Source organism: Caballeronia sp. GAWG1-5s-s (assembly GCF_023631445.1).
GTDB lineage: Bacteria > Pseudomonadota > Gammaproteobacteria > Burkholderiales > Burkholderiaceae > Caballeronia.
On the sequence record NZ_JALQDC010000023.1, the window covers coordinates 108,507 to 165,507 of the forward strand.

Here is a 57,001-nt window from a genome sequence, read left to right on the forward strand (position 1 = left end):
ATAACATCGACGCGATCGTCGACGGCGCCGCCGTCGAGCCGGAGCGCCTCGGGAGAACCCGTATTTTGGCGGCATTGTGACGCGAGGCATCCGCGCGTATAGTCTCTCGCAACCGCGCGAAGTTTCTGATCAGAAACACGTCGGCGCACCGTTCAACGCAGCAGCACGAGAGGATTCCACCGTGGACGCTCAATCGATTCTTTCCGACCTCGGCATTGCAGGGCTCGTCGAGGACGGCGATCTCGCCGTCACGTCGCCGATCACGGGGCAGGTCATCGGGCGCGTGAAGCGCCACACCGCCGCCCAGGTCGACGCCACGCTCGCTCAGGCGCGCACCGCGTTCGCCCACTGGCGCAACGTGCCCGCGCCGCGGCGCGGTGAACTCGTGCGGCTGCTCGGCAATCGCCTGCGCGAGAAGAAGACCGCGCTCGGGCGGCTCGTCTCGCTGGAAGCAGGCAAGATCCTGCAAGAAGGACTCGGCGAAGTGCAGGAGATGATCGACATCTGCGACTTCGCCGTCGGTCTGTCGCGGCAGCTTTACGGCCTGACGATCGCATCGGAAAGACCGGGGCATCGCATGGCGGAGACGTGGCATCCGTTCGGCGTGTGCACCATCATTTCCGCGTTCAATTTTCCGGTCGCGGTCTGGTCGTGGAACGCGGCGCTCGCGCTCGTCTGCGGCAATGCCGTCGTCTGGAAGCCGTCGGAGAAAACGCCGCTGACCGCGCTCGCCGTGGATCGCATCTTTCGCGAAGCGCTCGACGAGTTCGGCAGCGCGCCGCCGGGACTCGCAGCAGTCGTGATCGGCGACCGTGACATCGGCACGCAGCTCGTCGCGGACAAGCGCTCGGATATCGTCAGCGCGACGGGCAGCACGGAGATGGGCCGCGCGGTGGGCGTCGAGGTCGCGCGCCGCTTCGGCCGCTCGATTCTCGAACTCGGCGGCAATAACGCGGGCATCGTCTCGCAGACGGCCAACCGCGATCTGGCGCTGCGCGGCATCCTCTTCTCGGCGGTCGGCACGGCGGGCCAGCGGTGCACGTCGCTGCGGCGTCTCTTCGTCCACGACAGCATTTACGATGAAACCGTCGCGCGTCTCAAAGACCTGTACGCGAAAGTGCCCATCGGCAATCCGTTGAACGACGGCGTGTTGATGGGGCCGCTCATCGACGTGCAGTCGTTCGCGCGCATGCAGGACGCGCTGGAACAGGCGAAGGGCGAGGGCGGCAAGGTCTTCGGCGGCGAGCGCGTGACGGTCGAAGGCTGCGAGAACGGCTACTACGTGCGCCCCGCGCTCGTCGAGATGCCCGCGCAAACAGAAGTTGTCCTAAAGGAAACGTTCGCGCCGATTCTCTATGTGATGCGCTACCGCGATTTCGACGAAGCCATCGCGCTGAACAACGCGGCCGTGCACGGCTTGTCGTCGTGCGCGTTCACCACGGACCTGCGCGAAGCCGAGCGATTCCTGTCCGCGTCGGGCAGCGACTGCGGCATCGCGAACGTGAACATCGGGCCGAGCGGCGCGGAAATCGGCGGTGCGTTCGGCGGCGAGAAGGAAACGGGCGGCGGACGCGAATCGGGCTCGGACGCGTGGAAGGCCTACATGCGCCGCGCGACCAACACGATCAACTATTCGTCCGAATTGCCGCTCGCGCAGGGCATCGACTTCAATCTCGGCTGAAGCGTTCAACGCAAACGACTGCGACGGGGGCGGCGTGGCTCAACAGATAGTGATCGTCGGTGGCGGCGTGATCGGGAGTTCGGTCGCGTATTTCTTGCGGGCATGGGACCCGGGCGTGCAGGTCACGGTGATCGAACGCGATCCGACCTACGCGCGCTCGTCCTCTGCGTTGTCGGCGGCATCGATCCGCCAGCAGTTCTCGACGCCGCTTTCCGTGCGCATGTCGCTGTTCGGCATCGAGTTCCTGCGCGACATCGGCGAGCGGCTCGAAGTGAACGGCGAGCGGCCGTCCATCGACTTGCACGAAGGCGGTTATCTCTTTCTCGCGACGCCGCGCGGCGAAGACACGTTGCGCGAAAATCACGCGATGCAACGCGCGCTCGGCGCCGACATCACGCTGCTCGATCCCGCCGCGTTGCGGGCGCGCTTTCCGTGGCTCAATACGGACGACTTGGCGGCGGGCGCATTCGGCGAGCGTGGCGAGGGCTGGTTCGATGGCTACGGCCTCGTGCAGGCGTTGCGACGCAAGGCCCAGTCGTTGGGCGCCCGTTACGTGACGGCGGACGTGACCGGCATCGAACGTGAAGGGCGGCGCGCGACGCGCGTGCGCGCATCGAACGGCGAAGCGTATTCATGCGATATGGTCGTGAATGCGGCCGGCGCGTGGTCGCGTGCCATTGCGGCGATGCTCGGCATCGACCTTCCGGTACACGCGCGGCGGCGCAGCATCTTCAATGTGTCGTCGCCGGCGAAGCTCGACGCCTGTCCGCTTCTGATCGACCCGACCGGCGTCTATTTCCGTCCGGAAGGCCGCACGTACATCTGCGGGACGTCGCCATCGGCGGATAACGACCCCGACGACCTTCCGCTCGACGAAGTGGACCACGCCCTTTTCGACGACGTGATCTGGCCGACGCTTGCGCATCGCGTGCCGCAGTTCGAGGCGTTGCGGGTCGAGCGCTGCTGGTCCGGCTATTACGAATACAACGTGCTGGATCAGAACGCGATAATCGGCTTTCATCCGGCCATCGACAATTGCATCTTTGCAAGCGGCTTTAGCGGACACGGCCTGCAGCACGGCCCGGCAACCGGTCGCGGCGTCAGCGAACTAATCCTGAATGGCCGCTATACGACACTCGATCTAGCGCCGCTCGGTTGGGCGCGTGTCATGGAAGGCCGGCCGATCGTGGAGAAAAACGTCGTTTAGGGAATGCTGTTTTGTACGTCGCGAATACGCTTTAAGCCGACGCTCTTTAAATGATCGACACCGTCTTTCCTCGCGTCTATCGATGAAATCCACTAGGGCCAGTTGGCCCGAGGAAGCGCATGCTGAATATGTCTCGATTATTCGAGTGTAAACAGGAGGCAAAAGATGGATGCTCGATCCAATACGCAACACGCGCATTTTGCAGAATGGATGGACGATCAGCAGGCGCCGGGCGACTCGACTGCAACGGCTTGCCACCGCTCCAGCCAGGTGTGCGCCGAACCGGAATATGTTGCCGACGTATGCGGCCGTTTCGCGGGCGAAAAAACAGAAGAGGAACAAAAGTCCTGCGTGGTTCGCGGATATAACTAAGCGTTTTGCACTGCGATTCGTTGCGCGGCAATTCGGCATTCGAGAATGGGCGCGCAGCGAATATCGATAGCTAAAGGCAATTCGCGCCGGACGGCGGATTTGCGTATCGTAAAAGGCGCGCAGTCGTCGCGGTCGGTTCGCCACATTCCATCGTTAGAAGATATTGCGCCGACGCAAGAAGAAAACAGTGCGTCGCTCGAATCCGTTTTCTTTCTGAACGCCTACGCTGGCGCATGTGGAACTGTCCGCATGAAACGCCTGACCGCGCCTTTGCGCGTCTGCTACGCGTATCGACTGGAGCGCCGTATGATGCACGTCGATGAACACGCGGCAGTCGAGCCACGATTGCCGCCTTCCCTGTCCACTGTTTCGTTGGAAATCGACGACCGTGCGCATCGCATCGACTCGCCTGTGCGCGGACGCTCGTTCATCGACGCGCGCAACGACGCGGACCGCCTGCGCCGGGCACTCGCGGCCTCGACGTGCGTGATGGTCGCGTGGTCGCTCTTCGAAGTGCCGTGGGAAATCGACGCCGACAGCCGCGGTCAACAGATCGCCGCCGTGCTGACGGCCAAGGCGCTCCTGATGCTGATCGCGGGGCTTGCGCTGCGCGGGCGGCGCTTCGCGCGCTATCTGCTGTTGTTCGTGTGCGTCACGAGCGTGCTCGCCATCGCGCCCGAACTGCCCGGCGAGTTCGGGCATGCGCCGTGGCTAGCCATTCTCTCGACCGTCGAATGCCTGACGAAGCTCGCCACGCTGACGCTCATCGCGCTTCACCTCAAACCTCGTCTGCGCTGAACCTGCGTCGTCCTTGCCGGGGCCGGCGCGCGCAGGCGCGGCCCTGCGATGGCACAATCCTCCCAAGCTCAAAAGTCGACGCGACGAAGAAGCACTGACGCAGGGAGGCGCACAGTTGGCGAATCTGGATCTCGACAATCCTTTCCTCGAAGCACTCGGCGCGACACTGACCGCGTGGCGCGACGGCTACGCGGAATTCACGATGCCGATACATGCAGGCCATCTCAACCGCCAGCGCATCTTGCAGGGCGGCGCAATTGCCACGCTGCTGGATGCCGCCTGCGGCTACACCGGTCTCTTCACGACGGCATCCGCGCCCATTCACGGCTTCACGCTCTCGCTCACGGTGAATTACCTCGATCGCGGCATCGGCGATAAGGTCGTGGCCAAAGGCTTTCTCGAGCGCAAGGGACGCTCCGTCTACTTTGCGCGCGGCGAGGCGTGGGTGGACGATCGCGTGATGATCGCGAGCGCGCAGGGAACCTTCAAGTACGCGCGCTGAACGGTCATGGCGCTCAAGAACCTGCTGCGGCGTCTCGACCTCACGACACTTCAACTCTTCGTCGCGGTTTTCGAGGAAGGCACGCTCACCCGTGCGGCGGATCGCGAGGCCATCGCAGTGTCGGCGGCCAGCAAGCGGCTGCTGGAACTGGAGCAGGCCGTCGGCGCCGCGCTCTTCGAACGCAAGGCGCGCGGCATGGCGCTGACGCCCGCCGGCGAGACGCTGCTGCATCACGCCCGCCGCGTGCTGCGCGATGTCGAGAACATCGGCATCGAACTGGCCGAGCATGCGAGCGGCGTGCGCGGCTACGTGCGCATGATGGCGAACCTCTCGGCCATCGTGGAGTTCTTGCCGGAAGACTTGCGCGCGATCTCCGCCGCGCACGGACAGATCAAGATCGATCTCGAAGAACGGCCGAGCGGCGGCATTGTGGATGGCGTGCTGGACAGCCTCGTGGATCTCGGCATCTGTTCGGGCGATGCGGATACGCGCGGCCTCGAAAGCACGCATTATCGACATGACCGGCTGATTATCGTCACGCCCGGCGATCATCCGCTCGCCACGCGCGAATGCGTGTCCTTCGCCGATACGCTCGACTTCGATCACATCGGCCTGCATTCGGCCAGTTCCATCAACGCGCGCACGCACCTCGCCGCGCGGCAGGCGGGCAAGCCGCTGCGGCTGCGCATTCACGTGCCGGGCTTCGATGCCGTGTGCCGCATGGTGCAGGCCGGCATGGGCGTCGGCGTGTTGCCGCTCGCAGTGTTCGAGGCGATGGGGCGGCAACTTGGACTCGCGGCCGTTCCGCTGGACGAAGCGTGGGCCGCGCGCAGTCTCATCATCGTCGTGCGGGATGCGACGGCGCTCTCGCCGGTAAGCCGGCTGCTATACGACCATCTTCGTTCGATAGAAGCCGCGCAGCGCTGAGCGCCGAGCGTTCGCATTTGGCGAACGGTGCTTGCCGAAATGCGGTTGGACGCGGTGCGTGCGCCGCCCATAAGCTTGTCTTCAACGATACATTCACGGAGACAAGCAACATGAGCGGACCGCTTACGGGCATTCGCGTGATCGAGATCGGCACGCTGATTGCCGCACCGTTTGCCGCGCGCATGCTGGCCGAGTTCGGCGCGGAAGTCATCAAAATCGAGGCGCCCAATGGCGGCGATCCGCTTCGCAAATGGCGAAAACTTCACGAGGGCACGTCGCTCTGGTGGTATCTCCAGTCGCGCAACAAGAAGTCCGTTTGCGTGAATCTCAAGTCGCCCGACGGGGCGGACGTCATCAAGCGTCTGGCCGCCGATGCGGACATCGTCATCGAAAACATGCGGCCGGGCGCGCTCGAAAAACTCGGGCTCGGCTGGGACGCTTTGCATGCAATAAACCCGAAACTCACGATGGTTCGCATCTCTGGCTATGGACAGAACGGTCCATACCGCGATCGTCCGGGCTTCGGCGCGATCGGCGAGGCAATGGGTGGCATTCGGTATACAACCGGCGACGCGGACGGCACGCCGTCGCGCGTCGGCATCAGTCTGGGCGATTCGCTCGCGTCGCTTCATGGCGTGATCGGCGCGTTGATGTCGCTGCTGCGCGTGAAGACGGGGCAGGGCGACGGGCAGGTCGTCGATGTATCGCTCGTCGAAAGCGTGTTCAACCTGATGGAAAGCCTGGTTCCCGAATACGACTTGCTCGGACACGTGCGCGAGCGAAGCGGCGGTGCGCTGCCGGGCATCGCGCCGTCGAACACGTACCGCACGGAAGACGGCGGCTTCGTGGTGATCGCGGGCAACAGCGATCCCATCTACAAGCGCCTGATGAAGGTCATCGGCCGCCCCGATCTCGCCGACGATCCCGCGCTCGCTCATAACGATGGCCGCGTGCGCCAGAGCGCGATGCTCGATGAGGCGATCGGCGCGTGGACACAGCATCACGCGATGAACGACGTGCTGGCCGCGCTCGAAGACGCGGATGTGCCGTCGGGCCGCATCTATTCGGTCGCGGACATCATCGGCGACGCGCATTATCAGGCGCGCGACATGCTGTTGCAGGCGAGCTTGCCGGGCGGCGTATCGGTGAAGATGCCGGGCATCGTGCCGAAGCTCTCCGACTCGCCAGGCGAAGTGCGTTGGCAGGGCCCGGCTCTCGGCGAGCACACGCAAAGCGTGCTCGCTTCTCTCGGCTTCGACGAAAGCGACGTGCAACGGCTGCGCGCGGAAGGAGCCGTCCAATGACGCGCAATTACAGCGAACAGTTGATCGTGCAGGAAGTCGCGCCGCGCGACGGCTTGCAAATCGAGGCGAAATGGGTCGAGACCGCAGACAAGATCGCGCTGATCGACGGGCTCTCGGCGTGCGGCTTCGCGCGCATCGAGGCGGGCTCGTTCGTCTCGCCCAAGGCGATTCCCGCACTGCGCGATGGCGATGCGGTCTTCCACGGCATTCGACGCGCGCCGGGCGTGGTGTACGTCGCGCTGGTGCCGAACGTGAAGGGCGCGCAGCGCGCGGTCGCGGCAGGAGCCGATGAACTGAACCTCGTGATGTCGGCAAGCCAGACGCACAATCGCGCGAACATGCGCATGAGTTGCGAAGCATCGCTCGATGCCTTCGCGGAGATAGTTCGGACAACGAATATAAGTCTGAATGGCACGGTGGCCACGGCGTTCGGCTGTCCTTTCGAAGGCAACATCGATGAAGACCGCGTCGTGTCCATTGTCCGCAGCTATCGCGAGATGGGCATCGAAGGAATCACGCTGGCGGATACGACGGGGATGGCGAATCCTCGTCAGGTCGAGCGCGTCGTATCACGCGTGCTCGAACTTGCTCCGGCTGCCGCGTTGACGCTGCACTTCCATAACACGCGCGGTATGGGACTCGCCAACGTGCTGGCCGCATACGACGCAGGCGCGCGACGCTTCGATGCCGCGTTAGGCGGGCTGGGCGGTTGCCCGTTCGCCCCCGGTGCGTCCGGCAACATCTGCACCGAAGACCTCGTGAACATGTGCGACGAGATCGGCATTCCGACGGGCATCGAACTGGAGAGACTGATCGCGCTGTCCCGCACGCTGCCTGCGCTCGTCGGCCATGAGGTGCCGGGGCAAGTGGCGAAGGCCGGGCGCAATAGCGACCTGCATCCCGTGCCCGATTGATTACCCCATCATAGCGAGCCATTTGAGCAGCCTGTCCGATAACAATTCCGATCACGGACGGACAAACAAGGAGACATTCATGAGCGACCTAAGCGTATCCGCGGCGGACAAGCCGCAGGCACTGCAGAATACGAGCGACATCGTTCGCAAAGTGGCATGGCGGCTCATGCCGCTCATCATGCTGTGTTATCTGTTCGCGTTCTTCGACCGTATCAACATCAGCTTCGCGAAGTTTCAGTTGCAAAGCACGCTCGGCTTTTCCGACACCGCCTACGGTCTCGGCGCAAGCCTCTTTGTGATCGGTTACGTCCTATTCGAGGTGCCTAGCAATTTGCTGCTGTACAAGGTCGGGGCGAGGCGCTGGATCGCGCGCATCATGATTTCGTGGGGAATCGCGACCGCGCTCATGGTCTTCGTGCAGACCGAATGGCAGTTCTATGCGCTGCGCTTCGTCATCGGCGCAATGGAAGCCGGCTTCGCGCCCGGCGTGCTGTACCTGACCTTGTGGTTTCCGGCGAGCTATCGCGGGCGTATCACGTCCTTGCTGTTTCTCGCATCGGCGTTCTCAGGGCTCGTCGGCGCACCGTTGTCGGGCCTCGTGCTCGGGCATATGAACGGCGTGCTCGGCATCGCGGGATGGCATTGGCTCTTCCTGCTCGGCGGCTTGCCTTGCGTGCTGCTGGGCGTGCTCGTACTCAAGGTGCTGAAGGACCGCATCGACGATGCCGCGTGGCTCACCAGCGCGGAGAAGAGCACGCTCAAGAGCCAGATCGCGACGCAAAGTCAGGCGACGACGACGGGTCATTCGCTCTTCGGTGCGATCCGTACACCCGGCTTTCTGATGCTCGGCCTCATCTACTTTTTGATCCAGATCGCGTCATACGGCCTCAACTTCTGGGCGCCGCATCTGATCCGCGCGGCGGGTACGCATAATCCGACGATCATCGGCTTGTTGACGGCGGTTCCGTATATTTGCGGAGCGGTGTGCATGGTCGTCGTGGGGCGCATGTCCGACACATCCGGCGAACGCCGCAAGTTCGTCTGCGCGCTGCTCTTGATGGCGGCGGCGGGTTTCTTCGCGGCAGGCGCATTCGACAAGCAGACGACGTTCTTGATCGTCGCGCTCGGCGTGATGGGCGCGGGCGTCATCGCTTCGATTCCCGCATTTTGGGCATTGCCGCCGAAGCTGCTGACGGGCGCTGGCGCGGCGGGCGGCATCGCGCTCATCAACACGCTCGGGCAGCTGGGCGGAATCGTGAGCCCGGTGATGGTCGGCCGTATTCGGGATGTCACCGGCAGCACGACGCCCGCGCTGTATGCAATCGGCGCGATGAGCGTCGTCTGTGCGCTGTTGTTGCTGTTCGGCTTGCCGGAGGCGTTGCGGCAGCGAGACCATGCTGCAAGTGCGCGTTAAGGCTTAAGCGGTACGCGAGCGCCCGGCAAGCATGACTGCTGCCGGGCGTTTTGCATCCTGCATGCTGCATGCAAGATGCATAGTACAGCATGCGATCAGCACAGAGTCAGCCGGCAAGCAAGCGCCGGCAATGACGCGCGATCTGCGTTTGCTCATCGGTAGGCACGACGCGATGCGGCGCATTCAGGAACGCCAGTCCTTCCAGTATCTGCGCGCGAATCGCCTCGCTGTGCTCGCCAATGCCGCCGCTGAACACGATCAGGTCCAGCCCGCCGAGCACGGCCGCATACGCGCCGATGGTCTTTCGGATGGCGTCACAGAACACGTCGATCGCGAGCGTCGCGTCTGCATCGCCCTGATCGCGGCGGGCGAGGAGGGTCTGCATGTCGTCGTCGGAATTCGACAGCGCCTTGAGGCCGCTCGAACGATTGACGAGCGCTTCCAGCGCGTCGGCGTCGAGCGATTCGTTGCGCAGCAGATGAATCATCACGCCCGGGTCGAGATCGCCGCTTCGCGTCGCCATCGGGATGCCGCCTGTCGGCGTCATGCCCATCGACGTATCGACGGAACGGCCGTCTTTCAGCGCGCAGAGACTCGCGCCGGACCCGAGATGAGCGATCACGACGCGCGAGGGCACCGCGTCGCCCAGCGTGCTCACGATGTACTCATAGGACAGCCCGTGAAATCCATAACGCACGACGCCGCGTTCCGCATAGTCCCGCGGTAACGCAAAGCGCGTCGCGCGTTCCGGCATCGTGCGATGGAACACGGTATCGAAGCATGCAAAATGCGGCATGCCAGAGAAGATGCGTTGCGCTTCGTCGATCAATGCGAGCGACTGCGGCAGATGCAGCGGCGCGAATGCAACCGCTTCGCTGAGGCGCTTCTTCACCTCCGGCGTCAGTTCGCAATGCGCGCGCACACGCGGGCCGCCGTGCACGACGCGATGCCCCACCGCCGCAAGCGGCTCGTGCAAGTGTTCGCGAAGGGCATCGGCGACGCGCTGCAATGCGTCGTGCTGCGACTCCATCAGGTGATCCTGCGAGATATCGATGTTGCCATCCGCCGAGCGCATGGAAAGCGACCCATTCTCGCGCCCGATGCCTTTCGCGCTGCCCGTGAGCCATGCCTGCTCGTCGTTACCGCGTGGCACGAACACGCCGAACTTCAGCGACGACGAGCCGCTATTCAACACCACGATCCCTTGTGTCATCGCATCAACCCTTCCACGTCCATTCGCGGATCTCGTCCCGATCGATGCCTTCCTCATGCGCATAGCGAATGCTCTCGATGATCTGATTCTTGAGCATTTCCTTCGTATGCGCCGCCGTGCTAGAAAGCCCCGGCACGCGGTCGATCACATCGATAGCGAGGCTGTAGCGATCGACACCGTTGATGATGGCGAGTTCGAACGGCGTATTGATGTTGCCACGTTCGCGGTACCCGTGCACGTGCATGTTGTCGTGATTCGTGCGGTTGTACGTGAGCTTGTGCACGAGCGACGCATACGAATGGAAGTTGAAGATCACGGGCTTGTCGCGCGTGAAAAGCGAATCGAAATCGCGATTGGACAAGCCGTGCGGATGATCGGTGTCGGGCATGAGCCGGAACAGATCCACCACATTGACGAAGCGGATCTTCAGGTCAGGGCATTGCGTCTTGAGAATCTCGACGGCGGCGAGGGCTTCCATGGTCGCGATATCGCCTGCCGATGCAATGACCACATCCGGCTCGTGGTTCTGATCGGTCGATGCCCAGTCCCATATGCCGATGCCTTTCGCGCAATGCACCATCGCGTCCTGCATGTTCAGGTACTGCAAGTGCGGCTGCTTGTCCGCGACGATCACGTTCACATAGTCGTGCGAGCGCAGGCAATGATCCGCCACGCTCAAGAGGCAGTTCGCATCCGGCGGCAGATAGATACGCACGACCTCCGGGCTCTTGTTGGTGACGACGTCGAGAAAGCCCGGATCTTGATGCGTGAAGCCGTTATGGTCCTGACGCCAGACAAGCGACGTGATGAGCAGATTGATGGACGGCACAGGCGCGCGCCACGAGAGCTCGTTCTTCGCTTTCTCCAGCCATTTCGCGTGCTGATTGAACATCGAATCGATGACATGCACGAACGCTTCGTACGTTGCGAAGAGGCCGTGACGGCCCGTCAATACGTAGCCTTCGAACCAGCCTTCGAGCGTGTGCTCGGAAAGCATCTCCATCACGCGGCCATCTGTTGCGAGCGCGCTGCCGTCGGCGTCTTCGGGCTTGATTTGCGCGAGCCAGCGTTTGCCGGATGCTTCATACACGCCGTCGAGCTTGTTGCTTGCCGTTTCATCCGGGCCGAAGAGACGGAAGCTGTGCATGTTGCGACGGATCACATCGCGCAGAAAGGTTGCGAGGACCATCGTCGGCGAATGATAGACGCTTGCCGCGCTTTCGACTTCGAAGGCGTAATCGCGGATATCCGGCATATCGAGCGCTTGCCGCAGCAAGCCGCCGTTTGCGTGCGGATTTGCGCTGATACGCCGGCCGCCCATCGGCGCGAGTTCACGCAGGCTTTCGACAAGGCGTCCGTCTTCATCAAAGAGTTCTTCCGGCTTGTAGCTTCGCATCCAGTCTTCGAGCACAGCAAGACTCTTGTAGTTCGTCGCCGGATCGAGCACGGGCACCTGATGCGAACGCCAGAAGCCTTCGACCTTGTGACCATTCACTTCCTTCGGACCTGTCCAGCCTTTCGGCGAGCGCAGCACGATCATCGGCCAGCGGGGACGCGTCACATCGGCAGGATTTTCGCGGGCGCGCTGCTGTATCGCACGAATGTCGTCGATGCAGCGTTCCAGCGTCGCGGCCATCAACTGATGCATTGTCTCGGGTTCATCGCCTTCGACGAAATACGGCGCATAGCCATAGCCCTTGAACAATGCTTCGAGTTCGTCGTGCGGAATACGAGCGAGGATGGTCGGATTGGCGATTTTGTACCCATTCAGATGGAGAATCGGCAACACTGCACCGTCGGTCGCGGGATTGAGAAACTTGTTCGAATGCCAAGAGGTCGCGAGCGGACCGGTTTCCGCTTCGCCATCGCCCACCATCGTCGCAACGATCAAGTCGGGATTGTCGAAGGCCGCGCCGAAAGAATGCGACAGGCTGTAGCCGAGTTCGCCGCCTTCGTGAATGGAACCCGGCGTTTCCGGCGTGCAATGCGAGCCGATGCCGCCCGGCGACGAGAACGCGCGAAAGAGCCGCAACATGCCGCGCTCGTCAGGGCTTCGGTCCGGATAGATCTCCGAGTAATGTCCTTCGAGATACGAGTTCGCGAGCGTCGCGGGCGCGCCGTGGCCGGGTCCGGAGACGAACATGACGTTGAGATCGTCGCGCTTGATGAGGCGGTTCAGATGCACCCACACGAACGATTGGCCAGGGTCGGAGCCCCAGTGGCCGAGCAGACGTCGCTTGATGTGTTCGGGCTTGAGCGGCTCGCGCAGCAACGGATTGGCGCGCAGGTAGATCATGCCGACGGAGAGGTAATTGCAGGCGCGCCAATAGGCGTCGATATTACGCAGCACGTCGGGAGCGAGAGGGGTGTGCGTCGCGGTCTTGCCTTGGACGTCGTCGTTCAATTGCTTCTCCTTGCGGTGAAAGTTCGGGTCGAGCGTCGGCTTGCGGCTTGATGCGAGTGATTCGGCTAGGTCGGAGTCCTGTTAGGGAACGCAGTGAATTTCAGGGGCGTATCGAGCGCGCGCCCCTGAGAAGCGAAAAGAATGTGGAAGCGTCGCGCAACATCATACTTGTGTTCTCGCGACGAAGTTTTGACAGAACCGCAGCCGCGGCTCATTACATGGCGGACTGCGCGAGATCGTAATCCATCAGCAAGGCTTTGTTGTCTTCCCACATGCCGATGTAATGCACCATGAAGCTGTCGGGACGCCGGTAGATCCATGGCGTGTTCCACGAGATGAACGACGCGATGCGAGTCGCGTCGAAGTCCGCATGTCGTTCGTATTCGCGAATGAAGAAGTACTGATCGCCCTTATTCGCATAGACACTCGATTTGTCGTCGAGTTGCGAGCACTCGTGCAGAATGTGATGGAACGCGTCGTAGTTGGCTTGCGTGCGACGAAAGCCCATGATGCCCGAGTTGAACGTCCAGGTGCCGACGTCGCGGGCGAATAGCGCGTCCTGTCCCTGCATGATGGATTCGAGTGTGCGATTCATGTCGTTGAACAGCACGTCGGCATCGACCCAGAAGACCCATTCGTGATGCGGCAGATATTCGCGCAAGAGAGCGGGCTTGAGCCAGTTGCCCGCTGTCTTGCCGTCGTTCAGATGCGCCGGAATCTCGCGGTGAACATACAGCGTATAGCCATGACGCGCGCAATAGCGCCTGAAATTAGCCTCTGCCATGCGCCCGTAGCGAGCAACATTCGGCGTATAAAGCGTGACCACGGCAATCGACTGGCCGGGCTGATAAACGCTCTGTGCGCACGTTCCATCCGTTTCTCCGCCCAGGAAGGACAGGAACGACAGGCCCCGCGCCATGCATGCATTGATATGCGCGAACAGCGCCGTGCGAAACCGCCGATGCTGCGGCTCTTCGCGGATGCATAGCGAGAAAGCGGGCCAAGTGGTCCACACGCTTTGAAGCGACGCCGCAGCGGGCAAGGTCACATGAACTCGGCCGATCATGCTCCGGCCGTGCACTGACTCGAAAGCTTGCAGCAGCATGCCTTCTTCCGCGGGAAGTTCGACGCTGAACCGGCAGTGGGTCACGAGCTTATAGAGCTTGCGGCGAACGTCTTCGGTATTGCGCCATATCTGAATATCCGTCTGCGGATGCGTCGAGTCCTCGCAGGTGAGAAGCCAGTCGCGGCCTTCGAGCAACTCGGCCAACGGCAGCGCGCCGATGATCGCGGCGTTCTGCGTCAACAGCATGATGATGGCGCCGGGTTCCGCTTGGTTCAGCCATTGCAGCAGCGTTTCGTACTTGAACATCCAGAGCACGTGCGCGCTGCTGCCGGACAGTTCCGACATGTCCATCTCGACGTGGCGGTAACCGTGGGTGCGAGCATACCGGCGATGATTGGCGAGCGCGCCGGGCGCGTGGTCGGAAAGCAGGCTGATGACAATCATGAATGCAATATGCAAAAGAAGGAGAAGCGGCGGCAGGCGAGCCGGGACGGCCGTAGGATGGTCGCAATCAACGCCCGGTCGCATGGGATCTGTCCGAAAACGGCATGCAGAATGCAAAACGCGGTTTCGCAACCACCCCTAGAATGTCTCGATGACCGCCGACTCTACATCGCCCGACGACGCCCTCGCGGGCTTTCATCCCGCTGTCGTCAACTGGTTCCGCGCGCACTTCGCAGCGCCGACCGCCGCGCAGGCGCGCGCGTGGCCGCTCATTCATGCCCGCCGCTCCACGCTCGTCGCGGCGCCCACCGGTTCGGGGAAGACGCTCACCGCCTTCCTCGCCGCGCTCGATGAGCTCGTGCGCGACGGCATCGCGGGCGGCGGCGTCTTGCCCGACGAGACGCGCGTCGTCTATGTCTCGCCGCTCAAGGCTCTGTCGAAGGACATCCGCGTGAATCTCGAAGAGCCGCTTGCCGGCATTGCCCGCGAGTTGCAGGAGATGGGCGCGGCCGCGCCGGAGATCCGCGCCGCCGTGCGCACCGGCGACACCACCCAGCAGGAGCGCAACGCGGTGAAGAAGCGCCCGCCGCATATCCTCGTCACGACGCCGGAATCGCTCTACGTGCTGCTTTCGTCCGACTCCGGCCGCGGCATGTTATCGACCACGCGCACCGTGATTGTCGACGAAATACACGCCGTGGCGGGCGGCAAGCGCGGATCGCATCTGAGCCTGAGCCTGGAGCGGCTCGACGCGCTGTGCGAGGAGCGCGGCGCGGCGGCGCCCGTTCGCGTCGGACTCTCGGCGACCCAGAAGCCCATCGAGCTCGTCGCGAAGTTTCTCGCGGGGGAAGGCCGTTTATGCGACATCGTCGACGTGGGGCACGCGCGCGCACGCGATCTCGCGCTCGAACTGCCGCCGATGCCGCTCGAAGCGATCATGTCCAACGACATGTGGGAGCGCGTCTACGACCGGCTCGCGGAGTTGTCCGCGCAGCATCGCACGACGCTCGTCTTCGTGAATACGCGGCGCATGGCCGAGCGCGCGGCGCGGCATCTGACGGACCGGCTCGGCAAGGAGGCCGTCGCTGCGCATCACGGCAGCCTTGCGCGGGAGCATCGGCTCGACGCGGAACAGCGTCTGAAGCGCGGTGAATTGCGCGTGCTGATCGCCACCGCTTCGCTGGAACTGGGCATCGATATCGGCGATGTGGATCTTGTATGCCAAATCGGTTCGCCCGGCTCCATCGGCGCATTTCTGCAGCGCGTCGGGCGCTCGGGGCACCATGTCGGCGGCGTGCCGAAAGGACGGCTTTTTCCGACTTCGCGCGATGACCTCATCGAATGCGCCGCGCTCGTCGACTGCGTGCGGCGCGGCGAGCTCGACGCCCTCACGGTTCTGCGCGCGCCGCTAGACGTCCTCGCGCAGCAGATCACCGCCGAGGTCGCGTGCCGCGAGTGGGGCGAGGATGCGCTCTTCAATCGTATCCGCCGCGCGTATCCGTACGCGACGCTGGACCGCTCGCGCTACGACGCCGTGCTGCGCACGCTGGCCGAAGGCTACACGGGGCGCCAAGGCGTGCGCGCCGCTTACGTGCACCGCGATGCGGTCAGCCGCACGCTGCGCGCGCGGCGCGGCGGCAAGCTCACCGCCGTGACGTCGGGCGGGGCGATTCCCGATAACGCGGATTTCGCCGTGTTGCTCGAGCCGCAAGGCTTGCAGGTCGGCACGGTCAACGAGGACTTCGCCGTCGAGAGCCTTGCGGGCGACATCTTCCAGCTCGGCAATACGTCGTACCGCATCTTGCGCGTCGAAGGCGGGCGCGTGCGCGTCGAGAACGCGAACGGCCAGCCGCCGAACATTCCGTTCTGGCTCGGTGAAGCGCCGGGCCGCAGCGATGAGCTTTCGTTCGCGATCTCGCGATTGCGCGCGGACGTCGATGCGCGCCTCGCATCGAGCGAGAACGCGCGCGGGGTCTCTTGCACGCAGGATGCAGCATGCAAGATGCAAGATGCCGAGACGCGCGTCGATACCGCGGTCCGCTGGCTTGCCGACGAAACGGGCATCGGCACGGAAGCGGCTCGGCAAATCGTCGAGTATCTGGCCCGCTCGCGCGCGGCGCTTTCCGTTCTGCCGACGCAGGACACGCTCGTCATGGAGCGGTTCTTCGACGAATCCGGTGGCACGCAACTCGTCATTCACGCGCCGTTCGGCAGCCGCGTGAATCGCGCGTGGGGACTCGCCCTGCGCAAGCGGTTTTGCCGCACGTTCAACTTCGAGCTTCAGGCGGCGGCGACCGAGGACGCGATCGTGCTGTCGCTGACCGGCAGCCATAGCTTCATGCTCGATGACGTGTGGCGCTATCTGAAATCGGCCACCGCGGAGCACGTGCTGATTCAGGCGCTGCTCGACGCGCCGCTTTTCGGCGTGCGCTGGCGGTGGAACGCGACCAACGCGCTCGCGCTGCCGCGTTACGCGGGCGGGCGCAAGGTCGCGCCGCAATTGCAGCGGATGAGAAGCGAGGACCTGCTCGCGGCCGTGTTTCCGGATCAGGTCGCGTGCGCGGAAAACGTCGTCGGCGAGCGCGACGTGCCGGCGCATCCGCTCGTCCAGCAGACCATCGACGATTGTATGCACGATGCAATGGACAGCGACGCGTGGCTCGCGCTCTTGCGGCGCATCGAGGCGGGCGACGTGCGGCTCGTCACGCGCGACTTGCCTGCGCCATCGCCGCTCGCCGCCGAGATCCTGTCGGCGCGGCCGTATGCCTTCCTCGACGACGCCCCGCTCGAAGAACGCCGCACGCAGGCCGTGCTCGCGCGTCGCTGGACCGATCCGCACTCGACGGACGATCTCGGCGCGCTCGACGCCGACGCCATCGCCAGCGTGCGGGCAGAAGCGTGGCCCACCGTGACGAGCGCCGACGAAATGCACGAGGCGCTGACGAGTCTCGCCGGGGTGACGGACGCCGAAGCCGCCGCGAGCGACGGCTGGCCTGCATGGCTCGACGCGCTGGCCCGCGCCGGACGCGCGACGCGCCTGCAGATTGCCGAGCACGACGGCTTGTGGACGCCCGTCGAGCGCCTGTCGCTGCTGCGCGCCGTCTACGAACGCGCGCCGATGCACCCGCGCCTCACGCCGCCCCCCGGCTTCGACGCGGCCTGGAACGCCGACGACGCGCTCGTGGAGATCGTGCGCGCGCGGCTGTCGGGCTGCGGCCCGCTGACCTTGGCGGAGATCGCGCGGCCGCTGGCGCTGCCGGCGTCGTCCGTCGCGGTCGCGTTGACGCGCCTCGAATCGGAAGGCTATGTGATGCGCGGCCATTTCATGCCGAATGCATCGGGCACATCCGGCGTCGATGAACAATGGTGCGAGCGCCATCTGCTCGCGCGCATTCATCGCTATACGGTGCGGCGGCTGCGTCGCGAGATCGAGCCGGTCGAGCGGCAGGACTTCATGCGCTTCCTGTTCGAGTGGCAGCGCGTCGCGCCCGATGCGCGTGGCGAGGGTCGCGACGCGCTGCTAGCCGTCCTCCAACAGCTCGAAGGCTTCGAGGCGCCTGCCGTCGCGTGGGAGGACGAGATTCTGCCCGCGCGCATCGCGGATTATTCCGGCATCTGGCTCGACGAAATCTGCCGCGCCGGGAAGATCACGTGGTCGCGTCCGGCGGGACGCATGCGCGCGGCGGGCGGTCCCGTGCGCGGCACGCCGATCGTGCTGCTGCCGCGACGCGCGCTCGCGGCGTGGAATGCGCTGATGCGCCCGGACGAAGCGCCCGCGCTGTCGTCGCGTGCCGAGCGAGTCTTCGATGCTCTGTCGGCGCACGGCGCGATGTTCTTCGACGAACTGCTCGCAGACACGCGCATGCTGCGCACCGAACTGGAGGACGCGCTCGGCGAACTCGTCGCGCTCGGTCTCGTAAACGCCGACAGCTTCGCGGGCCTGCGCGCGCTGCTCACGCCCGCCGCCAAGCGCAACGCGATATCGCGGCGCACGCGCAGGCCGGGCGGCGGGCTTTTCATCGGCGGAATGGACGATGCAGGCCGCTGGGCGCTGCTGCGTCGCGCAAGCCCCGATCATGACGGCGGCGATGCGGAGCACGTCGCGCTGGCGCTGCTTCGGCGCTACGGCGTCGTGTTCTGGCGGCTGCTCGAACGCGAGGCGCAATGGCTGCCGCCGTGGCGCGAGCTGCTGCGCGTCTATCACCGGCTGGAAGCGCGCGGCGAGATACGCGGCGGGCGTTTCGTGGCGGGACTCGCGGGCGAGCAGTTCGCGCTGCGCGAGGCCGTGCCGCTTTTGCGCGAGATGCGCAGGCGGCCGAAGGAGGGCGCGTTGGTCGCGTTGAGCGCGGTGGATCCGCTGAACCTCGCCGGAACGCTGCTTCCGGGCGACAAAGTGCCGGCGCTGGCGGGCAACCGCGTGCTCTATCTGGATGGTGTGCCGGTCGGCGCGGTGATCGCGGGCAAGACGCATGTTTTCGGCGACGCCGACGCGTCAATGCGCGAGCGCGTGCGTCTTGCCCTCGTCAAACGAAGCGCGCGGTCGTTGAGCACATCCTCCGCGCGTCAGATGGCGGTTCCAGACTGATCGCTCTGAATCATTTCGATACGAGCTTGTGAACGAACGGCCCCGGCTGCTGCACGGGCACGTCTTTCACCGGCACGCCGGGGTAATCGACCACGCGCTGCGGGTTTGCATGCAGAATGCGAAACGACGAACGCATGCGCTCGCGCGAGCCACCCGCGATGCTGGCCATCGCTTGCCGGTCCAGCTCGACGCTGTCGGCGAGGTCCCTGATCTTGATGACAGCCATGACTGCTTCTCCTTGATGAGTGCCGCGTCCCATTGAGTATAGAAAGCAACCGGGCGCGTGGTTGCGTCTAACAAAAGCCAACGGGCGACGAAAGGCCGAAGCCTTTCGCCGCCGACGCTCTTGGGGGCGCTTGTCATTAGCGATGCATCTGGCGCATCAAAACACTGCGGCCTTCAGATTCGCAAACTGCTTCGGATCCACGTTGATGGACGGCGCGCCGAAGTTCGCGCCGATTACGCCGACGTCATTGAGCGTGTTGACGTTCACGTTCTGCAACTGCGAGATTTTCTGCAGAATGCCGACGTTCACGTTGACGTTCGCATACGGACCGTAGGCTTGCCCGCCCGAAACGGCGGACATCGCGCGGCAGTCCAGCTCCTTGCTGTGGGACAAGTCCCTTACGACGATGGACGACATGATGGTGCTCCTCGCGAAGAGATTCGTAGGTCAGGCGCGAAGCAGGCCCAGACCGCCGCCGATGTTGATGGTGCTCGAGTTGCTCGCGGTCTGGACCGGCTTGACCTTGGCATCGATGTCGCTTGCGAACGCGACGTTCACGCCGTTCTGGCTCGACGTGTTCTGCTCTTGCTGCACCATTTGCTGCGTGTTGAACGAGAGCGACGTCTTCGAGAAGTCGAAGCTCGGCACGAAGTAGCCCATGCCGCCTCGCACGGCGGACATCGCGCGGCGATCGAGTTGTTCGGCGATAGGCAGGTCTTTGATGGTCAGCGTCTTCATAGCGGTTCTCCTTGGGTGCGCATGGCGCGTTCGCTTGCGGATTCGAGCAACATGTCTGCTCGGGCCAGTTAAATGCATAGGGTGTGCCAAGCGCCGTGTGTCGCGGCAGGAAACGCTGAAAGTGCCTTGTTTCATGGGCTTTTGCGAGAATCGCGCATCGACGAGCCGGGCATGAGAGGAAGAAGCGAAAGCTCGTCAATGCCGCGCCGAACCCAACATCCGAACCAATTGTGTCGGTCTGCGAAAGACATGTGCGCGATGCCGCGCATCGGATAAAACGCCATTTGCTTAAGCCGGATACGAAGGCTAGTATCGAACGATCCACCGGCGTTTGTTACGACAAGTGCATGGCCGGCCGACCACGTTCATCCGGAGCCGCAACGCGTCGCACAGATGACTAGCTTTCAAGAATCGCTTCGCGCATACCGGGGCGAAGGCGGGTCGCGCGACGCGTTCTTTGCGGGGGTCGACGGCGCACTGGCCGCCGAGCGCAGCCCGCCCGCGCGGCTCATGCAGATCCTCGACGAAGCCCACGCGGCCAATCCGCTGCCGCCGGATATCTATGCCGCCATCCGCCGCCGCATCGAGCACACGGCACGCACGCGCTTCGAAGGCGAACCCGGCACCGCGTTCGAGCCGGGCCATGACGAAACGCGCATGCGCGCGCCGCCGGACTTTCCGCCTCCGTTGCCGCCGCGCGTGACCAACGCGCCGGGCGCGGGCAGCGACCCGAGCGGCGCGACATCGGGCCAGGCGACGCAAGTGCTCGCGGACACGGAACAGGTGAAGGGCGTCGGGGACACGCTCAATAATCGCTTCGTGTTGGAAGAGTGTCTCGGCATAGGCGGGATGGGCACCGTCTATAAGGCGCTCGATTTGCGCAAGCTGGAGGCGTCGGACAGGCGGCCGTATGTCGCCATCAAGGTGCTGAATCTGCAGTTTCGCGGCAACCCGAAGTCGCTGATCGCGCTGCAACGCGAAGCACGCAAGGCGCAGCAGCTCGCGCACCGCAATATCGTCACGGTCTACGACTTTGACCGCGATAACGCCATTGTCTATCTGACGATGGAGTATCTGTCCGGCCAGCCGCTGTCCAGGATGCTTCGGACGCCGAACTATAAAGGCATGGCGTTCGCGCAGGTGTTTCCGCTCTTCAAGGGCATGGCGACCGCGCTCGCCTATGCGCACGAACGCGGCTTCGTGCATTGCGATTTCAAGCCCGCGAACGTGTTCGTGACCGATGCGTCGGAAGTGAAGGTCATCGACTTCGGCATCGCTCGGGCGATTCAGCGCCCGGAAGAGGAAAGCGAGGCCACCGTGTTCGATCCCGGCAGCCTCGGCGCGCTGACGCCCGCGTACGCGAGCCCGGAGATGCTCGAACATCGCGAGCCGGACCCGCGCGACGATATCTACGCGCTCGCCTGCATCACCTATGAGCTATTGACCGGCAAGCATCCGTTCGACCGCGTTCCGGCGACGCAGGCCAAGAGCGCGGGCATGAAGCCGCAGCGTCCCGAGCAGCTCGGCAACAAGCAATGGAAGGCGCTCAAGGCGGCGCTCGCGTTCGAGCGCGAAGCGCGCACGCCGACTGTCGCGCAGTTTCTCGATGAAATCAGCGAGGAGCCGCCGGCCGCGTCGCGATCACCGAAAGCGAAGCCCGCGCGCTTGCCGAGAGCCGTGATCGGCGCGGTCACGCTCGCGCTGATCGGAGGAGCAGCGTATTACGTCGTCGCGCACAAGAAGGGCGGGAATGCGCCGCCTGCCGTCGCGCTCGCTCCGCCGACACCTATGCCGACGCCCGAGAAGCCCGCGATCACGCCCGCTATCCCCGCCGCCACGACGCCGACGCTCACGATGGCCGCCGTCACGCCGGTCCTTGCGAGCGTGCCGTGCTCGGCGCTCGTTGCGTCGGTTCACGACCAGACCGTGGACGTGCAAGGGTTCGTGTCGGAGCAATACGGCCTGACGCAGTTGAAGGGCGCGCTCGGGCGCGTGCCGGGCGTCAGGACGACGAACTTCGGCGTGCAGCCGGTCGCCGACGACAAGTGCGATCTGCTCAAGGTCCTCGGCCCGTACTGGACGACCAACCGGCAATCGGGCCGGCCCGCGTCCGTGCATACGCGATCCAACCAGACGCGGCTGACCGAAGGCGATCCGCTGATCGTCGAGTTGATGACTCCCGGCTTCGATTCGTACGTGAATGTCGATTACTTCATGCTCGACGGCAGCGTCGTGCATCTGCTGCCGAACGCGCATGCTCGCGACAATCAGGCGCCGCCGGGCTATACCGCGACGCTGGGCAGCATGGGCGACTGGGTGGTCGGCAAGCCCTTCGGCGCCGAGATGATCGTGCTCACGGTCGCGCCCGCGCCGCTCTTCGACGCCCCGCGCCCCGACAGCGAGGCGAAGCCCGAGTATCTGCGCGCGGTCGACAAGCGGCTCGCCGCGCTCGCGGCCCGTTACGGTCGCGAACGCGTGGCCGTCGATATCGTTCAGATCACGACGCAGCCGAAGAAGTGAGCGTCAGCTTTGCGGCTTCTCGACCGCGGCCTTCAGTTCCTGCAACGCTTCCTCCATGCGCTTGCTCACGAGCGCATAGGCTTCGGCCTGCGTCTGCTGCGTGGTGCGCGCGATGTCCTGCATGTCGGCGAGCGCGTTGTGCAGCGCGCGCTCCACGACCTCGTTCGCGTTGAACGGCGGCTTGCCCGACGACGACGCGATCTGCTTCGCGATGGACTCGAGATCGCCCAGCGTGCGGCGCAGGATTTCGAGCTGCTTGTCGCGCAACGCTTCGATGCCGCCGAACGCGACGCGATTGGTCGCCGCGAGCGCCTCGACGTCCTTGCGCCGCGATTCCATGATGGCGGTGACGTCGAACCCTGGTAGCTGATACTGCTGGAACATGGCGGCAAACTGGCTGAACGGATCGCTGAATTTTGATTGATTCATCTTGCCTCCCAGGTTCATTCGGACAAGCGCGGGCGCGATTCGATGACCGTCGCCTTCACGCGGCAGTGCGCCGTTTACCGCCGTTTTTAATACGAGCGGCCGGCTCCTGATACTACCAATATATGTGTCCGAAATGGGGCAAGGGAAAACACCAGATCGCGCAACGGACGACTTGATTCAGGTCAAATGCGGCTCGCTGCAAACGACCATCATAAGAATGAAGAAGCCGCACGAGGCGGCGTGGAGAAAGCGATGGTCAAAGCCGAAGCGCGCATCGTCGCGGCGGCGATCGCGGTTTTCGTGGCGCTCGCGGGCATCATGGTCGCGTTGCACGGCCTTGTCTTCGACAGGCAGGCCGCGCTCGATTACGGCGCGCTCGCGGTTCTGATCGGCGTCACGTCATTCGCGGTCCTCTTGATGCCGATGCCCGAAGACCACGCCTGACGCTTCCGCCGGACAACGCGTGCGCCGCGTCAGAAATATTCGTCGCCCGCAAATACGCTGTGCTCGGCCTTGATCTGCGCGCGGTCGACGCACTGCACATGCCAGCGGCCGACGCGTGGGTTCGACGCGCCCTCCGCATACCACAGCACGCGCCCAGCGACGCCTTCGGGCGGGCCGCCGGGCGCTTCCACATCCAGCTCTTCCAGCTTGCAAACGGGCTGCTGCTCATGCGGATGACAGATCAGCGTGCCGTCCGCCGCGGAACCGAGCCCGCCCCAGTCCGGCACATCTACCGACTGATGGCCTTCGCGGGACCAGCGGCGAGTTTCCTTGTCGAGCCACAGGATGGCATAGGCGGCGGGTGGCGCGCCCTCGAAACCATCGAGCTTGACGGTAATACGCATGACATCCTCCATGAAACGAGTTTCGACGGGGCGGACGCTGACTGCGTTAGCGGCGTGTTGTGGGTTGCGTCGCTGGAGCTTCGAATCGGGTTCGACTATGCGCGAGACATTGGGTTCACGAGCGATGAAAAGCAAGTCCGGTGCCGATGTCGTGAAATTCTCGCGCGCGTGCTTCAAGCATAGTCCCAGCCGTTGACGCTTTGACGACAACCGTCATCATCGCGTGGATATGGCTTGGCAGATGAGCGCCAGACGAGTGCGCCGTGCACCACCGCGTCCGGTTTGCGCCCGGGATCGGGCCTTCGCGAAAGATAGACGGCATAACGAACGATCGTCAGACGTGCGCGAGCCGCGCCCGGTCGACAATATGCAAACGCCGCCCGGTGAGTTCGATGGCGTGCTCGCGTTGCAGCTTCGACAACGCGCGGCTCACCGTTTCCAGTTCCAGTCCGAGGTGGCTCGCGATATCGGCGCGTGTCATGGGCAACAGCATGTCGGCGCAATCGTCCGGGGCGAGCCGTGACGACAAATCGAGCAGGAATGCGCCGACGCGTTCGCGCGCCGGCAGCGTGCCGAGCATCACCGCGAGCCGTGCCGCGCGCACGATTTCCACGCTCATGATGGCGAGCAGCGCGTGCTGCATCCGCGCATATTCGCGGCACAGCGGTTCGAGAATGCCGACTGGCATGATGCGCACGACGCTGTCTTCCAGCGCGACGGCATCGCTCTGATGACAGCCGGTGCAGATGCCATCGAGCCCCAGCGTTTCGTCCGCCAAATGGAAAGCGGTGACCTGCGTGCGCGGGGCGGTGTCGTCGGCGGCGGGGAGATAGACGGCGACGCTCTTGAAGCTGCCGGACTGCACCGTATAAAGGCTCCGAAGCGGCTCGGCGGCGCAGTAGAGCGCATCGCCACGAACGACGGAGCGAGTCGGAAACGCGATGCCGTCGGTGTCCGCGAAGTGCACGTGCAGGGCGGCGGGCCGACGCGCGTCGTCGGAATCGTTGGCGCTGACCATGCCCGTTCTCCTGCAAGTTCCACGCATCCAGTATGGTCTACGCCACGCGTAACGGAAATGCATCAATTGGCAACGGCATTCGCCAGCGGCAAGACGATCCGCGCCTGTGCGCCGCCGCCTTCGCGTGGACGCAGTTCTAGCGTGCCGCCGTGCAGCCGCGCGATGCGCTCCACGATGGCGAGCCCGAGGCCCGTGCCCTTCGGCTGGCCTTCGCCGCCGCGCTTGAAAGGCTGCTTGAGCGACTCGGCATCCTGCGTGCCGAGTCCCTTGCCGCGATCTTCCACGACGATGCAGACACTGCGCGTCTTTTCGTCCATCCACGTGCGCACGCCGAGCCCGACGACGCCATACAGCACCGCGTTTTGCATCAGATTCATCAGCATGCGCATCATGCCGATGGGACGGAACGCGAACGGCGGTATGTCCCCGAGCGACAGCGCGAACTCGTGGCCGAGGCCCGCGAAATCCGCGGCGAGATTCGCGACCAGCGCATTGATGTCGCCGACCACGGGCGATTCTTTCGCGCCGCTGCCCGCGTAGTCCATGAACTGCTGGAGGATGGTGTCGATCTGGTCGAGATAGCTTTCCGCCGATGCCGCGAACGATGCGTCCACCGACGGCACCGAGGACATCGCCATGGCGAGGCGCAGCTTGGTCATCGGCGTGCGGATGTCGTGCGAGATGCCGGCGAGCATCAGCGCGCGCGCGGCTTCGGCTTCCGCGAGGGCCGCTGTCATGCGATTGAACGCGGCGCTCACTTGCGCGATCTCGGTCGGGCCGTCGGTCGGCAACACGCCCGGCTCGCCGCCTGCGGACAAGCGCCGCGCGGCATCGGCGAGATCGGCAAGCGGGCGGTTCAGGTGGCGTTGGATCGCGTACGCCGTCGCGATGGCGAGCGCGCCGAGCCCGAGCGACAGCAACAGCGTCGTGGTCAGCCCGTCGTCATGCGCGGCTTCCGGCACGGGAAGCGCGATCCAGCGCGGCTCGCCTGCGAGATGCACGCGAATCCACAAGCGCTGCTGCGCATCGGCGGATGTCCCGGCGCTTTGCCAGCGCACCGGCATGTCGGCGGGCAAATGACGACGCAGGCTTGCGACGAACGTATCGCGCTGATACGTCCGATAAAAGCGCAGCCACGAGCGGGGCGGCTCCGCGTTCGCGCTCGAAGGCAGATCCGCGCGGGCGTCGAGACGTGCCGTGCCGGCCGGCATGTCGCGCAGCACCGTATCGAGCGTCTCGATGTAACTGGCGAATGTCGCGGCGGCCCGCTCGATGCGCGGCGTCTGGATGAAGTGCAGGAGCACGGCGAGTGCGCACACCTGACTCACCGCGACGAGCGCGACGAGCAGAAGCACGTTGCGCGCGAAAAGCGAGCGCGGCGCGAGGCTCACGGCTCGATATCCGCGAGCAGCATGTAGCCTACGCCCCACACGGTCTTGATGAAGCGCGGCTTGGCGGGGTCGTTTTCGATCAGTTGACGCAGGCGCAGCACCTGCACGTCGATGCTGCGGTCGAGCGCGTCGTGTTCGCGGCCGCGCGTTCGGGCGATAAGATTATCGCGGCTCACCGCGCGATTCGGCGACGATCCGAGCGCGTTGAGCAACTGCATCTGCGCCGAGTGCATCTCGAACGGCTCTCCGCCGCGAAACAGGCGTTGCTTGCCGAGATCCAGCCGGAAGTCGCCGAAGCGAATGACTTGCGTGGTCAGCGTCGGATCGCCTGCTGCGATTTTCTGCCGGCGCAGCAGCGCGCGCACGCGGGCGACGAGTTCTTGCGGCAGGAACGGCTTGGCCAGATAGTCGTCCGCGCCGGTTTCGAGCCCGACCACTTTGTCGACCGGATCGCCCTTTGCGGTGAGCATGAGGATGGGCAGCGTATGGCCTTCGGCGCGCAAGCGGCGGCACACGGAGAGGCCGTCTTCCGGTTCCATCATCCAGTCGAGCACGAGCAGGTCGTACGGTTCGCGCTGGAGATAACGGTCGAGGCGCTTGCCGTTTTCCACGACGCGCACCTCGAACCCTTGCGACGTGAGAAACCGCTGAAGCATGTTGCGCAGTTCGGCTTCGTCATCGAGCACGATGATCTTCGGCGCGGTTTCCATGAGATGGCCCCGGTCAGCGTTGCGCGGCGTGCTCGCGCATGAAGGCTTCGATCTGCGGCAGCGTCACATAGCCGTTCTTCTGCGTGTCGATCTCATCGAAATGCTTCGCGACCATCGGCATGCCGGTAGAGGCCTGATCGCGCGTGAGCTTGCCGTCGTGCGTGACGTTCGCTTGCGCGAAGCGCGTCTGCAGTATCTGCATGCCGCGTTCGACGCGCGGCGAGACGCCCATCGGCTGCGTCGCGGTCTGCGCGAACGCGGGAGCGGAAAGAAGGGCGAGGCATGTGGCCAATGAGGCAATTGAAGCGGCAATCTTCTGCACGACGTTCTCCTTGTCGAGATGCAAAGCGAAGTAATCGGTGACAGAGATTTTTATTGAGGCGCGCATCGAAGGCAATGGCAGCGGCGCTACGAATCATGTCGAGATATTTCGTGCTCCGCAGTCATGCGCCGCGCCGATAGGGCGACATGCGGCGACACAAGTTGCCGCTAACGCTTTCGTTTCTCCTTTGGCTATCGTTGCTCGGGTCGCGTCTTCAGCGATTCAAACCATCGATTCGAACCCTCGATACGAAAGGACATCACGATGAACATCCGTCTGCTCAGTCTTTCCGCTGCCGCCGCTTTCACGTTGACCTGCACGCAGAGCGCGTCGGCGGGAACGGCCGTTCAGGTCTCCTACGTCGCGCGGGCCGTGGTCTATGCGCCGCCGCCGCGTCCGGTCTACTACTACGCGCCGCCCGCCCCGCCTTACTACTATGTGCCCGCACGCACGGTCGTCGCCGTGCCCGTCGCGCCGCCGGTCGCGGTGATCGCGCCGCCTCCGCCGCCGAAACCGCCGGTCGTGGTCGTGAGCGCGCCGGTGCGCGTGTACGCGCCGCCCGTGCGCGTCTTGTATGCGCAGCCGATCGTGGCCGCGCCGATGGTCGTCGTGCGTTGACCGCGATGCACTGAGCATAGTGCATTTCGCCCGCGCCATGCGAACGCGCGGACGCGGGACCGATGCTTGCGCTCAAGCCTGCGATGACGCATCCACGGCTTCTATACTGAATGGACCACGTCGGCGCATGATGTTCGTCGCGTGGCAATCGTCAGAAGGAGGGCCGAGCCATGTTGTTCATCGTCAGTTGGACCGCGCTGCCCGAAGTCCGCGAGCGGGCAGCGGAGCGGTTTCTTCAGAACGCCGGCGTGCCGCCGGACGGCGTCCGATTGCTCGGGCGCTGGCACGGCATCGGGTCGATACGCGGCTTCGGCGTGGCAGAGAGCGACGATATAGAACCGGTCGCGCGATGGGCGTACGAATGGTCCGATCTGTTCACGCTCGACATCATGCCCGCGCTGACGGACGAACAGCTCGGCAAGCTGCTCGCCGATGCGGCCGGGCGGCGCTAGACGTTTTCGCGGCGAAATCGGGGATACCCCGGACAGGAGACAAGCGTGACGCAAGCCACTACCAACGAACCGTGCATCATTTCCGTCGCCATTACGGGGTCGGTGCCGCGCAAGAAAGACAACCCGGCGGTCCCCATCACGATTGCCGAGCAGATAGAAAGCACCCACGAGGCGTACGAAGCCGGCGCGACGCTCGTGCACCTGCATGTGCGCGACGAAGAAGAACGGTCGAGTTCGGACCGGCATCGCTTCGAAGAACTACAGGACGGCATCCGCAAGCATTGCCCGGACATCATCATTCAGTTCTCGACGGGCGGGCGCGGACGATCGTTCGAGCAGCGCGGCGCGATGCTGGACCTGAAGCCGGACATGGCGTCGCTCGCCACGGGTTCGGTTAACTTTCCGACGATCGTGTACGAGAATCCGCCCGACTTCGTGCGCTCGCTCGCGCAACTCATGCTCGATCACAACGTGAAGCCTGAGATCGAGGTCTTCGATCTGGCGATGCTGTACAGCACGGTCGATCTGGTGAATCAAGGCTTGCTCAAGAGGCCGGTCCACGTCCAGTTCGTGCTCGGCGTGAAGAACGCGTTGCCGGCGCGGCGAGAGATTCTCGAATTCGAAGTCGAGCAATTGAAGAAGCATTTGCCCGACGCAACGTGGGTCGCCGCGGGCATCGGGCGGCATCAGCTCGAAGTGAATCACTGGACGTTGCAGATGGGCGGCCACTGCCGTACTGGTCTCGAAGACAACGTCCGCTGGGACAAAGACACGCTCGCGAAGAGCAACGCGCAACTGGTGAGCCGCGTGGCGTCGTTGTGCGCCGAGTATGGGCGTCCGGTGGCGAGCGCGAAGGAGGCGCGCCGGCTGCTTTCGCTCTAACGGTTCGCGCTGAGACGGCTTGCAGATAAGGGCGGGCACCCGCGAGTATTGGGTGCCCACCGGCTTAACGGCAACGACGCAGCAGCCAATTGCCGGAAAATCTGCCTTACAATCGTCGTCTACCCTGACAAGCCTGTCCAGCGTGAACATGAACGAGCGTAAGTCGCCCGGCTTGGCCGACCGCATCTACAGCGACATTCTCAACAGCATCATCGAAGGCGAGTTCAAGGAAGGCGACCGGCTCATGACCGAGCACGCGCTCGCGGACCGCTTCGCGACTTCGCGGCCGACCGTGCGCGAAGCGCTGGCACGTCTGCGCGCGGACGGCATCATCGTGACGCGGCGCGGCTCGGGCACGACCGTCGGCCGCCGTCCCGATCCGGACGTGCGGCGCTTCGCCCCGCTCGAAACGCTCTCCGACATCCGCCGCTGCTACGAATTCCGCATCGTCACGGAGGCGGGCGCGGCGGAACTCGCGGCGCAAAAGGCCGATGACGACGATCTTAACGCCATCGAGCAAGCGTGGAATCAACTCGAACGCGTGGTGGAAGCGCAGCAGGGCATCGGCGCGAGCGATGACTTCGCGTTCCATCTCGCGGTGGCCCGCGCATCGAAGAACCAGTTCTTCATCAGCGCGATGTCGTTCATCGAAGAGCAGGTGGTCTTCAGCATGAATCTCTCGCGCAATCTGTCGCTTGTGAAGACGCTCGAACGGCAGCGGCTCGTGCAGCGAGAACACCGCGATATCCTCGAAGCCATTCGCGCGCGCGACTCCGTTCGCGCCGGTCAGGCGATGAAGTCCCATCTTACGGGCGCGCTGGAGCGGATGTTCGGCAACTAGATGTCATACGACTCTCGTCGGCGCATCCGGGGAAACGCTGATTAACGCCGCTTGGTCCGCGAAGTTGTTTGACAACTTCATGCCGCCTTGCTAGCTTCCACGCACGGTCAGCCCATGCCAAGCGAGGCGTCATTCATGAAAGTCGAACCGATCACCGTCAGTGAGTTCTCTCAGAGCGTCATGGCCGTGCCGCCCCTTGCGCGGCGGGCCGACTATTCGCTCGACGAGACGCAGAACCGCGCCCTGGTGGCGCATATCGAAGCCGGCGGCGTGCGCACATTGCTGTATGGCGGCAACGCCAACCTCTATCACGTCGCAGTGAGCGAATATCGTGAGCTTCTCGACATGCTCGCGCAAATCGCCGGGCCGCAAACGCGCGTGATCCCAGCGATAGGCCCCGACTACGGCAAGATGCTCGATCAGGCGCGCATTCTGGCGCAGACCGACTACCGCACCGCGATGGTCCTGCCGCTCGCGGGTTTCACGACGCCGCAGGGCGTCGCGACCGGCCTCAGGCGGCTGACGGATATCGCCGGCATGCCGTTCACGCTCTACATCAAAAGCGAGGACTACATCGATGTCGATACCCTCGCCGCGCTCGTCGCCGACGGCACGCTGCTCGCCGTTAAATATGCGATCGTGCGTGCCGACCCGTCCGACGATCCGTTCCTGCGGCGGCTTCTCGACAGCGTGCCGGCGTCGCAAGTGATATCCGGCATGGGCGAGCGGCCCGCGCTGGTCCACACGCGCGATTTCGGCCTCGCCGCCTGGACGACCGGCTCGGGTTGCATCGCTCCGCACGCCGTGATGGCGCTGCTGCGGGCCGCAAAGTCCGGAGAGGCGGACGAAGCGCAGCGTCTCTACGACCGCTTTCTTCCGCTCGAAACACTGCGGGACGACATCTCGCTGATTCGCGTGCTGCACGACGCGGTCACGCTTTCGGGCATCGCGGACATGGGTCCGATCCTGCCGCTCCTTTCCGGAACGCCTGATCATGCGTTGCCCGCCGTCGAGCGCGAAGCGCGGGCTCTGCTGGCATTCGACCGCACGCTCGCAGGAAACGCCGGGTAAAAGAAGTAAAACAAGCGAGGTAACGGCGCGCTCCGGGTATATCCCGACAGCCGGGCGCAACGCCGCGCCACCACGCGTGAGACTGCCTTTCTACGCTGCAAGGAAACAGGGAAAGCCGCCGCCGATTTGCTTGACATACGATGATTCGGTTGGCTATTTTGCTGCTTCGTGAGCTAATAACGACGCGAGGGCGCCGACCGACAGACCAAGAGACAGCGCACCGAGCACGATCAGAACGAAGCACGAACAGGCCGGCGATCGAATTCATCGACAGAATCGACAAGCGACCGGACCTCGTCCCAATAGCGGTTGCGAGAGAAGTGAGGAGACAACATGGCTTTCAAGGCAGGACTGTCAGTGAAACTGGCGGCGCTGTGCGTCGCCGTGAGCGCGGCGTTCGCGACGAGCGCGGCGCAGGCGGCGGACCCGGTGGCGATCAACATCGTGGACGTCGCGGGCAACCTTCAACTGACGCAGAAGGGCTTCGAAGCGTTCAAGGCGAAGTACCCGGATCTCGTGTCCAGCATCACCTTCACCAACGCGCCCGCGCCGCAACTGCCGGGCAAGATTAAGGCGATGCAGGCGGCAGGCCGCTCGGACATCGACCTCGTCGTGACCGGCACCGATGCGCTCGCCGCCGGCATCCAGCAGGGCCTGTGGGAAAAGCTGCTGCCCGAGCACGCCGCCGTGTTCCCCGGCGTGCTGGACAAGTACGCGCCCGGTCCGCGCAAGATGCAGGACATCGCGCAAGGCTACGGTCTCGAAGTGACCTACATGCCCGCCGGCCCGCTGCTCGAATACAACCCGGCCAAGGTCAGCGATCCGCCGAAGACGCCGGATCAGTTGCTCGCGTGGTGCAAGGCGCATCCGAACAAGTTGATCTACGCGCGTCCGGCCAACTCCGGTCCGGGGCGCACGTTCCTGATGGGCCTGCCGTACGTGCTCGGCGACAAGAATCCGATGGACCCGGTCAACGGCTGGGACAAGACCTGGGCGTTCCTCAAGCAGCTGAACGACTGCATTCCTTACTACCCGGGCGGCACGTCCGCCGTGATGAAGGAACTGGGCGAAGGCACGCGTGACATGACTGTGACCGTGACCGGATGGGACATCAATCCGCGCGCACTCGGTATCGTGCCGGCCGAATTCAAGGTGCAGGCGTTCGACAACATGACGTGGGTGAACGACGCTCACTACATGGTCATTCCGAAGGGCGTGCCGAAAGAAAAGCTCGACGTGCTCTACAAGCTGATGAACTTCATGCTGGAACCGGCGCAACAGGCGTTGACTTACGACGACGGCTATTTCTATCCCGGCCCGGCAGTCAAGGACGTGCCGCTTTCCGCCGCGCCGGCGAAAAGCCAGGAAGTGATTCAGAAGTTCGGCCGCCCCGAGTACGCGAAGCTGCTGGCTGACCGGCCGCATGTCGTGCCGCTGAATGCGCAGGCGATGGTCGCCGCGTTCCAGAAGTGGGACCGCGAAATCGGCGCGCAGAAGACGAAGTAAGCACATCGCACTCGCAGGGCTTTGGGCGGCGGCGCTCCTTCGGGGGCGTCGCCGCTCGCGCAACGGGAAATCGCCATGAAGCACACTTTTGAGCAGTTGCGCCTCGACTCGGTCTCGCGCAGCTTCACCAACGCGCAGGGACATCAGCTCGCCGCGCTGAAAGGACTCGATCTCAACATCCAGCGCGGCGAGTTCATCGCGCTGCTCGGACCGTCGGGCTGCGGCAAGTCGACCGCGCTGAACTGCATCGCCGGATTGCAGCCGCTGACGGGCGGCGGCATCTGGCTCGACGACAAGCGTATCGACGTCCTGCCGCCCGAGAAGCGCGGCTTCGGCATGGTCTTTCAGAACTACGCGCTCTTTCCGCACATGTCGGTGCTCGATAACGTCGGCTTCGGACTGAAGATGCGCGGCGTGTCGAAAGCGGAAGCGGTCAAGCGCGCGAAAGCGGCGCTGCAACTCGTGCAGTTGACCGGCCACGACGCCAAGCTCCCCGGCCAGCTTTCGGGCGGCCAGCAACAGCGCGTGGCGATTGCGCGCGCGATCGTCATCGAGCCGCCGCTCGTGTTGATGGACGAGCCGCTCTCGAATCTCGACACGAAGCTGCGCATCGAAATGCGCGCCGAAATCCGCCGCATTCACGGCAAGCTGGAGCGCGCGACCATCTACGTGACGCACGATCAGGACGAAGCGCTTTCGATGGCGGATCGCATCGTCGTGATGAAGGAGGGCGTCGTGCAGCAAGTCGCGCCGCCGAAAGAAGTCTATTCGCGGCCGAAGAACCTGCATGTCGCGCGTTTCATGGGCTTTCGCAATGTCGCGCCGTTCACGCTCGAAGGCACGCAGGGCGACACGGTCGCCGTGAACGCGAACGGCGTGCGCCTGTTCGGTACGCCGATGGAAGGCTTCGACAGCAAGAACGTGAGCGTCGCGCTGCGTCCGGAAGACATGGAACGCGCCGCGCCCGGCGACCAGAACGCGTTCGATGCGCACGTCGAGACCGTCGAATACGGCGGCCGCGATTCGCTCATCCGCGTGAATACGGCGTTCGGCAAGCTGTGGGCGCGCATCGCGGGCGAATGCGCGGAAGGCGAGCGCATCGTGCTGCGCGTGTCGCCCGCGAAGGCGCTCGTGTACGGAGAAGAAAAATGATCGCGCTTCCCGCGCAGCGCGATCCGAAGGGCTGGCTCGTCGCGCCGGCGCTCGTCTTCATCATCGCGCTGTTCATCTATCCGTTCGCGTACGGGCTCATGCTGTCGTTCAATCCGATGAACGGCGGCGGCGCCTGGGCGAACTATGTGTCGTTCTTCACCGATACGTCGATGTGGCCGACGATCATCGTCACGCTGAAGCTCGCCGTGCCCGCGACGATCATCAACGTCGGCATCTCGGTGCCGGTCGCGTTCGCGTTGCGGCGCTCGTCGCCGTATCAGAAGTTCGTGACCACGCTGCTCGTCATTCCGGTGACGCTCGGCACCGTGCTGATCGCCGACGGCATGCTCACGTACTTCAGCCCGAACGGCTGGTTCCCGCAGGCGGTTCAGGCGCTTCATCTCTATGGCGACGAAGTGCGGCTCACGCATAACTACTGGGGCGTGCTGATCTCGCTGATCGTGTCGGGCTTTCCGTTCGCATTCCTGTTGACGCTTTCGTACGTGACGGGCATCGATCCGACGCTTGCGCGCGCCGCCGCGACGCTCGGCGCGAGTCCGTGGCAGCAGTTCCGCCAGATTTATCTGCCGCTGTTGCTGCCCGGTCTCACGATGACCGCGTGTCTTTCGTTCGTGCAGGCGTTCTCGGTGTTTCCGTCGGCGGTGCTGCTCGGCGCGCCTGCGGGCCCGACGCGCGTGATCTCGATTGCCGCATCCGAGGCTGCGTTCGAAAGCTACGACTATTCGCTCGCATCGACGATTGCGATCGTGATGGGCTTCGTGCAATTGCTGGTCGTGGGCGGCATGCTCGGCGCGCGCCGCTTCTTCTACACCGGCCCGGTGACCGGAGGGAAGGGATAATGGCAACCGACAACCGCGCGGCGCCCGCCTGGCAGGCCCCCGCGCCGACTCAACGCTCCAGCAAGAACATGAAACAGCAAGCGAGCCTGCGCGACCGTGTGTGGAAGGCGTTCGTCTGGGTCACGATGGGCTTCTTCCTGCTGAACGTGCTGCTTCTGATCGCGACGGTCGCGGTGAACTCCGTCGCGACGCGCTGGTTCGGCACGCTGCTGCCGCAGGGCTTCACGCTGCACTGGTACGCGCAGGCGTGGAGCGACTTCCAGTTGTCGAGCGTGCTGCTCGTGACGCTCGAAGTAGTGGGCACGGTGGTGCTGCTGTCCATCGTGCTCGGCGTGCCCGCGGCGTATGCGCTCGCGCGCGTGCAGTTTCCCGGCAAGCGCTTCGCGATGCTCGTGTTCCTGCTGCCGCTGATGGTCCCGCCCGTGACCTACGGCATCCCGATGGCGACGGTCATGTACAAGTTCCATCTCGCGGGCACGCTGACCGGCGTGATTCTCGCGAATCTGGTGCCTGCGCTGCCGTTCGTGATTCTGGTGATGACGCCGTTCATCGAGCAGATCGATCCGAATCTGGAATCCGCCGCGCGCATTTTCGGCGCGAACACCGTGCGCTATTTCCGCTACGTGCTGTTGCCGCTGCTCGTGCCGGGCATGCTCGCGGCGGGGCTGCTGGTGCTGGTGCGGACCATCGGCATGTTCGAGCTGACGTTCTTCACCGCCGGGCCGACGACCCAGACGCTCGTCGTCGCGCTTTACTACGCGGTGTTTTCGACGGGCGTGCGCGCGCCGCAATCCATCGACGCGATGGCGATGATCTACATGGCCATCACGCTGGTCTGGGTGTTGATCGCGCTGCAATTCGTGAGTCCGACGCAACTGGTTTCGCGCGTGAAGGAACAACGGCAGTGACGTCTTCCAAGCCGATGCCGATGCGTCCGGTCGTCGAGTTGCTCGCCGAGCCGCGGCTTCGCGTAGCGAACGGCGCGCATGTGATCGAGGTGGCGCCGGCCGCTGGCGGGCGCATCACGCGCTTCACGACGCACGACGAAACCGGCGCGCATGACTGGCTCGTGCCGATCACCGCGTCGAGCTGGCCGTGCGACGCGTGGCCGAAGGGCGGCAGCTATCCGCTCGTGCCGTTCTCGAACCGCGTGCGCGATGCGCAATTTCCCGCGCCCGGCGGCGAGCGCGTGACGCTTGCGACGTTCCCCGGCATGGCGCACGCGCTGCATGGCTTCGGCCAGTACGCAGCATGGCGCGTCGAACGTCACGATGCCGATTTCATCGAACTGCGTTATGCGCATCGCGAGGGCGAGCACGGCTGGCCGTGGGCGTTCGACGCGATCCAGACGATTCAAGCGGCCGCCGACGGCGCACATTTGTCGATGCGCGTCGTCAACCGCTCGGCGCGTCCGATGCCGGCGGGCTTCGGTTTTCATCCGTATTTCGCGGCGCTCGAAGCCGAACTCGATGCCGCGACGCTCTGGCGTCACGAAGCCGAGATCGCGGTGGGACCATCGGACGAGCATCCGCTGCGCCGTCATGTGAAAGAGTCGGGCGGCTATACGCGGTATGTGAGCGGCTGGGACGGCCGCGCGACGCTTTTCTATGCCGATGGCCGCGCGCTCGCGCTCGAAGCGGACGGCGCGCTGGGACATGCGGTCGTGCATTGCCCGGCAGGCGGCGGGTATCTGTGCGTGGAGCCGGTCTCGCATGTGAGCGACGGCTTCAATCTCGACGCGCACGGTATCGGCGGAACGGGCGTCGTCGTCATTGCGGCGGGAAGCGAAGTGTCCGCGTCGCTCGCCATGAGACCGGGGCGCTGAACCGGCCCGCCGCTCACCGCGCGAGCGGCGCGGTAAAGAACGCATCGACCAGATCGACGATGCGCCAGGTCGAGCACGGACGCCTGCAATGCGCGTCGAAACCCGCGTCCTTCAGCTTCTGCACCGGATCGGCAGGCCACACGTTGCTCATCGCGACGAGCAAGCGCCCCGTCACGTCGGCGTCCATGCGCAGCGTGCGAATGAAGACATAGCCGGGATCGCTGTCCAGAGCCGTATCGAGCACGAGCGCCTGCGGCTGCCAGCTATGCAGCAGCGCGCGCACCGACGCCAGATCCTGCGCGTGGATGACCTGCAAGCCTTTGAGCCGAAGCTGCACCGCGAGCGAATCCGCGATGGACTTGTCCTTGTGCGCAATCAGCACGCGCCGCGCGGAGTCGCCCGGGCGCGCGCGCTTGATGCGCCAGAGCGCGAACTCGCTTTCGTTGTCGGATGAGCGGGGTGGCATCGCGTTCTCCTCTTCGTGACGGATGCGTCGAGTGTCGGCCGGCGGCGCGCCGCCCGACACCCGGCGGCGGCGGGGAACGGCGAAGATTCTGGGAGACTGCCGAACGTATCCCTTCGAATGGAGGGGTTCGATCGATGACGGGCGCGCGTAATATCGGAAGCGTTCTCGGGGACTCGCAATGGAAAACGGCTATTTCAAAACAGTATTGCTGGTAGAGGACGAAGGGCTCACGCGCAGCGCGATGAAGACGCTGATCCTCGCGAACGAGCCCTTGCTCGAGATCGACGAAGCCGATGGATTCGAGCAGGCGAAAGCGAAGCTCTCGGCGAATTCGTACGATCTCATGTTTCTCGACTATCACTTGCGCGGCCAGGCCACCGGCATGGACCTGCTCAACTGGATACGCGAGGAGGAGCGCGAGGTTCAGACCATCATGCTGTCCGCTCAGGACGACCGCGATACCGTGCTGGAGTGCATCCGAAACGGCGCGTGCGGTTTCATCTCGAAGGGCAGCGAGCAGGGCGCGAGCGTGTTTCGCGAAGCCCTGAAGACCATTCTTAACGGGCGCGTCTATCTGCCGAACACGGTGCTCGGCAAGGGCGGCCACAGCCCGAAGCCCGTCTCGACGCACGCGGGCGTCACCATCGAATCGCTCGATCTTCCGCCGCGCCTGACCGAAACGCTGCGCTATCTGCTGCAAGGGCTGTCGAACAAGGCGATCGCGCGCAAGATGAACATCAGCGAGAACACGGCCAAGGAATATTCGAGCGACCTGCTCGCGCGCTTTCATGTCACGCGGCGAACCTTCCTGATCGTCGAAATGGCGCGGCGCGGCATCGAAATGCCGATGGGCAACACGTCGTCGGCGTCTTGAGCCGTTCTTCGCGGCACGGCGGCGTCGCGCGCGCACCGCGTCCCCTTTTCTCAAAACTCCGAGGATTCGCACCGGAATGGTAAGGTAGACCCCGGTTTATTTTGAGATGGGAAACGCGCAGGTGAAGAGCAGGTCGATGACTTACGGAACGAAAGGCGTCAGCGCGGCATTCGCGCTGGCAACGGCGGTCGCGCTCGCTGCATGCGCGCCGCTGCCCGATCAGCAGAAGAGCGCCGACGCGGCCGCGGCTGCCTCGGCGGCGCAAGCCGCGCAGGCAGCCTCGGCAGCCGCAGCGGCGAAGGCCGCCGCGCAGCCTTCGGGGCCGACGGAACAGCGCATCGTGGTCGGCGGGGCGAACGGGTATCGCGTGACCGTCAAGACGACGCCGCCCGCGCAGGTTTGCGACAACGCCGCCTTCGCGGACGGCGTGCGCTACGGCTATGCGCTGACATGGAACAGGCTCGTCGGCGAGGCCGTGCGTGAGAACGGCGGCAAGGCGCTCAAAACCAAGCTCGGCAAGTTCGACCCGTCCGCGATCCACTCGCAAGACGATCAGTACAAGATCCAGTGGGACGGCAAGCAGCGCACCAACGCGTGCGCGTCCGACGGCTATCTGATCGGGCGGATCGTCGGCACGCACCTCGCCGGCGTCGACATGCGCAACGGCAAGCCGTCGTAAGTACGCGGCGCGCTTCAGTCGCAGGCGTGCGCCGCCGTGACATAGCGGCTGCCCGCCGCGCTGTCGCCGTAGATCGTGTAGCCGGTGCCGTACGCCGCCGGCTGCGCGACCACCAAAATGGCCGATGAGCCGCCCTGTCCCGGAACCGAGACCGCCAGCGAATCGGGGCCGAGGCCATATTCCCGCACGCGCGGCGCGATGGGCGTCCACCGCGCCTTGACGCACTTCGTGAAATCCAACGTCGCGAGCGTCGACGCGCCCGAGCCGATCGGCACGGTTTTCAGCAGCGCGTCGTCGGTGCTGACGCAGCCGTTGAGCGCCAGCGCGAAACAGACTGCCAACGTGCTTGTGACACTTTTTCTCATATTTCCGATGCCTTTGGTGGTGTTATCCGCTTAGTCTTCTCGCCGATGATGCGCGGCGCGCTCGTATTGAAGCAGCCTTCGCTCCCGACGCTTTCCCGAATATCGGTCAAGTTGGGTCAACCGTAGCCGTTATACAGGCGTTTCTTACGCGGAAACCGTTTTGTATGGCGAGCCGCAGGCGAATACCGACGCGGCGCGCCCACTGTGCATCATGCGCCGCCCCCGATAACAACGATTTGCGCCGCAGCCGGCAGTGTCATCGCCGGATCGCGGCGCGAGCAAGTCCAGAAAACGCATGTCTCGCAGAAAGTCGTTCACCTCGCTTCGCGCCAGTCGCACGTTCGGACGCTCTTGCTTCGCGCGTCTCGATCTCCAACGGTTCGCCGCGCCCGCGCTCACGGTTCTCGTGTGCGCGCTGCTCCTCGTCGTGTTCCAGCATCTGTCGCATACGGTCGATTACAAGTCGGTCGTGCGCTCGCTGCGGCTGCTCTCGCTGCAAGCGTGGGGCGCGGCGCTGTTCGCCACCGCGCTGAGCTTCGCCGCGCTCGTCGGCCGCGATGCCGTCGGCTTGCGGCACATCGGCGTCGCGGTGCCGCGTTCGCTGCTGTGGGTCGGCGCGACGGTCGGCTCGGCGCTCGGCAACGTCACGGGCTTCGGCGCGCTGACGGGCGGTGCGGTGCGCTGCCGCGTCTATGGCGCGGCGGAAGTGACGCCCGCGCAGGTCGGCCGGCTGTCGATCTTCACGGGCGTGACGCTCGCGCTTTCGCTCGCGTTCATGGCGGCGCTCGGCATGCTGTGCTCGGCGGGCACGGTGGCGAGCATGCTGCATCTTTCGCCCGCGATACTGCGCGTGCTCGGCGCGGCGCTGCTCGCGGTGTTCGTCGCGATGCTCGTCTTCTGCGGACGCGAGCAGCGCACGCTGCGTTCCCGCTGGACGTGGCTCGCGTTCACGGTGCCGACGCGCCGCGACTTCATCGCGCAGACGGCGCTCGCCGTCGTCGACGTGCTCGGCGCGGGACTCGCGCTCTGGGCGATGCTGCCGGGCGCGCACGTCGGCTTCGGCGAGTTCATGACGGTGTTCTCGACGGCGATGCTGCTCGGGATGATCGGCCATACGCCGGGCGGCGTCGGCGTGTTCGAAGCGGCGATGGTGTTCGCGCTCGGCCGCAACGTCGCGACGCCGGACGTGCTCGCCGCGCTCCTCGCTTATCGCGCGATTTATTTCGGTCTGCCGCTGATTCTCTCGGCCGCCGTGATGGCCGCGTTCGAAGGCCGCGCGCTGAAAGGCCGCTTCGCGTTTCTGCACCCGCGCCGCGTGTCGTCGCTCGCGCCGTTGTTCCTCGCGATCGTCGCGTTCGCGGCCGGGTCGATGCTCGTCATCTCCGGCGCGACGCCCGCGTTCAAGATGCGCATCGCGCTCTTGCAGACCGTCATTCCGCTGTGGGTGCTGGAAAGCTCGCAACTGCTCGGCAGCGTGATGGGCGTCATGCTGCTTTTCGTCGCGCGCGGGCTCATGCGCCGGCTCGACGCCGCGTGGTGGGTCGCGCTGATTCTCGCGGTCGCGAACTTCGCGCTGTCGCTCGCGAAGGGGCTCGCATTCATCGAAGCGGGCGTTCTCGCGTTTCTCATCGCGCTGCTCGTCTTGACGCGCGAGCGCTTCAACCGCCGGGCGTCGCTGTTCGCCGAGCGGTTCACGGCGACGTGGCTCGTTTCCGTCGGCATGGTGATGGCGGTCGCGGTATGGATCATGTTCTTCGCCTTCCGCGACGTGCCGTACAACACGGACCTGTGGTGGCAATTCGCGTTCGACGAGCGCGCGCCGCGTGCGCTGCGCGCGACGCTCGCAGCAGGCGTGTTCGCGTGCGCGTTCGCCGTCTGGCAATTGCTGCGTCCGGCGGCGGGCCGCTTCGAGATGCCCGCGCCGCAGGACCTCGCCGATGCCGCGCGCATCTTCCGCGCGCAGGAGCGCAGCGACGCCGGCCTCGCGATGATGGGCGACAAGAGCTTTCTGTTCTCCGAGTCGCGCGAGGCGTTTCTCATGTACGCGAAGCACGGCCGCACGTGGGCCGCGCTGCACGATCCGGTCGGCCCGCGCAGCGAGTGGGCGGGGCTGATCCGCCGTTTCGTGGAACTCGCGCATTCGCACAACGGCCGCGCCGCGTTCTATCAGGTGCGCGCCGACGCGCTGCCGCTGTATCTCGACGCCGGTCTCACGCTGATGAAGCTCGGCGAGGAAGCGCACGTCGCGCTGTCCGAGTTCGACCTGAAGGGCTCGCACCGCGCGCATCTGCGCTATGCGCTAAAGCGCGGCGAACGCGACGGGTTCGATACGGAACTGATCGGCCCGGACCGCATCGCGGAAAGCATGCCGATGCTGCGCGAGATTTCCGACGACTGGCTCGACAGCCGCTCGGCGCGTGAGAAAAGCTTCTCGGTGGCGGCGTTCAACGAAGAATATCTCGCCGCGCAGTCGGTGCTGCTCGTGCGTCAGCAGGGCGTGCCGGTGGCGTTCGTCACGTTCATGACGACGGACCTCAACACCGAAGCGACGGTCGGCGTGATGCGTCACGTGGCGGAAGCCTCGTCGTATGCGATGGAGTACCTCTTCACCAAGCTCGCGCTGCATCTGAAAGAGGCGGGGTTCAAATCGCTGTCGCTCGGCATCGCGCCGTTGTCCGGCATGGAGCCGACGCCGCTCGCGTCGCACTGGCATCGGCTGGCGGGGCTCGTATGGCGCTTCGGCGGACGCTTCTACAACTTCCGCGGCCTGCGCGGATTCAAGAGCAAGTTCCAGCCGCACTGGGAGCCGCGTTATCTCGCGGCGTCCGGTTCGGTCAGCGTGTTTCTCACTTTGGCGGACCTCTCGTTGCTGGCGGGAGGCTGGCGTTCATGAACAAGTTTGGCAAGAAACTGGCGGCGCTCGCGGCGGCCGCCGTCTGCGGCGTCTCCCTGATCGGCGCGGCGCACGCGAACACCGTTTCGGGCGGCCGCTACGGGCAGGTCACGGTGACGAAACCGGCTGGCGCGATGACGGGCTTCGTCGTCCTGTTGTCGGAGGAGAGCGGCTGGAGCGAGTCGGACCAGCAAGCCGCCGATGCGCTCGCGGCCAAGGGCGCGATGGTCGTCGGCGTCGACACGCCGCGCTACGCCGCGCGCCTTGCGGCCGAGAAGAAGGAGACGTGCCACAACCTCGTCGGCGATGCCGAGAACATGAGCCACCAGCTCGAACGCACGGTAGAGACGAGCCGCTATTTCTCGCCGATCTTCGCCGGCGCGGGCCAGGGCGCGACCGTCGCGGAACACGCGCTCGGCCAGGCGCCGGACAACACGGTGGCGGGCGCGGTGTCGCTCGCGCCGGAGGCCACGCTCGACGCGCGCTTCAAGCCGTGTCCGCCTGACCCGACCATCATCCACATGAAGGGCTTGCCGGGCTTCATGGAACGCGCCGCGTGGCAGCCCGGACGCAACAAGGCCGAGACGCTCGTGGCGATGACCGCGCCGCACCTGATCAAACCCGAGGCGCCTGCTGCGAACGACGTGTCCGATCTGCCGCTCATCGAACTTCGCGCGTCGCAGCCGACTGACTTGCTCGCGATCGTCATTTCGGGCGACGGCGGCTGGCGCGACCTCGACAAGACGATGGCGCTCGCCCTTCAGCGCGACGGCGTGTCGGTGATCGGCATCGATTCGCTGCGTTATTTCTGGAGCGAGAAGTCGCCGCAGCGCACGGCAGCGGATATCGCCCGCGTGGTGCGCACCTACAGCGCGCGCTGGCATACGAGCCACGTGGCGCTCGTCGGCTACTCGTTCGGCGCGGACGTGATGCCGTTCGCGTACAACCGTCTGCCCGACGACGTGCGGCGCCAGGTCTCGTATATCTCGCTGATGGGCTTCGCGCCCGAGGCCGATTTCCAGATTCGCGTGACCGGCTGGCTCGGCATGAAGGCAAGCGACAAGGCGCTCAAGGTGAAGCCGGAGCTCGCGCAACTGCCGCCCGCGATGGTCCAGTGCATCTACGGCGAAAAAGAAGACGATACGCTGTGTCCGGCGCTGACGAAGACGGGCATCGACGTGGTGAAGCTGCCGGGCGATCATCACTTCGGCGGCGACTACGACGCGCTCGCGCGCCGCATTCTGGCCGGCTGGCGCAAGCAGATCGCTGCGAAGCAAGCGGCGTGAAATTGGCGCAACGACGGCCGGTTCGATTGAGCCGGCCGTTTCGCTGATTGGTCAACTCGACGACTGCGCAGCGTCTTTTGCTTCAGCGTGTGCGTCCGTATCGGGCGCGGTCGACGCGTGTTCCTCTCTGCGTCGACTTCACTTCAGCGGCCCCAAATAATCCCGCTTGCCGATGGGCGCGCCAAGGTGGCGCAAGATGTCGTGAGTCGTCGCGACGTGAAAATAGAAGTTCGGCAATCCGAAGCCGAACAGATAATCGACGCCCGAAAACGACGGCGAAAAGTCCGGAAACTTGAGCGTGACGGTGCGCGTCTCGCTACCTTCCATCGTCGCTTCCTGGATGCTCTTCAAGTAAGCGATCGTCTTCGCGATGCGTTCCTGCAATGCCGCGAAGCTGTCCTCGTTGTCCTCGAACTTCGGCGCATCGACGCCCGAAAGACGCTGCGCCGAGAGCTTCGCGGTGTCGCTCGCGCGCTGGATCTGCGCGGCGAGCGGCAGCATGTCGGGCGCGAGCCGCGCGGCGATGACATCGGCGTGGGCGAGGCCTTTTTCGTCGGCGAAAGCGGCACCTTTCTCCAATAGCGACGAGCAGACTTCCAGCCCGCGGATAAACACCGGAATCGACGCGCGATACATCGAGAGGGACATGGTCTTGCGCTCCTTGACGTGATGCGGACCGTTGCGGCCCGGGTAGTGATGGGCGACAAGCATAGCGCCCGGCGCGGCGCTGCGCACGAACCGCCGGCTACGGCCGCGCGTGCCGCGCCTCCCACTCGCGCAATTGCGCCTGATAGCGTTCGAGCGCCTCCTGATAGATGTCGAACACGCAAGGATTGCAGCCACTCTGGCAGCAATCGCCCGGTGCGGGGCGCTCGGGCGGCGTGGGGCGCGGGTCGTCTGAGGGAGCGTTGGGATCGTGATTGCGCATTGAGCTTGGATTTCGGTTCATCGGACGCGACTGGCGGCTGCGTTCGCAGGCCGCCACGTTTTGGCGGGCCGACAGTTGAGCTTGAGCCGCCGGTTCATCCGACGCAAGCGCAAGCCGTGCGTGCGCAGACACGTCCGACTGAGCGGCTCCCAACGGCAAACTCAACGGCTAACTTTTGGCGGGTTCATCATTCGCTCAATGCGATACTGCCGCGAACGTCGCGAACGCAGTTGCGGCATTCGACCCACTCGACTGGACCGAAGGACTCCCTCGATGAACCAGACCATCAGGCTCGCGATCTTCGGCGCGCTATTGAGCGCGGTGCTCGCCGGCTGCGCGTCGTCGCACGACGCGTCCGACCGGGCGGGCGCCGCGCCGGGCAAGGAGACGCCATACAGCGCCGAAATCCGCCGCACGCAGTCCGGCATTGCGCACGTCCGCGCCGCCGACTGGGGCAGCCTCGGTTTCGGCTACGGCTATGCGCAGGCGCAAGACACGCTCTGCACGCTCGCCGATGGCTTCGTGACCTATCGCGGCGAGCGGTCCGCGTACTTCGGCGCGGACGCCCGCCTGCCGAGCGGATCGACGTTCGGCCAGCCGCGCAATCTGGACGCCGATTTCTTCTTCCGCTTAGTCGACGATCAGGCCGCCGTCGACCGTTATCGCGCCGCGCAGCCGCCCGAGTTGCGCAATCTCGTCGATGGCTTCGCATCCGGCTACAACCATTATCTGGCCGATCTGAAAGCCGGCCAGTTTCCCGGCGCGCACGCCGCTTGCCGCAGCCAGCCGTGGGTCGAGGACATCGAGCCGGACGACATCTACCGCCGCGTGATCGCGGCGAATCTGGCGGGCGGATCGGCGCGTTTCGTGCAGGCCATCGCGGCTGCGCACCCGCCGAAGCCGGGCGCGCAGCCGCCGGCCGCGTCGCTGGACATGAGAGAGCGGCGCGACGCCGTCGGCGACATGCCCGGCCTCGGCAGCAACGCGCTGGCGTTCGGCGCGCCGATCACGCGGGAGAAGCGCAGCATCCTGTTCGGCAATCCGCACTGGTCCTGGCAAGGCCCGGACCGCTTCTATCAGGCGCAACTGACCATTCCCGGCCGCCTGAACGTGGCGGGCGTGTCGTTTCTCGGCATGCCGCTCGTCGTGCTCGGCTTCAACGAAAACATCGCGTGGACGCATACCGTTTCGACGGGCCGCCGCTTCGGCCTCTTCGAAATGACGCTCGATCCCGCCGACCCGACGCATTATCTCTTCGACGGCGCGAGCCAGCCGATGACGCCCGTGCCGCTCACCGTGCGCGTGCGCCGCGCGGACGGCTCGCTCGAATCGGTGTCGCGCACGCTGTATCGCACGCGCTTCGGTCCGGTCGTCGATCTGTCGGCCATGAACGCCGGCCTCGGCTGGAACGCGCAGCGCGCCTACGCATTCGCTGACGTCAACGCGGACAACGTGCGCAGCTTCGAGAACTTCTTCGCATGGGACCAGGCTCGCTCGCTCGACGATTTCATCGCGATACAAAAGCGGTACAAGGCGATTCCGTGGGCCAACACGTTCGCCATCGGCCGGGGCGACCCGCGCGCGTGGTTCGCGGATATCGGCCCGATTCCCGGCGTGCCCGATGCGCTCGCCGACGCCTGCACGACGCCGACCGGCCGCGCGCTGGCGAGCCGGATGCCCGGCGTGCCTGTCCTCGACGGCTCCAGAACTGCGTGCACATGGCGCAGCGATCCGGCGAGCGCGCAGCCGGGCACATTGCCGGTTACTCAATTACCCAGCATGCTTCGCGGCGATTACGTCGGCAATTTCAACGACAGTTACTGGCTCACGAACGCGAACGTCCCGCTCACCGGCTACGCGCGCGTGCTCGGCGCGACGCGCTACGAGCAGTCCATGCGCACGCGCTACGGGCATCTGCTCGCGGCGCGCCTGCAGCGCGAGCCCGGCGGCGTGACGCGGGGCGCGGTCGAGCAGGCCGTGCTGGAGACGCACTCGTTGTCCGAGCAGTTGTACCGTCAGCCGGTGCTCGATGCCGTCTGCACGCCGGGCGACGCGATGAGTTCACTCAACGACGCCTGCGACGTGCTGCGCAACTGGAACGGCACGGCCGATATCGACGCCCGCGGCGCGAATCTATGGGACGAGTTCTGGCGGCGCGTCACGAAGCTCGCGCCCGAGACGCTGGCCGCGACGCGCTTCGATCCGGCGCGCCCGCTGGCGACGCCGAGCGGCCTGAAAACGGACAGCCCGGAGGTCGTGCAGGAGTTGCGGCAGGCGCTCGGCGGCGCGGCGCTCTCGCTGCGGCTCAACGGTTTCGCGCTGGATTCGCGGCGTGGCGACCTGCTCTACACGACGCGCAATGGCGCGAACGTGCCGCTCTACGGCGGCTGCGACGACGCCGGCTACTTCACGGTAGTCTGCGCGGGGCGTCCGCTCGATCCGAAAGGGTATTCGATGGACGCGAACGGTCACGGCGACAGCTACATGCAGGTCGTCACGTTCACGGCCGACGGCGCGGCGGGCGTCGAGGCGGACACCATGCTCGCGCCGTCGGAATCGGACGATCCCGCTTCGCCTCGCTCGGGCGACGCCACGCGTCTGTTCGCGGCGAAGCACTGGCAGCGGTTCCCGTTCACCGACGAGGCCATCGAAGCCGATCCGGCGCTGACGCGCATCGTCGTCAACGGCGCGCGCTGAGATCGCGAGACGCTTCGCGAGCCGGAAGTTTCCCGTCTATGATGGAGGTTTGCCCGCATGGAATCTCTGTCATGACTACTGGCGACAGCACACCGCAAGAAGAAGCAGTCCGGCTCGACGCGTCCGCCCTGCAGGCGTTCGTCGACCGCAAATGGAACGACGAGATCGTTCCGGCGCTCACCGATTACATCGCCGTTCCCGCCAAAAGCCCGATGTTCGACGTCGACTGGGCCCGCCACGGCTTCATCGAGCGCGTGGTCACGGACGCCGTCGACTGGGTGAAGGCGCAGCCGGTCAAAGGCTTAAAAGTCGAGATCGTGCGGCTGACCGGGCGCACGCCGGTGATTTTCTTCGAAGCCCCGGCCACGCGCTCGGGCAGCACCGAAACGGTCGTGCTGTACGGCCATCTGGACAAGCAGCCGGAGTTCGAAGGCTGGCGCAGCGATCTGGGTCCGTGGACCCCGAAGCTGGAGGACGGCAAGCTCTACGGGCGCGGCGGCGCGGACGACGGCTACGCGACCTACGCCAGCATCACCGCGCTGGCGGCGCTGGACGCGCAGGGCGTCGAGCGGCCGCGCTGCGTCGGCATCATCGAGACGTGCGAGGAGTCGGGCAGCTACGACTTGCTGCCGTACATCGACGCGCTGCGCGACCGGCTCGGCGACGTCGGACTCGTGATCTGTCTCGATTCGGGCGCGGGCAACTACGATCAGCTCTGGCTGACCACGTCGCTGCGCGGGCTCGTCGCGGGCGACCTCGAAGTGCAGGTGCTCGAAGAAGGCTTGCATTCGGGCGGCTACGGCGGCATCGCGCCGTCGACGTTCCGCATCATGCGGCAACTGTTCGAGCGCTTAGAGGACGCCGCCACCGGCAATCTGCTGCCGAAAGACTTCCACTGCGCGATTCCGGCGCAACGGCTGCGCGAAGCGGAAGCCACAGCGCAGATTCTTGGCGACGATGTCTGGAAGAAGCTGCCGTGGAGCTGCGGTCAGGATGGAGGCAGTGTGCTTCCGACCACCACCGATCCGAAGGAAGCGCTGCTGAACTCGACGTGGCGGCCGTCGCTGACCGTGACGGGCGCAGCCGGCCTGCCGCCGCTCGCGGACGCCGGCAACGTGCTCGCGCCGCGCACCGCATTCAAGCTGTCGCTGCGCCTGCCGCCGCTCGTCGAGGCGACGGAGGCGGTCGCGCAGTTGAAGTCCTTGCTCGAATTCGATCCGCCGTACAACGCGAAGGTCACGTTCAAGCCGGAGGCGGGCGCGGCCACGGGCTGGAGCGCGCCGGAACTCGCTCCATGGCTCGCGTCGTCGCTCAACGACGCGTCCCGCCGGCATTTCGGCGCCGATGTCGCGTACATCGGTCAGGGCGGCACCATTCCGCTGATGAATACGCTGAAGGAAGGCTTCCCGCGCTCGCAGTTCATGGTGTGCGGCGTGCTCGGCCCGAAATCGAACGCGCACGGACCCAACGAATTCCTGCACGTGCCGTATGCCCGCAAGCTGACGGCGGCCGTGGCGGAAGTGATCGCGGCTGCGCCCTGAGCTTTCTTTGTACGGTTGTAGGACTGACGCCCGCGCTTGCGGGCGTTTTCTTTGGTTTGGCTGAAAATGAAACTGGTCAGGCCAGTTGATCGTCTGTAAAGTAGAAGGCCCCGCGTCGCACGTAGAGACGACGCGTCAGCAATCGACTTTGGAGACGAGAGTCGCAATGAACGAAACGAGCCAAACCGCAGTAAAAGAACAGCGCATCGCCGCCGACACCTTGCATGCCTACGTCCGCGCCATCTGGGAGCACGCCGGCAGCGCGGCGCGCGAGGCGGAACTTGTAGCCGATCACCTCGTGATGGCCAATCTGTCGGGCCACGATTCGCACGGCGTCGGCATGATTCCGCGCTACACGTCGTCGCTCGCCGACGGCCAATTGCAGCTGAACACGCACGCGGAGATCGTCCGCGACGCCGGCGCCGTACTGACTATCGATGGCCGCAAGGGTTTCGGGCAGGTCGTCGCGTACGAGGCGATGGAACACGGCATCGAGCGCGCGAAGAAGTTCGGCGTGTGCGCGGTGGGGCTGCGCAACGCGCACCACATCGGGCGCATCGGCCACTGGGCGGAGCAATGCGCGAAGGCGGGCTTCGTGTCGTTCCACTTCGTGAACGTAGCGGGTGATCCGCTCGTCGCGCCGTTCGGCGGCATTGACCGGCGCTTCGGCACGAATCCGTTCTGCGCCGGGTATCCGCGCGACGGCAAGAACCCGCTGGTGCTGGATTTCGCGACGGCGGGCATCGCTTACGGCAAGACGCGCGTCGCGTATAACAAGGGCGTGAAGGTCGCGCCGGGCATGCTGCTCGACCACGAAGGCCGCCCGACCGTGGAGCCGAAAGTCATGCACGAGGAGCCGTTCGGCGCGCTGACGGCGTTCGGCCTGCACAAGGGTTCCGGACTGGCCGCGCTTTGCGAGATTTTCGGCGGCGCGCTGTCAGGCGGCTATACGACGCACGAAAGCACGCTGGAGAAGTCGAGCGCCATCTACAACTGCATGACGTCGGTCATTCTCGATCCGAACGCGTTCGACGCGCCCGCCGCGCAGGCCGAAGCGGAAGCCTTCCTCGAATGGATGAAGGCGTCGCCGCACGCCGAGGGCGTCGATGCGATCTACGCGCCGGGCGAGCCGGAAGAGGCGCGTCGCGCGGAACGCGGGGCGAACGGCGTGCCGATCGATCCGACCACGTGGAAGCAGATTCGCGAATCGGCGCAAAAATCCGGCATGACGGAAGCCGAAATCGCGCAGTACGCGGACGCATTGAAGTAAGCGCAAGACGCTGGGCGGCCGAAATTGGTCAAGCCAGTTTCGGCCCGCGTGGTGCCGATCAGCGCACCATCTCGTTCTCGATCCACTCGATCACCGACGTGCGCTTCGGTTGCCAGCCGAGGAGCGTGCGGGCGCGCTCGCCCCGCACGCGGCTGTTCGACCCGAGCCCGTACGACGCCATCTCGTAACCCCATTCCTCGATCGCCTGTTCCAGCGGCCAGTCTTCCGGGCCGCGCAGGCCGAGCGCCTTCGCCATCGCGGTCGTCATGTCGCGGAACTGCGCTTCGCCGCTTTCGACGAAGTAGAACGTGCCCGCCGGCGTCTTCGCGAGTGCCAGCCGGTACACATCGACGACGTCGTCGATATGGACGTTCGACCAGATATTCAAGCCGCGGCCGACGTGCCTGACGACGCCGCTCTTCTTCGCTTGCCGCTCCAGACGCGGCAACTGGACGCTCGCCGTGTCGGGAATCGCGCCGTGTCCGTAGATCAGCGTGTTGCAGAGCACCGCCGAGCGCACGCCGCGCTTGGCTGCGTCGAGCACGAGACGGTCGATGGCGACGCGCGGCGCCTTGTCGGCGGTCGGCTCGGGCAACTGCGCCTCGGTGTAGATGTCGTCTGACGCCTCGCCGCCCGACCCATCCCCGACGATGCTCGATCCGCTCGTATGCAGCAGCGGCTTGTTCGAACCTTCGAGCGCACGCACCAATGCCTCGACCGCGCCGCGATGATCGCTGCTCGCCGCGTTGATGACGGCATCGGCGGTTCGTGCTTCATCGGCGAGCAGGGCGCTGGCGTCCAGACTGCCGACGACCGGCTCGATACCCGCGCGCTCCAGCGCATCGCGCTGCTCTTCGCGGCGGATGAGTCCACGCACGCGATGGCCGTCACGAACGAGCCCCGCCGCAATCGATCCGCCGATAAAACCGCCCGCGCCAGTCACAAATATATTCATTCGTTGCTCCATTGATTGAACCAGTGCGCCCAGTATCGTCCCTTTCGACTTTCGCAAAAAGCGTGTTAGTCTCAAAGGAAACTTGACTGCGATTCAATATCGACGCGCCGCCATGAAGACCAACACCGACGAATTGCTCGTGTTCGTGACCGTCGTCGACAGCGGATCGATGACGGCGGCGGCCGAACGCCTGCAACAGACGGTCTCGGGCGTGAGCCGGACGCTGACGCGGCTGGAGAAGAAACTCGATGCGACGCTCGTTCGCCGCACGACCCGCCGGCTGCAACTCACTGACGAAGGCGAGCTGTTCCTGACTCGCGCCCGCGCGATACTCGCCGCAATGGACGACGCCGAGGAAGCGCTTTCTCGCCGCCGCGAACGTCCAGCGGGCCGCCTGCGCGTGGATGCGGCGTCGCCGTTCATGCTTCATTGCGTCGTGCCGCACGTCAGAGCGTTCGCCGCGCTCTATCCGGATATTTCGCTGGAGCTGACGAGCAACGAACGCATCGTCGATTTGCTGGAACAGCGTGTCGATATCGCGATACGGATCGGCGCGCTGCAGGATTCCACGCTGCACGCACGCGCGCTCGGCAGCAGCCGCTTGCGCGTGCTCGCCAGTCCGGCTTATCTTGCCGAGCACGGCGAGCCGCGCGACGTCGACGAACTCATGCGCGCCCGGCTGATCGGCTTTACGGCGCCAGAGAGTCTCAACGACTGGCCGCTGCGCCATACGCGCGCAGGGCGCGAGGCGGAGTTCGTGACCGCTGAGCCCGCGATTTCCGCGTCGAGCGGCGAGACGATCCGGCAGTTGGCACTCGACGGCGGCGGCATTGCGTGTCTCGCCGACTTCATGACTGCCGCCGATGTCAAAGCGGGCCGCCTGCGCCCGATTCTCGACGATGCGCTGCGCGACGTTCGCCAGCCGATCAGCGCCGTCTATTACCAAAGCGAGTCGATGGCCGCGCGCGCCCGCGCGTTCCTCGACTTTCTCGCGGGCAAGCTGGCGCTCTGACGGCACCGCTGCTCCCACTCGTTACAGGACTCCACGATGCCACCGATCGAAGCGATCAACGCCCCCGGCCTGCCCATTCCCGCCGGCCACTACAGCCATGCGACGCGCGCCGGCAATCTGATCTGCGTCTCGGGCCAGTTGCCCGTGCGCCCGGACGGCACGCACACCGGCGACCTTCCTTTCGAAGAGCAGGCCGAGCAGACCTTACGCAACCTCCGAACCGTGCTTGAAGCGGCGGGCGCGGGGCTCGCGGACTGCATCGAAGTGACGGTCTATCTCGTCGGCGTCGAGCACTGGAAGGCGTTCAACGACATCTACGCGCGCCATTTCGGCGCGTGGAAACCGGCGCGCGCCGTCGTGCCGGTCGGCGCGCTGCATTACGGCTATCTGCTCGAAATCTCGGCGCGTGCGTGGGTCGAACCGGCTCCGATCTAAGCGAGATCCAGCGCGTTCGTCAGATCGCCGAGCGGCGCTTCGCCGTTGGCCGCCATCGCCCGGTCGCGCGCGGCCACGCCGTCGAGCGGCGCAAGGTCATGCACGCGCGAGATAAAGCGCAGGATCGAGTTCGTGTCGTAGACCGTGTGATCGACATAGCCCTGCTTCCCGAACGGCGAGATGACGAGCGCCGGAATGCGCGAGCCCGGCCCCCAGCGGTCGCCCTTCGGCGGCGCGACGTGATCCCACCAGCCTCCATTTTCGTCGACGGTCACGATGACGACCGTGTTCTGCCACTGCGGGCCGCGCCGGATATGCTCGATCACATTGGCGATGTGGCGGTCGCCCGAGGCGACATCCGCGTAACCGGCGTGCATGTTCAGGTTCCCCTGCGGCTTGTAGAACGTGACAGGCGGCAGGCGGCCGGCGTCGATATCGGCGAGCAGCTTGTTCGTCGAAGGATCGTCGCCGATGCCGGCATCGCGCACATGCCGCTCGCGGGCGGCCGTGCCGGGCGCGTAGTTGCGAAAGTAGTTGAACGGCTGGTGGTGGTACTGGAAGTCGGGCACCGCGCCGGTGTCACGGTGATCGAGCGCGTATTGCCACGCGCCGCTGTACCACGCCCAGTCGACGCCCTTGTCCGACAAGCGGTCGCCGATGGTCGCGTAGGTCTGCGGCGGGAGCACGAGCGCGTTCGACGTATCCGCGAAGCGCGGGTCGCCGCCGGGCGCGGGCTTCACGTTGCTCGGCTGATACGGCGGGAACATGGTGTTGACCGCATAGCCGTCGGCGGTCAGCGCGCCGTCGCGCACGAACTTCGGCGGGCCGTCCAGCGCAGAGCCTGGCGAATCCGGCGCGAGCTTGAGACGCGTGCCGGTTGGGTCGTCGCCTTCGACGACAGCCAGCAGTTTCGCCGCCGGACCGTTTTTCGCGTCCGGATAGAAGGGTGCCTGCGCCGAAATCAGGAAGATGTGGTTCAGCCACGAACCGCCGAATGCGGACATGAAGAAGTTGTCGCAGAGCGTGTACTGCTGCGCGAGGCCCCAGAGCTTGAGCGTATCGGGCGAATTCCGGTAGTGGCCCATGACGAGGCCGCCCGAGTCGCCCCACGCCGCAAACTGGTTGTTGCGCCCGGCGTTGATCTGCATCTGGTTCTGATAGAAGCGATGCACCAGATCACGCGTGATGACGCTGTTGGGCAGCGGGTCGCCGTGCGCGTCCATGAGGCGGAAAGGGCCGTTGGGCAGCGCGCTGATCTGATGTTCCGCAATGGCGTAACGCTTGCCATCCACTTCCTGCGCCTGCGGCACGAGGCCGCCCCAAATTCTGGGCAGCGTGGGCAGGGGCGTCACCCCGTCGCGGTCGAACTGCGTGTACTGCGCGGACGTCACGGCCGAGAGCGGATACTGCACGCCCGGATAGTCGCCGTAGAGATTCGTGAAGCTGCGGTTTTCGGCGTAGATCACGACGATCTGGCGCACATGCGCCGCGAGCGCGCGATCCACCGAAACGTCTGCCGCCGTCTTCGGCGTCGCCGGCTTGTGATCGAACAGATTGCAGCCGCCGAGGGACCATCCGGCAAGGCCGACGCCCGCAGCCAGCAAGCGCCGCCGCGCCGGGTCGGCGGGGGCGTCGTGGCCTGCGGGAAGGTCGTGGTTCGGCTCGCGGTTCGGCTCGTCGTTCGGCTCGTCGTTCGGTTTCATCGCGTGACTCCTCGTTGCATGCACACGCCGGCCGGCGCGCGGATGATCGACGCCAAAACGACGCTCGCCTGACGCTGGCGCCTCGTTGGCTCTGACAGCGCATGATGCCGCATCGACCGGCTGCCGGAAACCCGGCCGAACGGCATAAGCAAAAAAACCGGAACGTGCGATTTTGCCTATGACATTCGGCCGACTGGAAACCGCCGAGCCGCGTGACTAACATCAACTGAACACGAGCTTTAGTCCGACGAGAACGAGGGTGGCGGCGAGCAGGTAGCGCAGCAATGCTTCCGGCGCCTTGGACGAAAGATTGCTGCCGATCACGATGCCCGGAATCGAACCCAGAAGGAGCGACACGAGCAACGACCAGTCGACCGAGCCCATCATCCAGTGGCCCGCGCCGGCAATCAGCGTGAGCGGCACGGCGTGCGCGACGTCGGAGCCGACGATGCGCACCGTGGCGAGGCGCGGGTAGAGCAGCAACAGCACGGTCACGCCGATAGCCCCGGCGCCCACCGACGTGAGCGAAACCAACATGCCGAGGATCGCGCCGGTCAGCACGGTCCACGCTGCCGTGCGCGCGGGCCGTTCCGGGCGGCTGTGGCCCTTGCGGTAAGCGAAGCGCGCGAGCTGCGGCCGGAACACGAGGGAAACGGCGGTGATCAGGAGCGCCGTGCCGAGGATCAACTGGATCAGCCGCGCCGTGCCGGGCGACGTAATCCCGTGCTGGTTCAGGAAGTACAGGGTGACGGCGGCCGCGGGCACGCTGCCTGCCGCCAGCCTACCGGTGATGCGCCAGTCGACGGACCCTTTGAGGCCGTGGACGAGCGTTCCCGCGGTTTTGGTGGCGGCGGCATAGAGCAGGTCGGTTCCCACGGCGGTGGCCGGATGGATACCGAAGAGGAGCACGAGCAGCGGCGTCATCAGCGAGCCGCCGCCCACGCCGGTCAGCCCGACGAGAAAGCCGACCGCCAGCCCGGAAGCGGAATAAAGTAAGTCGATATGCGGAAATGACATGCGCGCGGAGAGAACCGGTCAGGCGTCGGTGGGTCGAAAAACCGTCGATGATAGCCGGTCAGCGGTTCACCTGCTGCACGAAACCCGTGCGCGAGCCGCCGGCCGTTCGCCTGTAACGGCTCACGGCGCACTGCGAATCGCCACTTTGCGCCATCGGGCGCCCCTTTCACGTCACTTTCAGGAAGGTGCAATGGATACGAAGCAACAGACGCAGAACCCGACGCAACAGCGACAACAGCAGCAGCAACAGCAGCAGTTGGCGGCGGCGGACGAGGCATTCATCCCCACCGAGAACGTCAACCAGCCGACCGAGCGGCAATTCGTCCTCAAGTCCGGCAACACCTTCGCCGTCTACGACGCCAACGGCGATATCCGCGGTCGTGACGACGGCCTGTTCGTCAACGACACGCGCGTGCTTTCGGAACTGGTGTTGACCTTCGGCGGCCGCGCGCCTTCGCTGCTATCGGGGAGCGTTTCGAGCGACAACGCCGTGTTCACCGCGCATCTGACGAACCGGCCCTTGCCGCCCATCGGCGGGGCACGCACGCCGGAGGGCGTGATTCACGTCGAGCGCAAACGTGTGCTATCGGGACACGTGCTGCACGAAAGCATCGTGCTCACGAACTACGGCACGGAACCGTCGACGGTGCCGCTTTCCATCTCGTTCGCCGCCGACTTCCTGGACATGTTCGAAGTGCGCGGCACCATTCGGCCGAAACGCGGCACGTTGCGCCCACCCGCCGTCGAAAACGGGGAAGTGGTGCTGAGCTACATCGGGTTGGACGAAGTGGAGCGCACCGCGCGCATCCAGTTCACGCCCGCCCCGGACGTTCTCTCGCCGACGCGCGCCGACTACGCGCTCCACATTCAGTCGGAAACGGCGATTTCTGTGTATTTGTCGGTCACGGCGGTCACGCACGCCCTGAACGACGCCAGCGAGGAGAGCAAGCGCAACGCCGCGGAAGCCCCGGAATGTGCGCCGGAGTCGGGACGCCCGGCCATCCGCGAGGCGCTCGTCGACGCGCACCGCAGCATGCGGGACAAGCGCCGCGCCGGCGCCCGCGTCAGGTCGAGCAATCCGCTCTTTAGTGAATGGATCGACCGGTCGCTCGCGGACCTCGGCTTGCTCACCACGGATCTCGAAACCGGCCCGTACCCGTACGCGGGCATTCCGTGGTTCTCGACGCCGTTCGGACGCGACGCCATCATCACGTCGCTGCAAATGCTGTGGCTGCAGCCGACGCTCGCGCGCGGCGTCCTGCGCTTTCTGGCTGCGCATCAGGCGCGCGAAGACTCGGCGTTCAGGGACGCCGAGGTCGGCAAGATCATGCACGAGACGCGCAAGAGCGAAATGGCGGCCACCGGCGAAGTGCCGTTCGCGCTGTACTACGGCGGCGTGGACAGCACGCCGCTTTTCATCGTGCTTGCCGGCGCGTATGCGGAGCGAACGGGGGATCGCGCGCTGATCGACGAAATATGGCCGGCGCTACAACTGGCCGCCGGGTGGGTGGCGCGCCATTGCGACCGTAACCCGCACGGTCTCTTGAGCTACCAGCGGGCGACCGAATACGGCCTTGCCAATCAGGGCTGGAAGGACAGCCATGACTCCGTGTTCCATGCGGACGGCCAGTTTCCCATCGGGCCCATTTCGCTCGTGGAAGTGCAGGCTTACGCATCGACGGCGTTCTCCACGATGGCGCGTCTTGCCCGCGAGCGCGGCGAGCACGAGCAGGTAGCGGAGTTCGAGCGGCGCGCCGAGCACATACGCGAACGCGTCGAGGCCCTGTTCTGGATGCCAGAGATGGACTTCTACGGCATCGCGCTGGATGGGCGGAACGAGCTTTGCCGGGTGCTCTCGTCGAATGCGGGGCATCTGCTTGCGTTCGATCTCGTGGAGCGCAAGCGCGGCGAGGCGGTCGCGCGGCAACTCGAATCGGCGCTCTTTCACACCGGCTGGGGCGTGCGCACGCTCGCGGCCGGGCAACCGCGCTTCAATCCGATGTCGTATCACAACGGCTCGGTATGGCCGCACGATTCGGCCATCTGCGCGCGCGGCCTTGCGCGCTACGGCGAGCGCGGCGCGGCGGTCGGCTTGCTGCAATCGCTGTTCGAGGCGGCCGTCACGTTCGACATGCGCTTGCCCGAGCTCTTCTGCGGCTTCACGCGGCAGCGCGGCGAGCGGCCCATTGCGTATCCGGTGGCGTGCCTGCCGCAGGCGTGGGCGGCGGGCGCGCCGTTCATGATTCTGGAGGCGTGTCTGGGCGTGACGATCGACGCGGTCAACGACGAGATTCGCGTCGACCGGCCGCAGTTGCCTGAGGGCATCGACTGGCTGGAGATCGGAGATCTGCGAATCGGCGAGAAGAACGTCACCATTACGTTCCGGCGTGTGGGCGGGCAAGTGGTGCCGTCGGTGGAGGGCGATGCGCGGGTCGTGGCGGTGCTGTGAAGTCGGCGAGGGCGCTTGGAAAAATGCCGGGCGCCCTCGTCGGAGAGGGAAGCGTGATTGGGAGTAGAGGACCGTCAAGCGGCCGAGTGAGTCTGCTCGTTCGACACGTTGAATCACGGCGCCACCGTGTCTCCCAGTCCGTCAAACCGCTTCCGAAGCAAAGGCATGCACTCGCTCGCGCCGCGCATCGC

At 65.2% G+C, this 57,001-nt stretch carries 51 protein-coding genes; 32 read left to right on the top strand and 19 right to left on the bottom strand.

From position 1 onward, the window contains the following. Window positions 1-181: 181 nt before the first annotated feature. The 9 genes from amaB to NCR34_RS17105 all read left to right on the top strand — a co-directional run bounded on the left by amaB (window position 182) and on the right by NCR34_RS17105 (window position 9,119). On the top strand, window positions 182-1,681 hold the full coding sequence (amaB, locus tag NCR34_RS17065; RefSeq protein WP_250500617.1) for an L-piperidine-6-carboxylate dehydrogenase: 1,500 nt from the start codon (window positions 182-184) through the stop codon (window positions 1,679-1,681). Window positions 1,682-1,715: 34 nt separating this feature from the next. Continuing rightward, window positions 1,716-2,888, top strand: coding sequence for an NAD(P)/FAD-dependent oxidoreductase (locus NCR34_RS17070; RefSeq protein WP_250500618.1), 1,173 nt, complete (start codon window positions 1,716-1,718; stop codon window positions 2,886-2,888). 165 nt (window positions 2,889-3,053) lie between these two features. Then, complete coding sequence (locus NCR34_RS17075) at window positions 3,054-3,260, top strand: hypothetical protein (protein WP_250500619.1); 207 nt, start codon at window positions 3,054-3,056, stop codon at window positions 3,258-3,260. A gap of 249 nt (window positions 3,261-3,509) precedes the next feature. Then, the gene (locus NCR34_RS17080; protein ID WP_250500620.1) at window positions 3,510-4,058 is read left to right on the top strand and encodes a hypothetical protein; all 549 of its coding nucleotides are present in this window, start codon (window positions 3,510-3,512) and stop codon (window positions 4,056-4,058) included. Window positions 4,059-4,173: 115 nt separating this feature from the next. After that, window positions 4,174-4,560 carry a PaaI family thioesterase gene (locus NCR34_RS17085; protein ID WP_206468431.1) on the top strand — a complete coding sequence of 129 codons (387 nt, stop codon included), beginning with the start codon at window positions 4,174-4,176 and terminating at the stop codon, window positions 4,558-4,560. 6 nt (window positions 4,561-4,566) lie between these two features. Beyond that, window positions 4,567-5,487, top strand: a complete 921-nt coding sequence (locus NCR34_RS17090) for a LysR family transcriptional regulator (RefSeq protein ID WP_250500621.1) — start codon at window positions 4,567-4,569, stop codon at window positions 5,485-5,487. Between the two features lie 110 nt (window positions 5,488-5,597). Next, the gene (locus tag NCR34_RS17095) at window positions 5,598-6,791 is read left to right on the top strand and encodes a CaiB/BaiF CoA transferase family protein (protein ID WP_250500622.1); all 1,194 of its coding nucleotides are present in this window, start codon (window positions 5,598-5,600) and stop codon (window positions 6,789-6,791) included. After that, window positions 6,788-7,705 (top strand): hydroxymethylglutaryl-CoA lyase, encoded by a 918-nt coding sequence (locus NCR34_RS17100; protein ID WP_250500623.1) that lies wholly within the window; start codon window positions 6,788-6,790, stop codon window positions 7,703-7,705. The genes NCR34_RS17095 and NCR34_RS17100 overlap by 4 nt, the downstream gene beginning before the upstream one ends. A gap of 79 nt (window positions 7,706-7,784) precedes the next feature. After that, a complete protein-coding gene (locus NCR34_RS17105; protein WP_250500624.1) occupies window positions 7,785-9,119 on the top strand; it encodes an MFS transporter in 1,335 nt (444 codons plus the stop codon). Between the two features lie 106 nt (window positions 9,120-9,225). Here the strand turns inward: NCR34_RS17105 and NCR34_RS17110 are convergent, their stop codons facing one another. The 3 genes from NCR34_RS17110 to NCR34_RS17120 all read right to left on the bottom strand — a co-directional run bounded on the left by NCR34_RS17110 (window position 9,226) and on the right by NCR34_RS17120 (window position 14,246). Next, window positions 9,226-10,332, bottom strand: a complete 1,107-nt coding sequence (locus tag NCR34_RS17110) for an acetate/propionate family kinase (RefSeq protein WP_250500625.1) — start codon at window positions 10,330-10,332, stop codon at window positions 9,226-9,228. 4 nt (window positions 10,333-10,336) lie between these two features. Continuing rightward, entirely contained in the window at window positions 10,337-12,736 is a 2,400-nt protein-coding gene (locus NCR34_RS17115) for a phosphoketolase family protein (RefSeq protein WP_250500626.1), read from the bottom strand. Window positions 12,737-12,950: 214 nt separating this feature from the next. Continuing rightward, complete coding sequence (locus NCR34_RS17120) at window positions 12,951-14,246, bottom strand: glycosyltransferase family protein (RefSeq protein WP_250500627.1); 1,296 nt, start codon at window positions 14,244-14,246, stop codon at window positions 12,951-12,953. Window positions 14,247-14,397: 151 nt separating this feature from the next. Between NCR34_RS17120 and NCR34_RS17125 the strand changes: the two genes are divergently transcribed. Then, entirely contained in the window at window positions 14,398-18,831 is a 4,434-nt protein-coding gene (locus NCR34_RS17125; RefSeq protein ID WP_250500628.1) for a DEAD/DEAH box helicase, read from the top strand. A gap of 10 nt (window positions 18,832-18,841) precedes the next feature. Here the strand turns inward: NCR34_RS17125 and NCR34_RS17130 are convergent, their stop codons facing one another. The 3 genes from NCR34_RS17130 to NCR34_RS17140 all read right to left on the bottom strand — a co-directional run bounded on the left by NCR34_RS17130 (window position 18,842) and on the right by NCR34_RS17140 (window position 19,795). Then, the gene (locus NCR34_RS17130) at window positions 18,842-19,057 is read right to left on the bottom strand and encodes a hypothetical protein (protein ID WP_248323227.1); all 216 of its coding nucleotides are present in this window, start codon (window positions 19,055-19,057) and stop codon (window positions 18,842-18,844) included. Window positions 19,058-19,213: 156 nt separating this feature from the next. Further along, the gene (locus NCR34_RS17135) at window positions 19,214-19,474 is read right to left on the bottom strand and encodes a hypothetical protein (protein ID WP_250500629.1); all 261 of its coding nucleotides are present in this window, start codon (window positions 19,472-19,474) and stop codon (window positions 19,214-19,216) included. A 30-nt stretch (window positions 19,475-19,504) separates the two neighbouring features. Further along, window positions 19,505-19,795, bottom strand: a complete 291-nt coding sequence (locus NCR34_RS17140; RefSeq protein ID WP_250500630.1) for a hypothetical protein — start codon at window positions 19,793-19,795, stop codon at window positions 19,505-19,507. Between the two features lie 393 nt (window positions 19,796-20,188). Here NCR34_RS17140 and NCR34_RS17145 point away from each other — a divergent pair, with 393 nt between their 5' ends. Then, entirely contained in the window at window positions 20,189-22,315 is a 2,127-nt protein-coding gene (locus tag NCR34_RS17145) for a serine/threonine-protein kinase (RefSeq protein ID WP_250500631.1), read from the top strand. A 3-nt stretch (window positions 22,316-22,318) separates the two neighbouring features. On the opposite strand, the gene phaP is transcribed toward NCR34_RS17145, so the two are convergent. Further along, window positions 22,319-22,744 (bottom strand): phasin family protein, encoded by a 426-nt coding sequence (gene phaP / locus NCR34_RS17150; RefSeq protein WP_250500632.1) that lies wholly within the window; start codon window positions 22,742-22,744, stop codon window positions 22,319-22,321. Window positions 22,745-22,996: 252 nt separating this feature from the next. On the opposite strand from phaP, the gene NCR34_RS17155 reads away from it, so the two are divergent. Continuing rightward, a complete protein-coding gene (locus tag NCR34_RS17155) occupies window positions 22,997-23,188 on the top strand; it encodes a DUF2964 family protein (RefSeq protein WP_175941813.1) in 192 nt (63 codons plus the stop codon). A gap of 29 nt (window positions 23,189-23,217) precedes the next feature. Here NCR34_RS17155 and NCR34_RS17160 read toward each other — a convergent pair whose 3' ends face one another. The 5 genes from NCR34_RS17160 to NCR34_RS17180 all read right to left on the bottom strand — a co-directional run bounded on the left by NCR34_RS17160 (window position 23,218) and on the right by NCR34_RS17180 (window position 27,024). Beyond that, window positions 23,218-23,769: a DUF3564 family protein gene (locus tag NCR34_RS17160; RefSeq protein WP_350029440.1), complete on the bottom strand. Its 552-nt coding sequence runs from the start codon at window positions 23,767-23,769 to the stop codon at window positions 23,218-23,220. Between the two features lie 157 nt (window positions 23,770-23,926). Next, on the bottom strand, window positions 23,927-24,610 hold the full coding sequence (locus NCR34_RS17165; RefSeq protein WP_250500633.1) for a Crp/Fnr family transcriptional regulator: 684 nt from the start codon (window positions 24,608-24,610) through the stop codon (window positions 23,927-23,929). A gap of 62 nt (window positions 24,611-24,672) precedes the next feature. Further along, on the bottom strand, window positions 24,673-26,001 hold the full coding sequence (locus NCR34_RS17170) for an ATP-binding protein (protein WP_250500634.1): 1,329 nt from the start codon (window positions 25,999-26,001) through the stop codon (window positions 24,673-24,675). Further along, window positions 25,998-26,711, bottom strand: coding sequence for a response regulator (locus NCR34_RS17175; protein ID WP_250500635.1), 714 nt, complete (start codon window positions 26,709-26,711; stop codon window positions 25,998-26,000). The genes NCR34_RS17170 and NCR34_RS17175 overlap by 4 nt, the downstream gene beginning before the upstream one ends. 13 nt (window positions 26,712-26,724) lie before the next feature. Next, window positions 26,725-27,024: an EF-hand domain-containing protein gene (locus NCR34_RS17180; protein WP_250500738.1), complete on the bottom strand. Its 300-nt coding sequence runs from the start codon at window positions 27,022-27,024 to the stop codon at window positions 26,725-26,727. Window positions 27,025-27,297: 273 nt separating this feature from the next. Here NCR34_RS17180 and NCR34_RS17185 point away from each other — a divergent pair, with 273 nt between their 5' ends. The 10 genes from NCR34_RS17185 to NCR34_RS17230 all read left to right on the top strand — a co-directional run bounded on the left by NCR34_RS17185 (window position 27,298) and on the right by NCR34_RS17230 (window position 36,240). Continuing rightward, window positions 27,298-27,651 (top strand): hypothetical protein, encoded by a 354-nt coding sequence (locus tag NCR34_RS17185; RefSeq protein WP_250500636.1) that lies wholly within the window; start codon window positions 27,298-27,300, stop codon window positions 27,649-27,651. 170 nt (window positions 27,652-27,821) lie between these two features. Further along, complete coding sequence (locus tag NCR34_RS17190) at window positions 27,822-28,103, top strand: DUF3303 domain-containing protein (protein WP_250500637.1); 282 nt, start codon at window positions 27,822-27,824, stop codon at window positions 28,101-28,103. A 45-nt stretch (window positions 28,104-28,148) separates the two neighbouring features. Beyond that, window positions 28,149-28,985 carry a 3-oxoadipate:acetyl-CoA acetyltransferase gene (locus NCR34_RS17195; protein WP_175941799.1) on the top strand — a complete coding sequence of 279 codons (837 nt, stop codon included), beginning with the start codon at window positions 28,149-28,151 and terminating at the stop codon, window positions 28,983-28,985. A 148-nt stretch (window positions 28,986-29,133) separates the two neighbouring features. Then, window positions 29,134-29,826, top strand: coding sequence for a FadR/GntR family transcriptional regulator (locus NCR34_RS17200; protein ID WP_250500638.1), 693 nt, complete (start codon window positions 29,134-29,136; stop codon window positions 29,824-29,826). 135 nt (window positions 29,827-29,961) lie between these two features. Continuing rightward, window positions 29,962-30,897 carry a dihydrodipicolinate synthase family protein gene (locus tag NCR34_RS17205; protein ID WP_250500639.1) on the top strand — a complete coding sequence of 312 codons (936 nt, stop codon included), beginning with the start codon at window positions 29,962-29,964 and terminating at the stop codon, window positions 30,895-30,897. 333 nt (window positions 30,898-31,230) lie between these two features. Next, window positions 31,231-32,403, top strand: a complete 1,173-nt coding sequence (locus NCR34_RS17210; RefSeq protein WP_206468393.1) for an ABC transporter substrate-binding protein — start codon at window positions 31,231-31,233, stop codon at window positions 32,401-32,403. A 75-nt stretch (window positions 32,404-32,478) separates the two neighbouring features. Next, window positions 32,479-33,555 carry an ABC transporter ATP-binding protein gene (locus tag NCR34_RS17215; RefSeq protein WP_250500640.1) on the top strand — a complete coding sequence of 359 codons (1,077 nt, stop codon included), beginning with the start codon at window positions 32,479-32,481 and terminating at the stop codon, window positions 33,553-33,555. Continuing rightward, window positions 33,552-34,415 carry an ABC transporter permease gene (locus tag NCR34_RS17220; RefSeq protein ID WP_248323239.1) on the top strand — a complete coding sequence of 288 codons (864 nt, stop codon included), beginning with the start codon at window positions 33,552-33,554 and terminating at the stop codon, window positions 34,413-34,415. Before NCR34_RS17215 ends, NCR34_RS17220 begins: the two co-directional genes overlap by 4 nt. A 68-nt stretch (window positions 34,416-34,483) precedes the next feature. After that, window positions 34,484-35,323, top strand: a complete 840-nt coding sequence (locus tag NCR34_RS17225; protein WP_502800100.1) for an ABC transporter permease — start codon at window positions 34,484-34,486, stop codon at window positions 35,321-35,323. Continuing rightward, window positions 35,320-36,240 carry an aldose epimerase family protein gene (locus NCR34_RS17230; protein WP_250500642.1) on the top strand — a complete coding sequence of 307 codons (921 nt, stop codon included), beginning with the start codon at window positions 35,320-35,322 and terminating at the stop codon, window positions 36,238-36,240. Before NCR34_RS17225 ends, NCR34_RS17230 begins: the two co-directional genes overlap by 4 nt. Window positions 36,241-36,253: 13 nt before the next feature. On the opposite strand, the gene NCR34_RS17235 is transcribed toward NCR34_RS17230, so the two are convergent. Next, window positions 36,254-36,706: a response regulator gene (locus tag NCR34_RS17235; RefSeq protein WP_250500643.1), complete on the bottom strand. Its 453-nt coding sequence runs from the start codon at window positions 36,704-36,706 to the stop codon at window positions 36,254-36,256. Between the two features lie 178 nt (window positions 36,707-36,884). On the opposite strand from NCR34_RS17235, the gene NCR34_RS17240 reads away from it, so the two are divergent. Together NCR34_RS17240 and NCR34_RS17245 are read left to right on the top strand one after the other, a co-directional pair. Then, window positions 36,885-37,580 carry a response regulator gene (locus NCR34_RS17240; protein ID WP_175941781.1) on the top strand — a complete coding sequence of 232 codons (696 nt, stop codon included), beginning with the start codon at window positions 36,885-36,887 and terminating at the stop codon, window positions 37,578-37,580. Between the two features lie 136 nt (window positions 37,581-37,716). Further along, window positions 37,717-38,259 (top strand): hypothetical protein, encoded by a 543-nt coding sequence (locus NCR34_RS17245; RefSeq protein WP_250500644.1) that lies wholly within the window; start codon window positions 37,717-37,719, stop codon window positions 38,257-38,259. A 14-nt stretch (window positions 38,260-38,273) separates the two neighbouring features. Here the strand turns inward: NCR34_RS17245 and NCR34_RS17250 are convergent, their stop codons facing one another. After that, entirely contained in the window at window positions 38,274-38,624 is a 351-nt protein-coding gene (locus NCR34_RS17250; protein WP_250500645.1) for a hypothetical protein, read from the bottom strand. 295 nt (window positions 38,625-38,919) lie between these two features. Here NCR34_RS17250 and mprF point away from each other — a divergent pair, with 295 nt between their 5' ends. Continuing rightward, on the top strand, window positions 38,920-41,517 hold the full coding sequence (gene mprF / locus NCR34_RS17255) for a bifunctional lysylphosphatidylglycerol flippase/synthetase MprF (RefSeq protein WP_250500646.1): 2,598 nt from the start codon (window positions 38,920-38,922) through the stop codon (window positions 41,515-41,517). Beyond that, window positions 41,514-42,803: a virulence factor family protein gene (locus NCR34_RS17260; RefSeq protein WP_250500647.1), complete on the top strand. Its 1,290-nt coding sequence runs from the start codon at window positions 41,514-41,516 to the stop codon at window positions 42,801-42,803. The genes mprF and NCR34_RS17260 overlap by 4 nt, the downstream gene beginning before the upstream one ends. 138 nt (window positions 42,804-42,941) lie before the next feature. Here the strand turns inward: NCR34_RS17260 and NCR34_RS17265 are convergent, their stop codons facing one another. Then, window positions 42,942-43,451 carry a DUF1993 domain-containing protein gene (locus NCR34_RS17265; RefSeq protein ID WP_248323323.1) on the bottom strand — a complete coding sequence of 170 codons (510 nt, stop codon included), beginning with the start codon at window positions 43,449-43,451 and terminating at the stop codon, window positions 42,942-42,944. 97 nt (window positions 43,452-43,548) lie between these two features. Beyond that, entirely contained in the window at window positions 43,549-43,731 is a 183-nt protein-coding gene (locus tag NCR34_RS17270; RefSeq protein WP_250500648.1) for an oxidoreductase-like domain-containing protein, read from the bottom strand. Between the two features lie 273 nt (window positions 43,732-44,004). Between NCR34_RS17270 and NCR34_RS17275 the strand changes: the two genes are divergently transcribed. The 3 genes from NCR34_RS17275 to NCR34_RS17285 all read left to right on the top strand — a co-directional run bounded on the left by NCR34_RS17275 (window position 44,005) and on the right by NCR34_RS17285 (window position 49,239). Continuing rightward, window positions 44,005-46,428, top strand: coding sequence for a penicillin acylase family protein (locus NCR34_RS17275; protein WP_250500649.1), 2,424 nt, complete (start codon window positions 44,005-44,007; stop codon window positions 46,426-46,428). Between the two features lie 71 nt (window positions 46,429-46,499). Further along, a complete protein-coding gene (locus NCR34_RS17280) occupies window positions 46,500-47,969 on the top strand; it encodes a M20 family metallopeptidase (RefSeq protein WP_250500650.1) in 1,470 nt (489 codons plus the stop codon). A gap of 166 nt (window positions 47,970-48,135) precedes the next feature. After that, complete coding sequence (locus NCR34_RS17285) at window positions 48,136-49,239, top strand: malate/lactate/ureidoglycolate dehydrogenase (RefSeq protein WP_250500651.1); 1,104 nt, start codon at window positions 48,136-48,138, stop codon at window positions 49,237-49,239. A gap of 58 nt (window positions 49,240-49,297) precedes the next feature. Here NCR34_RS17285 and NCR34_RS17290 read toward each other — a convergent pair whose 3' ends face one another. Further along, window positions 49,298-50,194 carry an NAD-dependent epimerase/dehydratase family protein gene (locus NCR34_RS17290; protein WP_250500652.1) on the bottom strand — a complete coding sequence of 299 codons (897 nt, stop codon included), beginning with the start codon at window positions 50,192-50,194 and terminating at the stop codon, window positions 49,298-49,300. A gap of 112 nt (window positions 50,195-50,306) precedes the next feature. Between NCR34_RS17290 and NCR34_RS17295 the strand changes: the two genes are divergently transcribed. After that, on the top strand, window positions 50,307-51,206 hold the full coding sequence (locus NCR34_RS17295) for a LysR family transcriptional regulator (protein ID WP_250500653.1): 900 nt from the start codon (window positions 50,307-50,309) through the stop codon (window positions 51,204-51,206). Between the two features lie 36 nt (window positions 51,207-51,242). Further along, window positions 51,243-51,641: a RidA family protein gene (locus NCR34_RS17300; protein ID WP_250500654.1), complete on the top strand. Its 399-nt coding sequence runs from the start codon at window positions 51,243-51,245 to the stop codon at window positions 51,639-51,641. On the opposite strand, the gene NCR34_RS17305 is transcribed toward NCR34_RS17300, so the two are convergent. Then, window positions 51,638-53,344, bottom strand: a complete 1,707-nt coding sequence (locus NCR34_RS17305; protein ID WP_250500655.1) for an acid phosphatase — start codon at window positions 53,342-53,344, stop codon at window positions 51,638-51,640. The two genes, NCR34_RS17300 and NCR34_RS17305, sit on opposite strands and share 4 nt — an antisense overlap. A 222-nt stretch (window positions 53,345-53,566) precedes the next feature. Continuing rightward, entirely contained in the window at window positions 53,567-54,361 is a 795-nt protein-coding gene (locus NCR34_RS17310) for a sulfite exporter TauE/SafE family protein (protein WP_250500656.1), read from the bottom strand. Window positions 54,362-54,551: 190 nt separating this feature from the next. Here NCR34_RS17310 and NCR34_RS17315 point away from each other — a divergent pair, with 190 nt between their 5' ends. Continuing rightward, on the top strand, window positions 54,552-56,810 hold the full coding sequence (locus tag NCR34_RS17315) for an amylo-alpha-1,6-glucosidase (protein WP_250500657.1): 2,259 nt from the start codon (window positions 54,552-54,554) through the stop codon (window positions 56,808-56,810). The last annotated feature ends 191 nt before the right edge of the window (window positions 56,811-57,001 follow it).

Bases quoted from the DNA above. Each gene is read 5' to 3' on its own strand.
- NCR34_RS17285 (WP_250500651.1), top strand. From the start codon at position 48,136: ATGAACGAAACGAGCCAAACCGCAGTAAAAGAACAGCGCATCGCCGCC.
- NCR34_RS17185 (WP_250500636.1), top strand. From the start codon at position 27,298: ATGAACATCCGTCTGCTCAGTCTTTCCGCTGCCGCCGCTTTCACGTTG.
- NCR34_RS17250 (WP_250500645.1), bottom strand. From the start codon at position 38,624: ATGAGAAAAAGTGTCACAAGCACGTTGGCAGTCTGTTTCGCGCTGGCG.
- NCR34_RS17315 (WP_250500657.1), top strand. From the start codon at position 54,552: ATGGATACGAAGCAACAGACGCAGAACCCGACGCAACAGCGACAACAG.
- NCR34_RS17260 (WP_250500647.1), top strand. From the start codon at position 41,514: ATGAACAAGTTTGGCAAGAAACTGGCGGCGCTCGCGGCGGCCGCCGTC.
- NCR34_RS17200 (WP_250500638.1), top strand. From the start codon at position 29,134: ATGAACGAGCGTAAGTCGCCCGGCTTGGCCGACCGCATCTACAGCGAC.
- phaP (WP_250500632.1), bottom strand. From the start codon at position 22,744: ATGAATCAATCAAAATTCAGCGATCCGTTCAGCCAGTTTGCCGCCATG.
- NCR34_RS17130 (WP_248323227.1), bottom strand. From the start codon at position 19,057: ATGGCTGTCATCAAGATCAGGGACCTCGCCGACAGCGTCGAGCTGGAC.
- NCR34_RS17095 (WP_250500622.1), top strand. From the start codon at position 5,598: ATGAGCGGACCGCTTACGGGCATTCGCGTGATCGAGATCGGCACGCTG.
- NCR34_RS17245 (WP_250500644.1), top strand. From the start codon at position 37,717: ATGACTTACGGAACGAAAGGCGTCAGCGCGGCATTCGCGCTGGCAACG.
- NCR34_RS17265 (WP_248323323.1), bottom strand. From the start codon at position 43,451: ATGTCCCTCTCGATGTATCGCGCGTCGATTCCGGTGTTTATCCGCGGG.
- NCR34_RS17175 (WP_250500635.1), bottom strand. From the start codon at position 26,711: ATGGAAACCGCGCCGAAGATCATCGTGCTCGATGACGAAGCCGAACTG.
- NCR34_RS17275 (WP_250500649.1), top strand. From the start codon at position 44,005: ATGAACCAGACCATCAGGCTCGCGATCTTCGGCGCGCTATTGAGCGCG.
- NCR34_RS17210 (WP_206468393.1), top strand. From the start codon at position 31,231: ATGGCTTTCAAGGCAGGACTGTCAGTGAAACTGGCGGCGCTGTGCGTC.
- NCR34_RS17270 (WP_250500648.1), bottom strand. From the start codon at position 43,731: ATGCGCAATCACGATCCCAACGCTCCCTCAGACGACCCGCGCCCCACG.
- NCR34_RS17165 (WP_250500633.1), bottom strand. From the start codon at position 24,610: ATGGTCAGCGCCAACGATTCCGACGACGCGCGTCGGCCCGCCGCCCTG.
- NCR34_RS17290 (WP_250500652.1), bottom strand. From the start codon at position 50,194: ATGAATATATTTGTGACTGGCGCGGGCGGTTTTATCGGCGGATCGATT.
- mprF (WP_250500646.1), top strand. From the start codon at position 38,920: ATGTCTCGCAGAAAGTCGTTCACCTCGCTTCGCGCCAGTCGCACGTTC.
- NCR34_RS17215 (WP_250500640.1), top strand. From the start codon at position 32,479: ATGAAGCACACTTTTGAGCAGTTGCGCCTCGACTCGGTCTCGCGCAGC.
- NCR34_RS17100 (WP_250500623.1), top strand. From the start codon at position 6,788: ATGACGCGCAATTACAGCGAACAGTTGATCGTGCAGGAAGTCGCGCCG.
- NCR34_RS17135 (WP_250500629.1), bottom strand. From the start codon at position 19,474: ATGTCGTCCATCGTCGTAAGGGACTTGTCCCACAGCAAGGAGCTGGAC.
- NCR34_RS17105 (WP_250500624.1), top strand. From the start codon at position 7,785: ATGAGCGACCTAAGCGTATCCGCGGCGGACAAGCCGCAGGCACTGCAG.
- NCR34_RS17080 (WP_250500620.1), top strand. From the start codon at position 3,510: ATGAAACGCCTGACCGCGCCTTTGCGCGTCTGCTACGCGTATCGACTG.
- NCR34_RS17110 (WP_250500625.1), bottom strand. From the start codon at position 10,332: ATGACACAAGGGATCGTGGTGTTGAATAGCGGCTCGTCGTCGCTGAAG.
- NCR34_RS17235 (WP_250500643.1), bottom strand. From the start codon at position 36,706: ATGCCACCCCGCTCATCCGACAACGAAAGCGAGTTCGCGCTCTGGCGC.
- NCR34_RS17125 (WP_250500628.1), top strand. From the start codon at position 14,398: ATGACCGCCGACTCTACATCGCCCGACGACGCCCTCGCGGGCTTTCAT.
- NCR34_RS17305 (WP_250500655.1), bottom strand. From the start codon at position 53,344: ATGAAACCGAACGACGAGCCGAACGACGAGCCGAACCGCGAGCCGAAC.
- NCR34_RS17090 (WP_250500621.1), top strand. From the start codon at position 4,567: ATGGCGCTCAAGAACCTGCTGCGGCGTCTCGACCTCACGACACTTCAA.
- NCR34_RS17300 (WP_250500654.1), top strand. From the start codon at position 51,243: ATGCCACCGATCGAAGCGATCAACGCCCCCGGCCTGCCCATTCCCGCC.
- NCR34_RS17225 (WP_502800100.1), top strand. From the start codon at position 34,484: ATGAAACAGCAAGCGAGCCTGCGCGACCGTGTGTGGAAGGCGTTCGTC.
- NCR34_RS17310 (WP_250500656.1), bottom strand. From the start codon at position 54,361: ATGTCATTTCCGCATATCGACTTACTTTATTCCGCTTCCGGGCTGGCG.
- NCR34_RS17075 (WP_250500619.1), top strand. From the start codon at position 3,054: ATGGATGCTCGATCCAATACGCAACACGCGCATTTTGCAGAATGGATG.
- NCR34_RS17120 (WP_250500627.1), bottom strand. From the start codon at position 14,246: ATGATTGTCATCAGCCTGCTTTCCGACCACGCGCCCGGCGCGCTCGCC.
- NCR34_RS17155 (WP_175941813.1), top strand. From the start codon at position 22,997: ATGGTCAAAGCCGAAGCGCGCATCGTCGCGGCGGCGATCGCGGTTTTC.
- NCR34_RS17220 (WP_248323239.1), top strand. From the start codon at position 33,552: ATGATCGCGCTTCCCGCGCAGCGCGATCCGAAGGGCTGGCTCGTCGCG.
- NCR34_RS17145 (WP_250500631.1), top strand. From the start codon at position 20,189: ATGACTAGCTTTCAAGAATCGCTTCGCGCATACCGGGGCGAAGGCGGG.
- NCR34_RS17295 (WP_250500653.1), top strand. From the start codon at position 50,307: ATGAAGACCAACACCGACGAATTGCTCGTGTTCGTGACCGTCGTCGAC.
- NCR34_RS17240 (WP_175941781.1), top strand. From the start codon at position 36,885: ATGGAAAACGGCTATTTCAAAACAGTATTGCTGGTAGAGGACGAAGGG.
- NCR34_RS17205 (WP_250500639.1), top strand. From the start codon at position 29,962: ATGAAAGTCGAACCGATCACCGTCAGTGAGTTCTCTCAGAGCGTCATG.
- NCR34_RS17140 (WP_250500630.1), bottom strand. From the start codon at position 19,795: ATGAAGACGCTGACCATCAAAGACCTGCCTATCGCCGAACAACTCGAT.
- NCR34_RS17280 (WP_250500650.1), top strand. From the start codon at position 46,500: ATGACTACTGGCGACAGCACACCGCAAGAAGAAGCAGTCCGGCTCGAC.
- NCR34_RS17190 (WP_250500637.1), top strand. From the start codon at position 27,822: ATGTTGTTCATCGTCAGTTGGACCGCGCTGCCCGAAGTCCGCGAGCGG.